The sequence below is a fragment of the Mucilaginibacter sp. PPCGB 2223 genome, assembly GCF_001705515.1.
GTDB lineage: Bacteria > Bacteroidota > Bacteroidia > Sphingobacteriales > Sphingobacteriaceae > Mucilaginibacter.
The window spans coordinates 230687-288357 of sequence record NZ_MDJS01000005.1; the positions used below are offsets into that span (position 1 = coordinate 230687).

Below are 57671 nucleotides of genomic sequence, written 5' to 3' on the forward strand. Positions count from 1 at the left end.
TTTACGATGCGATGGATAAGAACGATGAGGCAATTAAATATTACAATAACGCCATAGCTATCGGGCGTAACTCCACCTATCATTACGCCGCAAGTTCGGCTATACGCATCGGTATCATTTACGAAGAACGCAAGGATCCTGTACATGCCCGCGCGGCCTACAACATGGTTTTCGACTTCAAGACCAAACAGTTCAGAAACAGCCTTGAGCAAAAAGCCAGGGATGGCATTAAACGTTGCGGGGGGAAATAATCTCAAAACAACTCCGTCTGCTTACCATTCCTGGGTATAAACAGCCCCATATCATAAGCAGGCATTTCGCGGCCTGCCAAAAAACGTTTGCAACTCATCCTGAATAACTGGTGGATGGCTTTGGCGATATTTCCCTCGCCGCTCATGCGGGTGCCGAAACGGCTGTCGTTCAGTTGCCCCCCGTGGCAATCCATAATCTGGTGCAATACCTTTTCGGCCCTGTCGGGATAAGCTTTATGCACCCAATCCGTAAATATCTCGCCGATGCTGCCATTCAACCGCACAATAGTAAAACCGGCGGCAAGCGCGCCCCGGTCGGCAGCGGCTTTGATGATATCGGGTATCTCATTACTGTTCAGGCCGGGGATGATCGGCGCAGCCATTACACGGACGGGCACACCGATTTCCGAAAGCTTTTGGATAACCGCCAGCCTGCCGGTTGCAGTTATGGTCCTCGGCTCAAGTTTTTGGCGCAGCTGCTCATCAAGTGAGGTAAGCGAAACGTTCACATGCACAAGTTTCATCTTACCCAGTTCGCCCAAAATATCCAGGTCGCGCAATATCACGTTGTTTTTGGTGATAATAGATACCGGGTGCCTGTATTTTAAAAACACCTGCAGCAGCGAGCGTGTAATTTTCAGCTTACGCTCGAGCGGCTGGTAACAATCGGTATTTCCCGAAAGCAGGATCACAACAGGCTCATAGCCTTTCTTGTTAAAATGCTTTTCCAGCAGTTCGGCCGCGTTGCGTTTTACGATGATCTTCCGCTCAAAATCGAGCCCTGCGCTAAAGCCAAAATACTCGTGCGTGTTGCGGGCGTAGCAATAAATGCACCCGTGCTCGCAGCCCTGGTAGGGGTTGATGGAGTGCATAAAATGCAGGTCGGGGCTGTTCGATTCGCTGACGATCTTTTTAGGATGCTCCTCAAATATCTGCGTACCGGAGTTTTCGAGCATCTGCTCGTCGAGCCCCTCGATATGCTCCAGCACATATTTGTTTTTCAGAAACTTGTTGTGGGTGTTAACCTGTGCCCCGCGCCCCTTAAAATACTCCGGATTTTCCTCATGCGACATGATACAAAATTGCTAATATTTTTAGCAAAAAACAATCCGTTCTGTAATATATTTTTATATCCCTTTAAGGTTGGCCAATGGCATCGACAGTGTAATAACAGTACCCTTTTCGCTATTCATATCCATCTTCCCCTTGATGGTTTGCATACGCTGTGTGATACTTTTCATTCCCATACTATCAGGGGTGGCCCTGGTATTTTTAATACCGACACCGTTATCCTCAATTACTGCGATCAGGTTACCGGCTTCGATACGAAAATTAAGGGTAACCGTAGTAGCCTTTGAATGCTTTAAGGCATTGTGCAATATTTCTTTAATAATCAGATACACATTTCGCCTCACTACGCCGTTAACCACCACCCCGGGTACGTTATCGGGCACATTCGTGTCGAAGTCAATATCAGAGTACTGGAATATTTTGGTCGCCTGGAACTGGATGTAATACAGCAGGTTTTCCAGGCTGTCATTATCCACGTTCAGGCTCCAGATCACCTCGCGTATCTTGTCAGACAGGTCGGTAAGCATATTGTATATCTTATCAACCTCCAGCACATTATTCTTGTCTGATTTAGCTTTGGCTGCGCCGGCAAATAGCTTAATAGCCGAAAGGCCAGCGCCGATATCATCGTGCATTTCGCTGCTGATGCGATGGCGTTCATCCTGTATGGCCAGCTCCTTTTCGTAAGCGATTCTTTGACGGTTTAAACGGTTCAGGTAATATATCCGCACAATAAATACCACTACACCGGTGATCAGCACGACGATAAGTGCCCTGAACCACCATGTTTGCCACCACGGGGGCAATATCGAAAACCTGTACAGTACCGAAACCTCCGACGGGCCCATCTGCGGGTGTTGCGCAATCGCCTCAAACACATAATTGCCGGGCATCAGCGATGGAAAGGTGATGCTGCGCTCGCCAGGCTTGGTAACCTGCCAGGGGGTATTGTCGTCCTGCTTTAAGCGATATTTAAAATAGATGTAACTCGCGTTATGATAAATGGGCACACCCAGGTTAAACTGCAGATCGTTATTATACCAATTGAATTTGCTGCTGCCGTTCAATACCGAATCCACGTTGTTGAGTTTAATACTGAGCAGATAACCTTTATAACCTGGTCCGTCTTTAGGTTTTACAAGCGGCACTTTGCACAGCATGGTACTGGTAGCCACGTATGCAGTGTCGTTCATTTCCTCAAAATCGGCAATATTGGCATCCGATAAGGATGGCAGGTTATAATTGTTGATAAAGTTATTGCTTTTTAGATCCATAACCTGTATAGAGCCCGTGCCCAATACCCAAAGGTGTGTGCCGAATGCTTTCATCTTGATCACAGCATTGGTCGACAGGCCCTGGTTGGCTGTAAGGTTGCTCACCACACCATGATCAATAATGATAAGCCCGTTATCGATACTGCCGATGATTACCTTGCCATCGGCATACGTTACCGAGATGGCATAAACCGGCGCATTTTTGTACAGGAACGGCTGTGCACCCTTGCTGTTGATTGTGTAGATACCATCCTTAAACGCCACATACAACGATTTTGAGTACGGGTCGTAACACAAGGCCCGGCACCGCTGCCTGAACGAAAGAAAATATGGCTTGCTGTAATGCTGTGGTATGGCTCCTGCAAACTGGCTTTTTATTTCGGTTTCCCATTGCCCCGAATAATTTTTAGGAAAGATGATCAAACCGGTCGCGGTAGCTAAAAAAATAGTTTTATCGGTACTTACCACTTGTTTAATAGCCGCTACGTTGATCCGGGTAAAAATGTTGGTTTTGGCATTAAACAGGTAACTGTCTACCGAGGTGCCGATCAGGTAATCATCGGCTCCCAATGGGTAAATAATGTTTACCGGCGCCTGGGGCTGCGGCAGGTCTATCTGGCTTTTTATAGCCGGATGTTTCGGATCGTACCGCATCAATTTGCCTCCCTGCGTGCCCAACAGCAGCTGGCCGTTGGTTTGCTGCACGGTTTTAACAACATCGTCGGCATCTGTTTTAGGTAACTCTATCTTATTCCAGTCGATTTGTTTGTATTGAACAAAAAGCCCTTTTTTGAGGCTGGCAAACCAGCTGTTACCTTCATGATCGATAACTACATCGCTCAGGTTATAGTTGTTTGCCTGTTGGATGCCGTTGATCGACTCGGTATTTTGCGTAGTGTTCACCAAAACATCGTTGGGCAATACCGATACTGTATTGATAAAATTTTTATAGGTTTTTTGGCCCGTTATCGTGATCGAGGTGTCAGTAGCAATCAGCTTGCTTAACACACCGGCCGGGTTTGATGCGATATATGCGGTATCCTTGAAAGTTTGCGTATTTAACGTCGACGAATTACTGCCGATCAACATGGTATTATTCCCTTTAATGTCTACGGCCTTCAGCCCATTCTTATCTGTATAAATATACCAGCGGGCAGCGCCATAGGCAATAATTCTATCGTTCAGTATTGCCAGCGAGGTAGTACCGCTTGCTGCCGGGTTTGCGCAGCTTACATAACGGCATTTAAGGGTTTTGGTATCGCAAAAAAACAAGCCTCTTTTGCTCGTGGCAACCAGTTGATCCTTGTATAGCCCAATGCGCGGAAAGGTAGACTCTTTTTTGTAGTCGTATCCGGCAAGCAGGTGCATTTTTTCGTTTTCGATGTAAAATATCTGCCCGGTAAAGTTATTGAACCAGATGCGCCCCTGTCTGTCTTCCAGCAAGCCGGTCCCGCTTAGCGAAGTTTGTTTAGGGTTATAAAAGTGGGTGAAGTTAATGCCGTCGAAGCGTGTAATACCCAGGTCGTGCGTGATCCATAAGAACCCTTTTTTATCGATCATTAAGTCGTAAAGTTCGCGGGTGGGTAAACCGGTAACTTCTTTAAGAGATGTGGATTGGGATAATACAGATAGCGGCCAGATGAATAAAATATAAATTACAGCAAGCCTAAACTTCATAGGTTTAAAAATAAAAAACTTTATTATCTAAATGTAAGCGTTTGCTTAATTTAAACCTATCATAAAAATATAAATTATTCCCTTAAAATAATACCGTTAAAACCGGTTAACTTTAAGGGTTCTGTATCGGGAGGCTTGCTGGCCTATACCTCTATCAGCTTATTTTTTATTGCATACAGCACCAGGCCTACCCGGCTTTTTACCTGCAGTTTTTCAAAAAGCTGATCGCGGTAAGTATCAACCGTACGTGCGCTCACATTCATGCGGTCGGCAATTTCTTTGTAGGTAAGTTCGGTGCCTGCATATTTTAAAAACTCACTCTCGCGATCGTTCAGTTTAAAGCCGACAGCAGGGCGGGCAACGGTAAGGCTGTTAACCAGGTGTTTTGATACAAATGCCGGGTAATATATTTCGTTGTTCGACACCACGTCGAGCGCTTCTTTAAAATCCTCAGGTTCAGAGTCTTTCAGCAAATAGCCTTTAATACCCATTTTTACCAGCGTAAGCACCTTATCAGCGTCTTCAAACATAGATAGTATAATTACGTGTATTTCGGGATAGTTTTGCCTGAGCCACTGTGTGGTTGCAAGCCCGTCCATTTCGGGCATGTTGATATCCATCAAAACCACATCTGGTTTAAACTTTTTACTGATTTTCTGGCTAAATTCTTTACCGTTAGCCGCTTCTAATATAACCTGATAGCTGCTAAAGTTATCGATCAATGACCGTATACCGCTTCTGAACAGGCGGTGATCATCAACTAAAGCTACTTGTATGGGTTGAGTTGACATAAATTTTTTGTTGAACCGGGTTTAGGATAACTTTTATTTCCGAACCTCGACCAACGGTGCTGTTGATCTTGTATTCGGCGCCTATTAAACTTGCTCTGTTTTTAATATTCTTTAATCCGGAGCCGTTTTTGCCCATGGCTTCCTTGTGGTCAAATCCGGAGCCGTCGTCAATTACCGTTAAAGTAAACAATTCTGCTGAGTATTGCAAACTCACCGTTAAATGTTTGGCGCCCGAATGTTTTAACGCATTATTTACAGATTCCTGCATGATGCGGAACAAAACCAGTTCGCGTTGTTCGCCGAGGCTGTAATAGTCGCCATCCTGCTTAAATATAATGCTTATCAGTTTACTTTTATTGATGCGTTGTATCTCGGCTTTGATGGTCTCGATAAACCCGTTCGAGGATATATGATCAAAGCTAAGGCTTTTCGATAAGTCGCGAAGGTCGCCGATGGCCTGTGCCACCAGGTCTTTACTTTCGGCTATTTTATCGTCTTTTTCCTGTTCGCTCAAGCCGGCAGCCGTACCAAGGTTAAGTTTAACGAATGACAATACCTGGCCTATATTATCGTGTATTTCCTGGCTTACGTTATGAAAAGTTTGCTCCTGTATCTCAAGCTGGGTTTTTAGTATGGTTTGCTCGTAAGTGGCTTTTAGTATTTCTTTTTCCCTGATGAGGCGCTTTTTGGTATTGGTATAGTAAACAGCAAGTAACAACATAATAATAGCTATGGCCAGTAATAAAATTATGGCGGTAACTATTGTTGCTACGAATTGCTGGTTAACTTCCTGCATAGGTAAAATGCGTAACTATAACACCCGTACAAAAATACATTTATCATTGGCATAATTACACTATAGATCTGCAGGTTGCCGATGCGGATCTTTTTTACTTCGATAAACTGCTGCATGCCCAGTACGATCAGCGTTACGATACTGAATATCAGTGTCGATGCGGCGATCCAGAAGTACGGGTGCCGGTTGAGGTAAATCGGGCTATCGTCTTCCCGAAACAGCTTGGCGATCACCAGCAGGGTTAGCAAACCGGTTAAAAACTCAATCAGGATGAGCGAGTAGGTATCAAACCTTAACGGCCCTTGCCCAACTAAAAAGTTAATCACCACAAATAATACCAGTAATGCCGATGTAAGGATGTATAACGATTTTACCCAACCCTTAAAGTAAAGCATTTGCAGGAAGATGTAAAAAGTAACCGGCGTACTGAAGAGGAGATAGTAGTTGTATATACCGTGATTGTTGGGCAAGCCAACAAATGATGGGTTTGCCGCCGTTATTTCGGTAAAACAAACGATCAGCAAAAGCGGTATAAAACCAAGCAGTTTAAAAGTTTTAAGCCCCCTGTAATAGATAATTGACAGCAGGAGGCTTAAAAACTGGAAGTACATGAAATAGTGTATAACCATATTGTATTTTAAGGCAATAGTTCCCCAAGGTTGAATGTGTCTTGTCCGCCGCCATCACCAGAGCCGGGGTCGCCGCCAGTCGGGTCGGGGGCGCCCAATACTTTTGACGGTGGTTGCGAACCTTTGTCGTAAGGGGTTATGAACGTTGTTAACCGGTTAACCTTTGCGGTGGGGTACTGAGCCACAAATTCGGGCGTGTAGATCCCCATCGAAACCTTTACACTGTCGGTTGTGAGTGTGTTAAGCCACGCTATAAGCTGTGCCTTGTCAAAAATAACGTCTGCGGTAAACGCATCTATTATTTTCTTGTCAATCGCTCCTTTAAATATTGCGTGATAATTTTTGACGCATGCGTCTGCCAGTTTGTTATTTACTGGTCCGTGTCCTTTAGCCATTGTTATTCGGGTTTAGTGTTTAGGGCTAAAGGTATTAAATCAAAAGTTAATTTTCATACCGTTAAAACACGGTACTTTTTAGGTGTTTTAAACATTGCTTTAAAAAGGCTTTAAGCCCAATTTTAGGAGATTCTATTAAGTTTATTTACCCCAAATAAAACCTGTTCGCATGGAAACGGCCCCTAAACCTCCAAAAAACGCGGCGACTTTTCGCATCAAAAAAGCACGCAAGATCGAGATCGTACTCAAAAAAGGCGTGCTAAGAAAAATCAAATCACTGCAAACTAAGGCCTTGCTATAAAATATACCTTGCTTAAAAGGTAACACTAACCCCGCCTGTAAATAAAAAGTAAAGCCCGTTCGTGCTGGTGTTGCTGGTATAGTCAACCTGGTTAAACGGCTTAATGAAATAGGGCGTTAAAGTTAGTTGTACTTTATCTATAGTATACGTTATGGGCATAGTGGCACTGGCGGCTAAAACGGTGTATTGTTTAACCTGTTGCTGTTTTTGCTGCGTATCGGTTTCGTTAATAATGGTTTGCGATGGCGGCGTGCCCGGAGTTCCCGTTCCGGGTATGCCCAGTATGGGTGCCGAACCCGGCGAGCCCGGATTTTCTATTGCCCGCTGCACCTGCGATGTGGTATAGTACGTTTCGTAGAACGATTGGGTACCGGTATAAAGCGTAGCTGCGGGAGCTATTTTCAGGCCGCCGGTTTTTTTAGCGCCTGTTTTCATGATGCCGATCTCTTTGCTCAGTTCAACATTATTAACTATATCGTTGCTGTTTTGCTTGGCGAAACGGTAACTGCCACCAACGGTGATTTTTACGATGTTAGCCGGGTTATAGTTTAACTGCCCGTCGATAGTGGCATTAAATGATGACAGGATGATGGGGCTGCTGTTGGTAATAAAGTACTTGGTTGCCGATAATGCACCGCCAAACTCCTTTTTTTGGTCGAACGAAAATACATAACCCGGTGTCACACTCAGGCCTTCGGCGCCCGATTTGCTGCCGTTTAGGTCAAAGTAACCAGCCGCACTCACAAATAAACCTTGTTTTGATACGACGGTGAACATCGGTAATAAAATAGGCACGCTCGAATTATCGCGGCGGCCGGCATAAGTAAGGTTTGAAATATATTGAAGGCCCGCGTTAAAAAACAGGCTTTTAGTATGCGTACTGTCGGCTGTAGTGGTTTGAGCCTCTGCGTTCAACCCAATTGCGGCGGCAATAAGGATAACGATTATTTGAAGCGTTTTCATTGCGATTGATCTGGTGTGGTTGTAAAATCAAAAAGGCCCGCAGGCCTTTTTGATCGTGCTGAATAACAATTAATGATTATTTATTCTTTGTAGCGGTCAGGTTAGCGTTATCGCTTGATGAACCGCTGATCGAAGCCTGTTTTTTACCGGCTTTGATGCTGGTATTCGAGGCGGTGGTATTGCTGCCACTCGCACTTAATTTTTTCGATGAAGCACTGATGCTGCCCGAACCACTGCTGCTGGTATTGCTGCTAACGGCTACCTTTTTACTTGCATTAGCGGTATGGGTCTTGGCGGCTGCTACAGAAGCGTCGGCTTTGCTGATGCCTGCATCTTTTTTAGCCGAAGCGTTGGCAAGGGCATTGGCCGAAGCGCTTTTGCTTGCTGCAACACCATGGTGTACCCTGGCGTTAGCATTGGCTTTGGCTGCAGCCGTTGTATTGGCGGCAGCGTTTACACCGGCTTTTGAGGTGCTAACAGCGGCATCTTTTTTTGCATCGGCACTTGCAGCAATACCGGCCGAAGTACTTTTAGCAGCCGAGATGGTTTTATCGGCGCTTGCATCGGCTTTAGCGTTCTCACTTTCGCTGATGCCCGATTTTGATGCCGAAGCAGCAGTGTTGCTGGTTGCATCAACATTAGCTTTTGAAGTATTTACGGCAGTATTCGAGGCTGCACTGGCCGATGCCTGTGTTGCAGCAGCTTTGCTGGCAGCGGCCTGTGCGGCAGCCTGCGATTGCATAGCGGCTTGTTTGCTGGCATCGGTAGCCTGGGTTACTATTTTTTGAGTAGTGGCAGCTGGGTTAACAGCAGGGATAGCGGCTTGGGTTGCTATTTTAGTTGCGGTGCTTGCACCAACATTAATTTGAGCGTGACTTGCTTTAGCGGCAAAAAGAGCCGCAGCAAAAAGCAATGGGCTAAATAACTTTTTCATGATTTCTGGATATTAGTTAATACTACCAGAGCATGAGCGATAATCCTACCAGTTTAATAGGGTATGGCCCCACCAATCATAAAAATCGCCCTCAAATTTATTTAATTAATTGATTTTCAATTAATTGAAAGCAAGCGACATTCGTAACCCTATTGATCTCCATAAAAAACGACTGAATACTTTTCTATACACACAGGGCATAGTTAGTGTTCAGTCGCGAATACGGTTCGATGCTGTAAAACAGCGTTTTTATTACATTTTAGGCATGCGTTTCATCATGCTGGCCATGGCCGCAGGGTTGCTCATCTGTTTCATCACTTTCCGCATGTCCTCAAATTGCTTGATCAAACGGTTAACTTCGGTAATGTTGGTACCCGAGCCTTTAGCGATGCGATTACGGCGGCTTTGGTTAATGCTGTCGGGGTTTTCTTTTTCGAACGGTGTCATCGATTGGATGATGGCTTCGATGGCCTTAAAGGCGTTATCATCAACTTCAATATCCTTCATCGCTTTGCCTACGCCCGGTATCATACCCATCAGATCCTTCATGTTACCCATCTTTTTGATCTGCTGTATCTGTCCGTAAAAATCGTTAAAATCAAATTTGTTCTTACGAATCTTCTTTTGGAGCTCGGCAGCCTGCTTTTCGTCAAACTGCTGCTGCGCGCGTTCAACCAGCGATACCACATCGCCCATGCCCAAAATACGCGAAGCCATCCTGTCGGGGTGGAAAACATCCAGCGCCTCCATCTTTTCGCCGGTGCCGATGAACTTGATCGGCTTGTTCACTACCGATTTGATCGACAGCGCCGCCCCGCCCCGGGTGTCACCATCCAGTTTAGTTAATACCACACCGGTAAAATCGAGCCTGTCGTTAAACACTTTGGCGGTGTTTACGGCATCCTGGCCGGTCATGGCATCAACTACAAATAGTATCTCGTGCGGGTTAACGGCAGCTTTCACCTGCTCAATCTCCACCATCATCGCTTCATCTATCGATAAACGGCCGGCGGTATCCACAATCACTACATTATTACCGTTTTGCTTCGCGCGTGCAACACCCTCCCGGGCAATGGCTATCGGGTCTTTCGATTCGCGGTTGGCATAAACTTCAATACCGATCTGCCCCCCTAAAACCTCCAACTGGTCAATGGCTGCCGGGCGATAAACGTCGCCTGCTACTAAAAGCGGCTTTTTATTTTTTTGTGTCTTTAAAAAGTTGGCCAGCTTACCGGTAAAAGTGGTTTTACCTGCACCGTTCAACCCTGCAATTAAAATTACAGTCGGCGTAGCCGGAAAGTTCAGTTCGGCCGTCGAACCACCCATCAGCTCGGTCAGTTCGTCGTTCATGATCTTCGTGAGCAATTGCCCCGGCGATATCGAGGTCAATACATTCTGGCCGATGGCCTTTTGCTTTACGTCGTCGGTAAACGCTTTGGCGGTTTTATAGTTAACGTCGGCGTCGAGCAGAGCCTTACGGATCTCCTTCATGGTCTCGGCCACGTTTATTTCTGTAATGGTACCCTGTCCTTTCAGGACTTTGAACGCCCTGTCTAACTTATCCGAAAGATTTTCAAACATCTTTTAATCCTTTTGTAGATCGTAAAATTTAAGCCCACAAAGGTATTAAAAGTGTCGAAAAAACGCGCCCCCAATTTGTTTATTCACCATTACATTTTTTTCACCATAAGCATGTTACATTTTTAGTGCAAACTAATTTGGCTGCTAATCTGTTGGTGTATTTCGAAACCGGCAGCAGGCATAGCTATCCGGAGCGAATCAAAAATGAAAAAGCTGATCGTATTCGACCTCGACGGTACCCTGGCTCAAAGCAAGGCGCCACTCGACAAAGAGATGGCCAGGCTGTTTGGCGGCCTGCTCAATTTGGCACGGGTTGCGATCATATCGGGCGGGGCCTGGCCCCAGTTTAAAAAGCAGGTCATATCCAAACTCCCTAAAAGCAGCAGGCTGGAACAATTATCCATACTCCCCACCTGCGGCACCAAATTTTATGAGTACGGCAAAGGCAAATGGAAAAAGCTCTATAGTGAAGATTTTACCGGTGCGCAAAAAAAAAAGATCATTAAATCGCTGAATAAAGCTGTCGAAAAATCGGGATTTAGAGCCGATAAAATATGGGGCGAGCAGATCGAGGACCGCGGCAGCCAGATCACTTTTTCGGCGTTGGGCCAGAAGGCGCCTCTCGAACCCAAGAAGGCCTGGGACCCTAAGTTCGCCAAACGTAAAAAGATCAAGACCCTGCTGAATAAACTGATACCCGAATTCCAGGTAACGCTGGGTGGCGCCACATCGATAGACGTAACCAGGCACGGCATCGATAAAGCATATGGCATGCATAAACTACAGGATATTTTGGAGATAGGCATAAATGAGATGCTTTTTGTTGGCGATGCCTTGTTTAAGGGTGGCAACGATTACCCGGCAAGCACTACCGGCGCCGATTGTATACAGGTGCGCGACCCTGATGATACCAAAACACTGATCAAAACACTCATAGTTTGTTTGACCAACACCGAAAAACACAGCATACAAGGAAATTAAGACACATGAACGATTTTAAAATGCAACGCCTCGGCACAATAATGAAGCCTGATGCAAATAACCCGATGGAAGCCGGCGGGGTACTCAACCCGGCTGTTGTAAGAGGTAAAGATGGCCATCTGTATCTTTTCCCACGGATGGCTACTAAAGATAATTACTCGCGCATCGGCGTATGCCGTGTAAAGTTTAACCATGCCGGCGACCCGGTTGATGTTGAACGTTTGGGTATTGCGATTGAACCCGAAGCCGATTATGAAAGACGCCCCGATGGCGGTGGCGGCTGCGAAGACCCGCGGATAACTTATGTTGAGCCGCTTGACCATTATATCATGACCTATACGGCCTTCGGCCCTGATGGACCAAGGATAGCGCTGGCCCAATCTGAAAACCTGACCCGTTGGGAACGCCTGGGCCTGGCTACCTATTCGCCTTACGAGCATATTGACTTTGATGGGGTAAATGATAAAGACGCCTGCCTGTTCCCCTGCGCAGTGCCCAGCCCCCACGGGCACCGGGCACTGGGTATGCTGCACCGGCCGCTTTTCCCCGGCACAAGTCCCGAAGAAAAGGTTAAAAACCCCTGGGACGAAGAGGTGCATAAACACCACGAAAGTATCTGGTTAAGCTACTGCCATGTGCATCCGGAAAAGAACAATAAATGGAACCCCGGTGAGTTCACTTCGCACCGCCCGCTGGCTATACCGATTTCGGAATGGGAGGCCTTGAAAATAGGCGCCGGTACACCGCCGGTGCTAACCAAATTTGGCTGGATGTTTCTGTATCATGGCGTCCACGAAAGCAAAAGATCCGACATGGGCAAAAAAGCATTGTGTTACTCCGCCGGCTTGATGATCCTTTCAGAAAACGACCCTTACGACGTGATCTTCAGGACGATCGAACCAATATTGAAGCCTGATCTTCCGGATGAGCGGGTAGGCGTCATTGCCGATGTCGTTTTCCCGACAGGCATAGATCAGCGCACCGATATCGGCCAGCCCGGCAGGTTTGATATTTATTATGGCATGGCCGATGACATGATTGGCGTAGCAAGGTTGGATCTGCCCGAAAATCTGCCGTTTATTGATTGATCAGATTAGTAAAAAAGAGCCCCGGCTTATACCGGGGCCCTCTTTCTTAATATTTGGCAGGTTGCCCTGGTTTCGGTGTCGATTCGCGGATGAAGGTCCGCAGGTTTTCGGTAGCTGTAGCCAGGTCGCCTTTGCGCAGGTACAGCATGTGCCCGCTTTTATAGCCTTCCCATTTCAGGCGGTCTTTTAACCGGCCGCTCGGGTCGAGCTGCCAAAGGCTGTATTTGGCGTTAAAGTAATCGCAGGCGCCATCAAAATAACCCGACTGGATGAGTAAATGCAGGTAGGGGTTTTGCGCCATCGCCTGCCGGAGGTTTTCGCCGGTGCGGTTGCCGTTGTTGTTCCAGGGCCAAACCTGGCCGAACATATTATATTTAATATCAGTTTTGTAATTCAGTTCGCCGCGCAGGTAGATGTTGATGGCCGGTGTAAAGGCTTGCAGCCAGGCTGTCAGTTCGGCATTGTAATCAACCCCGTCGCCGCCGTCTTTTTTGTCGATACCTTTGTAGCGCGAATCGAGGCGGCCTATGGTATAGCCCTTATCGCGCAACAACTCTTTCCAGAATTGGCTGGCCGAAACATCAAGGTTGTTTTGCAGGATAAATTTTTCGGACAGGCCGCTGTAGCGCGACATTTTTGCCGCTATCGCTTTACGTGATGCCTCATCGATAAAACCACCTTTTGACAGCGCGGGTATCAGTTCGTTGATGGTAAAGTTTTCAACCTCTGGCAAAATAGCCGTAACATCTTTAGCCTGCAGATCGGGGGCAAGCATACCATGATACCAGGCCGTAGCAGAAAAATAGGGCAGGCTTAGCGCCGCATCAACAGGGCCGTTGCGGTTAATCCCCAGATCGGTGGGCGATACCAGTACAACACCGTTCAGGTACATCCACTGGCTGTTTTGCAGTTCGAGCGCCAGGCCCGATACGCGCGTGGTGCCGTAGCTTTCGCCGATGAGGAATTTTGGTGATGCCCAGCGGCCCTTACGGGTAACAAAGGTATTGATCCACTCGGCCAGGTATTTGATATCCTCGTTAACACCAAAAAATTTTGATGTGGGTACATCCTTGTTCACCGGGCGCGAGTAGCCGGTATTTACCGGGTCGACATAAACAATATCGGCAACATCCAATATAGAATTAGGGTTTTCGCGGATACCGTAAGGCTGAACCGGGTACCCTTCTTCATCGATGTTCAACAGCCTGGGGCCGGTATAACCAATTTCCATCCAAACCGAAGGCGTGCCCGGGCCGCCGTTAAACGATATTACCAGCGGCCGGTTGGTACGATCGGTAACATCATCGCGCTCGTAGTAGGTGTAAAAAACGCCGGCGATAGGGCGGCCGTCCTCATCCCAAACAGGTATACTGCCTGCGGTAGCGGTATAAGGCACAACCTGACCTTTTATAGTAACGGTGTGTTTGGTCGTCGTTGCCGAATCGACTTTTAAGATGCGGCTTTTTGAGACAGGCTGGTCGTTTTTTGCAGGGGCGCTTTGTTGTGCATTGGCTGTAAAAGCTATGCCAAAAAACATCGCCAGCGGAAGCAGGTATTGTTTCATGATGTCAGTTTGGTTAAAGCATAAATATACGAACAAAAGCATACGGTCAAAGAGTTACCCTCTGTGATTCGGTAACGGGTAAGACTAATATGAAGACAGGCTTATGGTTCGGGGCTTTGAACAAATGTTACCCGGCTTGCCACAGCACTGTTAGTCTGTTTTGTACAAAAAAAAGTCGGCTTGTTACAATCTGTTGACCAATGGCTATGATTAGTTTTGATCAACCATTATGCACCATCTGATCAAACTATACATCCGGCATGAAAAAAGTCGCCATCATCTCTTTTAATATCTTTCTGCTTGCTGCCCTGTCCGCAGAAGCGCAGACAAAAAGCGATACAACTGAACGCACAAAAGCCCGCCATGATGCTCCGGTAACTAAAATATTGAATAAAACTATCGGCGAGGCCGGTAATGATACCGGCTTTGACATGGCGCCCGAAACAACCCTCCGGAATGTAGAAGCATCTGTAAAGCAAATCACCACTAAAATGCCGAAAGGGCCATACAAAGCAACCTGGGAATCGCTGAAAGAAAATTATAAGGTCCCGGCCTGGTATGCGGGCGCCAAGTTTGGCCTGTGTATGCATTGGGGCTTATACTCGGTGCCCGCTTACCATAACGAGTGGTACGAAAAACACATGTATACCGAGGGTGGCGTAGGCCAATGGCATACCGAGCATTTTGGCCCGCAGGATAAATTCGGATATAAAGATTTTATCCCCATGTTCACGCAGGAAAAATTCGACCCGCAGGCCTGGGCCCAACTCTTCAAAAAATCTGGCGCCCGGTTTGTAGCGCCAACCTGCCAGCACCACGATGGTTTTGCCTTGTGGGATAGTAAAGTTACGCCCTACAATGCCAAACAAATGGGCCCAAAGCGCGACCTGATAGGCGAGCTTTGTGCCGCCGTGCGCAAACAAGGGTTAAAGTTCGGGTTTACCAATCATCAGATCGAAAACTTCCAGTTCATCAATCCGCCCGCAGCAATGCTCGAAAAGATGAAAACAGAACGGGCTGACCTGTACGACCCGGAATGGCAACCTTTTTACAACGTTGCCGACCGCAGCGACGAAGCCTGCCAAAAGTTTTTACTGGGCTGGTTTAACCGCAATGTTGAACTGATAGACAAGTACCGGCCCGATGTGCTGTGGTTTGATAATGGTATCGATCAACGGTTTTTAGACCCTTTGAAGCTGCAGGTTGCCGCCTATTATTACAATAGCGCAAAACAATGGGGCAAGGAAGTTACCCTGAACACCAAAAAAGCCGCTTTTGCACCGTCGGGCACAAACATAGCAACCATTGGGTCGATATTAGATTTTGAGGGGCACGTGCCTGCAGGCATTCGCACCGGCACCTGGGATGTAGATAGCCAGATAGGCAGCACCTGGGGTTATACCGAAGGCATGCGCGTAGCCAGCGCGGCGGCAATTGTAAACCGCCTGATCGATATTGTGAGCAAGAACGGCACGCTGATGCTTAACCTGTCGCCAAAAGCTGATGGCACCATCCCGCAGGAGCAGCAGGAAACCTTATTGGGGATAGGCAAATGGCTGGCGGTAAACGGCGAGGCTATTTACGATACTCATAACTGGATCAAATTTGCCGAAGGCAGAAAAGATGCGCTTAACGTCCATTTTACAGTTAAAGGCGATGCGCTTTTCGCCATCATTTCGGGTAAATGGCCTGGTGCGACAGCAACCATAACATCCCTGGCCGGGGGGCAGGCGCCCGCTGGTAAAATAAATGCGGTTAGTATGCTCGGCGCAAAAGGCAGCCTGGCCTTTACACAGGACGCCAATGGCCTGCACGTAACCTTACCTGCCGATGCGCCCTGCGATATCGCTTATACACTAAAAATTACCGGCCTTAAAATGAACCCGGCAACGGTAACCGCATCCGGCAACCCGATAATGGAAGCCGAAACAAAATAACGAATTTTATGGCTTGGGAGCCAGGATATACTCTCCCCAAAAATCCGTGGTATTTTCTAAATAAGCTTCATCGGCAGTAGGCGGGTCATCGGCTATCGCTCCTGCAACGAACCCGGGCGGAGGAGGAGGAACGCTGAGTTTGATATTATAACTAAACTTTACCGGCTTAGTTGTGGACAGCCCCAGGTATTTTAACGGTATGGCTATTTCGACCACCGGCTGCATCAGAATGAATTGCATTTTTGCTTTGATGCCCTGGGTATTATAAACCGATATGCTCGTGTCTTCGATCTCTTTGATTCCGGCCACCCTGATCTCTTTCAGGCGGGCCGTCAACACAGCATTAGCCACCTTTATCAACGAATCTATTTGCCTGCGGTTTGCCACCGTGTCTTTCATCAGCGGCGGCAGTTCACGTTGCTGAGCCAGCAGGTCAAAGCGAATTTTTTCGCCCTGCGGCACCGGGAAGCTGATGCTTACGTTATCTGGGGCTTTCTCGCGCTCTTTTTTCCCGGTCGAATGGCTTATGGTAAAAGTCAGCCCGCCTTCAAGCGCCTTGCGCGAAACACGCTGGCCGAACCCCCGAACGACCAGGTACAGATTTTCGTCGTCGTTAGCTATGGTGTAATAAATACGGCTTGTTGAGTTATATGCGCTTAATAATTTATTGGGCCATTCATCAAGTTTGCCATCGATCTTAATATTTGCAGGGGCACGCACGCCGACCTCTTGTACCGAGGGCTGTTTTTGGGCGTACGCGACCTCTAAGTTAATAAAGGCTGTCAATAATAATAGGGACAGTGTTACTCGTTCAATAGTCTTCATAACAGGTCAGGTTAGTATAAGGTAATCCTGTAACAGATGCATTCACACCAAACATTCCATAATATTATAAAAAAAATTATAAAAACACTTTTACCCGTTTATATCCAGCGCCAGTATCTGCGGCTTATAAGCCGTAGGCAGCATAGCATTCTTCAAAAACTGGCTGATCCTGATAAAACGAGCCAGTTTATAGAGCACAATTAGCGGTTTGATATATACGTATTTACCTATTGGAAGCATTTGCTTTACCCTTTCGGGAGCAATGAGCAATTGCACCTGTTTGAGCAGCATATATCTTATAGTTCCTAAATGCTTCTGATATTGCTCGTAAAGGTCGGTAGTGAACCTGCTGTTACGCATGTTTTGTTCGAGGTGCCCGCGCCGCATACTCAGCCAATCGGGGTAAAGCTTAGGCAGGCCATTAATGCCCATACGTTGGCCTACACGGTAAAACACATCAAATATTTCGGCTTTTTCCCCATCGGTTAGCCTGCGCTCCAATACCTCGAACGAGCGGATGGAATAATCGATGAGCATGAACAACACATCGCGGTAGGCCCAATCAGGTATTTTGGCCTTACGGCTGGCCTCCACCTGCGTGTGGATGGCTGTGATCTGATCAATCGCTTTTAAGGCGTTTTCGGTGTCCGAAAAGATGATCTTCCTGGCATAAACTACCGTGCTGAACAGGCGCCCCAGCGGGTCGGCAGGCAGGCGGCCGGTAAAGTACAACCAGTCGACCGCTTTATTCAAGGCGAACTCGGCCGCCGAACCGGCGAAAATAAACAGTATGGTATCGCTTTTGCCCCATATGCGGCGTACAATCGAGCCGGGTTTCACAAAGTATTCCATGGGGCCTCTTTTTCTGATGCTTTTATACTTTCCAACGATAAAACAATAAGCATACCCAGGGTATAGCAAAGCATATCTATCCACGAAAAGCCAACGCCTAAGACCGTACGTGCCAGTTTTGAATTTTGCAGTCCTAACAGCTCCACGTAATGAAAGTATTGCAATATTTCGATCGTATAGCAAAATAGCAAAACCGCTAAAATGGTTGGCTTTACGGGTGTGTTCATAAAACTCTTTATAAAACAATACACCAGAATGCCCACCAGTACGTCGCCGCCGTATGGGCGGATTAAAGCATCGTGCATATAGCGTGCAATGAGCACCTCAGTAATAAACAACAAAAGCGCCAGGGTAAAATATTTGAGATTGAATTTGAGCATCGGTTAAATTTGTTTGGGGTCGAGCTTTTTGACAGCCCGATAGGTTAGATATAGCGGGACAAAGGCCATAACACCGAACGAACAATCGATCAGCCGCCAGAACAGCGGTATCCCGCGGATACCGCCTGCAATAAGTGCGAGCGGGAATATCGCCACGCAGGCAATCATACCAAACTCAATTACCCAAATGTTTTTCACAGGGTCGCGCAGCGGACCAATAAACAAAACGGCCAGCATGATATGTGCAAAGGCCAGCCAGTCGGTACCGTAACTTAACCACGGATAGTTTTGGTTTGTAGTTTTAACCGCCTGGTAAATGGTATTGAGCCAGTTGTTCATGGTGCTGTTTCCGGGATGTGCCAGCAGGGCCAATTCGCTTTCGATAGGGAAGGCGGTAATACCGCTTATTACCAAACCGATGATGACGATGCTGATATATGTTTTGATTCGGCGGGTTGTTATTTGATTCATTTGATCAGGTTAAAAACACTTTGAATTTCAAAGTAAAAAAATAAAAAAAATTATTTCTGTTGTTTAATTAAATTTTCGAGCGCCTCGAGGTGTTTTTTAAAAGCGGCAATACCTGCTTTGGTAGCCTGGTAGCGGGTATTGGGTTTACGGCCCAGGAAAGACTTGGTAACGGTAATGTATTCTTCCTTTTCCAAAGCCTTCAGGTGCGATGCCAGGTTGCCATCGGTAACGTCAAGCAGCTCCTTAAGCGAATTAAAATCGTAACTTTCGTTAGCCACCAGTACGCTCATGGCCTGCAGGCGGATCCGGTTTTCGAAAGCTTTGTCAAAATTATCAAGCGTTAACTTCACGATCGTATTTAAAATGCATTATAGCACCATATAAAATGTGCATCACCCCAAAACCCAGCACCCAAAGTAAAAAACCATAGCCAGGGATAGCCAAAGCGGCAAGCCCTATTATAACTTCGAATATCCCGAGCCATTTTACATCGCCAAAGGTATGATGACTGGCCGAAACTAACGCTAATCCGTAAAAAATAAGACAGCCAGCCGATATAATCGCAAAATGGCGCTGCAAAAGCAGGATAATAATAACCAAACCACCTGTTGCCAGCGGTATGCCACCACTTAACAGTAATGCCTTGCTTACCGGGTTCCAAACCGTCAGGCCCTTTCGCCGGGCCTTACGGATGGTGAGCCATATACCTGTCGATACAGATAATATTAAAACCGCAATGGCGGTGAACACCAGCGGCACAATAACCTCGTCGCGGTAGGTATGGCCCGGTCCCGCAGCTTTTCCACTTTGCAGTACAGTAAAAGCATAACCCGCGCCAACGAGGGCATAAACCCCGGCCATCACACCCGAAAGCCCGCTGAGCGAGATAAACTTTGTAGAACGCTCCATGATATTTTTAATCGAGCTCAGGTCGTCCAATAAATCTTTTTTTTTCATTTAAAGTACTTTGATATTCAAAGTAACAAAACTGGTTTCAGAAATCAAAATATATTTTTTTAATCCGGGTGAGAGGTAATTTTATTAACCATTAAACCATTGATAACTAATGCCTTATTGTTAATATTTGTTAAATATTATATCCTTAACTTAACCTTAACAAAAAAAACCTGTAACCAATGTTAATTTAGTACGTCTTAAGTGTAATTAATCTGTTAGCCGACCGTTTACCCAATGAAACAACTTTACCTGTTTGTAGCATTCATCCTGATATACTGCGCTGCCATTGCACAACCTCCACAAAAAAAGCTGCAGGCCACCAAAATAACTACCGCCCCCAAAATAGATGGCGTGCTTGACGAGGATGTCTGGAAAACAGCGCCCGTCGCTACCGACTTTGTTGAGCTTAACCCCGTTGCGGGCCGCCACGAAAAACCGGAGGAACGCACCGAAGTACGCATTTTATACGATAATGACGCCATTTATGTAGGCGCGCATATGTACGAAACCGGCCCGGATAAGATAGCGCACGAGCTGGCCACACGCGATAACGTAGGTACTGCCGATTTTATAGGCATCGTACTGGATACTTATCTAGACGGGTTGAACGCTTCGGGCTTTTACGTTACCGCGGCCGGCAGCCAGTACGATGCCAAATATTCGCCGGTACCGGGTGGCGGCAGCAACGAAGACTCGAACTGGAACGCCGTTTGGGATAGCAAGGTAAAGATTGACGACAAAGGCTGGACGGCCGAGTTCCGCATACCGTTTTCGGCTTTGCGCTTCTCTAAAAAGGACGTGCAAACCTGGGGGCTTAACATGGTACGCAAACGCCAGAAAACACAGACACAGCTTTTCTGGAACGAGCTCGACCCGAAAAAGAACGGTTTTATTAACCAGGAGGGCCAGCTTACCGGTATCGAAAAACTAACACCGCCAATCAGGCTTGGGTTTTACCCATACTTCTCCACCTATGTCAACCATTACCCATATAACACCCCTGGCATCGCCAATACCACCGGCTCGGTAAACGGGGGCATGGATATCAAGTATGGCATCAACCAGACGTTTACGATCGATATGACCCTGATACCCGATTTTGGCCAGGTACAAAGCGATAACCAGGTATTGAATCTTACTCCCTTCGAGGTAAAATATAACGAGAACCGGCCCTTTTTTACCGAGGGTACCGAGCTCTTTAACAAAGGCAACCTGTTTTACAGCCGCAGGGTAGGCGGCACACCTATCGATTATGGCAACGTGCCGCTAAATGCCCACGAAGAGATCGTCAAACAACCCAGTGAAACCCGTTTGCTTAACGCCACCAAATTTTCGGGCCGCACAGCCGGCGGTTTAGGTATAGGTGTATTCAATGCCGTACAACAATCGGCTGATGCAACCATACAGGATACTATCACCGGTAAAACCCGTATGGCGCAAACATCGCCTACCACCAACTACAATATCATAGTGCTCGACCAGAATTTACCGCACAATTCATCGGTCACGCTCATTAACACCAACGTTACCCGCTTTGGCAACGATTATAATGCCGATGTGGGCGGTTTTGCCTACAACCTCAATAACAAAAAAAACTCTTTCGGCATAAGCGGCTACGGCTTTATGAGCAACCTCATTTATCCCGATAAAACGGATACTAAAGGTTATGCTTACGAGATAAGCGCCAATAAAACCCAGGGCAGCTTTACAGGTAACTTCACCGAAGATTATGTGAGCCCGAACTATAACCCCAACGACCTCGGCTTTTTAAATAACCCCAACTATTTGGATCACAGCCTTTACCTGCAATATGCCAGCTACAAGCCCACCAAGCATTTTACGCAATGGAGCATCTGGTCTAACCTTTATTACTCGCGCCGTTATGCCCCGTCGGCGTTCCAAACGGCCGATTATGCCATTGGCGGCAATATCTCGCTCAAAAACCTATGGCAGTTAGGCACCAATTATCACTACCAGCCCACAGGGCATGATTTTTATGTGCCCGAAATAGCCGGCATGCAGTATAACAGCCCTTTCAGCTATCGTGGCAATTGGTATGGCAACAGCCCACGTTCAAAACCTTTTAGCTGGGGCTTTTTTGTGCAATGGATAGAGATCAGCAACGGGCATGGCTCCTTCAGCAATACCGATGAGTTGTTTTATACCTACCGCATCAACGATCATTTTAGCTTTGGCGAGGATGTAACCTACAACCCGCAGCGCTCGGTGCTGGGCTTTTTCACCGTCGACGGCAACAATACTTCGGTTTTCTCGCTTTACCACCGCAACACGGTAGAGAACATCCTGAACCTGAAATACACCTTTACCGCCAATATGGGCCTTAACCTGCGCGTGCGCCATTACTGGAGCGTGCGCAACAACCTGAGCTTTTATAACCTGCAGCCCGATGGCAACCTGGCGCCGCGTGTGCCATCGGAGTTTAACTCCGGCAACGATGAAGATTTTAACACCTTTAACGTGGATATGGTATACGTATGGCAGTTTTCGCCGGGCAGCGAGCTGAGCATCGCCTACAAAAACTCTTCGCTCACCGATACCAACGAGGGCGAATACGGTTACTACCACAACCTGCACGGCGTATTCGGCAGCCCGCAGAACAACAACTTTTCGGTGAAGATCCTGTACTATATCGATTACCAGAATTTGAGGAAAAAGAAGAAAGTTTGATGTGCGAATGTGCAGATGAGTAATATGCAATGCCTTGGCCCGCATTCTTATACCTTGAGTTACTTTGTATACAAATCATTTGCACATCTGCACATTTTCTCATTTGCACCCATATAAATAGGTATATTTATCTATTATTTACCTAAATCTTCTTCCGATGGATATGCACATGGATATGCCGGCATCAACCGGCCCGGTAACCCTTGGCGATATTACCGAATTCAGCTTAAACTGGCTGCCGGCTACGCCGCCCGCCAGCGCCTCTACACACGAGCTGGTGATCAGCGATAAATATGTTTACATTACCGGGCAGAATATGGACCAGGTGGCGCGCCTCGACCTGGCAACGAACGAGATCAAACATTACCACATGCCCAAAGGCAGCGGCCCGCACGGTTTGCTCATCGATAAGCATAAGCGGCTCTGGGTATCGTGGGAGTTTGCCTGCAAAGTGGTGCAGCTTGACGAGGATTGCAACGTGATTACGCAAATTGATGTAAGCATGAATGCCAGCAATGCCGCCATACCGGTTAACGTGGCGCCGCATGGTATCGGCCTGGATGCGGATGGCGAAACCATCTGGTTTACCGGCAAGCGCACCAGCGGCATCGGCAAAATATCGCCCGGGGGCAAAGTGGAGCATTTTATGTTCAATACCCTCGCGGCCTTGCCTATATTTTTAAACGCGGGCCCCGATCAATGCATCTGGGGTACCCAACTTTTGGGCAACTGTATTGCACAGGCCACCCATTACGGCCATATCAACGAGTACCCTATACCAACGCCGAACAGCCGGCCGATAGCCATCATACCCGACCCATCCGGGCCATACATGTGGTTTACCGAAGAGGCCGGTGTGAACATCGGGAAGATTGATATGAAAGGCAACATTACCGAATATAAAGTGCCCGCCCGCCATAAAAACGATATCCTGGCTTCGCTGGCTTTTGATTTCGACGGTAACCTGTGGGTGCAGGCATACGTCGATCATGCCAACCCCGTTCCCGCCGGTATCGATTATATCATCTGTTTTGATAAATCCATCCGCAATGTGGTTGGCACCGATATCCACCATGTACCTTATACCATGCACGATGTGCCCAGCCGCATGAGCATGATGCACCGCATCCGCCCCGATGCCAAAGGCAACCTGTGGTTTACCGAAATGATGACGGATAAGCTGGGAAAGATCTCGCTGAAGAAATAATGTGCAAATGCAGGAATGTGCAGATGTGCAAATGATTACCATTTTCGCAACCAAAATCCGGAAGACATCGGTATTCTTCGGTATTTTTACATAAGATATCCGTGCCTGATTATCAAATTTATAATTGCTTTTAGCCTCGCGCTTTTACAATATACGGATTTTTGTTGGATTCTGAAAGCATTGATAAACCGTGTGTTTGCAGGCACAAGCCGTGCAGCCCCAATAACCAGCACGACGCGGTAACGTAATCCTAAACAAGCAAGGCAGCCTTGTTTATCAGTTTGCTGGTGATAACTTCAGCACAGTCAAAAAGAAGTGATCCCCCTTATCTCAAAAACCTGACCGCCGTCATTTTTAAGCTGGCCGGATAATTGCAGCTTTGCCGGTATGATCATCTACAAACGATTTGGTTTTGATGCCGCCCATTTTTTGCCCCATGTACCCGAAGGGCATAAATGCAAAAACATGCACGGCCATACTTACGAGCTGATTGTGTATGTTGAAGGCGTGCTATTACAGCCCGAAGGCTGGGTTATTGATTATGCCGACCTTAAAGAGGCTGTATCGCCCATACTGAACCTGGTCGACCATCATTTACTTAACGATATACCCGGGCTTGAAAACCCCACCAGCGAAATACTGGCCAAATGGCTCTTCCACATGATCGAACCGCTGGTACCCGGCCTTAAACGCATTGAGCTGAAGGAAACGCCTACCTCGGGGGTGATATATGAGGGCGGGTAAGATGCCTTTGTTACTTATATTTTGCTTTCTACTGGTTTGTTGGTGATAACACCAACAAAGAGCAAGCCCTAAGTCGGGAGGAAATGACCCGGGGCTTCGGGCTCAAGGCTCCGGACTAAAATCGCGTTAGGGATGGAAGTGGATACCTGCCGTGCGGCTGGTTTTGAGTAGGGCGTGACTAATGCCTGAAGGCGTATGAGCGGACAGCCCGGCCGCAGGCAACGCCCTCATTTAGTCCTGAGTCTATAGTCTGGAGTTAAAAAAAGACTTAAGGCTCTGGGCTTATTCTCCATTACGGAAACTTATACACTATTCCCAACGCCAGGCCCTGCGAAAACTGTATATCCTTTGAGGTCGTCACATCGTAGAGCATCGTCCCGGTAAGGGCAACGTTGATGAGGCGGTTTACCTTGGCCAGCAGGGTAGCATCCAAACGGTGGTCTATCCTGTCCCAGCCAAAGTTGTTGTAGGGGATGAACAGCGCGTAGCGGGCCTGCAGGTTCATGTTGGTGGCAATATCCTTATTAATCGTGCTCACTATCTGGAAAGCGAGGTCGTTATGAAACTTACTGCGTGGGGTAACGCCGTAATTACCACTGATGTTATGGTAAATGGTAGTGTCTAACACAAAGGTTTGCCGCGCCGTGCCGGTACCCAAACGGATATCGACATATTTTACGGGCTTGTACTCAAAACCCAGCGACTCGGTAATATACCCCGGCGACATAAAGTTACTGATCAGCGTTTGGATGTTTGGGTTGCCCGAAGCATCGTTGCTATAGTTAAACCCTTTGGCAAACTGGCTCTCGAAACTTATCGACCCGAAAAAGTACCAGTGTTTGCTTAACTGTGTGGATAGCTTGTTATCGAAAAAGATACGGTCGTTGGTTTTGCGCGATACCAACCCCTTGCTTTTGGATATCCCGTAGATAAGCAGCAGCTCTGTGGTGTAGTCGAGCGGTTGTTGGTTGTACTCGGCCTTAAAATCAAAATTATTGCCCAGGGCTATGCTGCTGATACCGCCGCCGCTCCAGTTATTGCTAAACGCGGCCTGGTTAACGTTGATGCCAACTGTTAAACTTTTGCGCCAGTAACTCACCTGGTAACCCAACTCGGTAACGGGGATGGCCTCCGGGCGGATGATGATAGGGCGGCTGCGCACCGGCAAAGCGTTTTTTGGGGGATCGATGCGGTAGCTTTTCAGCAGGTTGGTGTCTATCTTCAGCGTATCGGGCTTTTGTGCAAAAGCCGCATCACATAAAAGCAAAAGGGCCAGGATGCTTATGCTGAAGCTGTATTTGAACATAAGGCAAATAAAAGCATTTTTTTTAAGATGGCGATGTGGATTTTAAACGAACCTCCGGCTGTTTTGGTATTCAGGGTGCCGTTTTATCGTCGGATATCAATGGCTGCAGCGAGAAGGCTTCGGGGTTGCGCAGGTAGCGTTTATAGCTGGTGCGGATGTATTTGATAAAGTCGTAATCGTTAGTGCTGGTAACAATGTAATACGACGGGCGGTACTTAAACATAAAATCAGTCAGTTTCACATCGTCCAGCCCTGTAATGCTGCCTACCAGTGTACGGTTAAAGCGGTAATCGATCACGTTTTCGCGATAATCACGGTCGATAATGGCCCGCAGGTGGGTTGCATTACGGCCTTCTTTACTCACCATGTTCCACAACGCATCGATACTCAGGCCCGCGCCCTGCCCGCTGATAGACGATAGCAGGCCCTTATCGGCAATATGGCCGTATATTTTTGTATAGTCCTTTTTTGTGCGGTTATACTGATCGAGCGGTGTTACCAAACTGCGTATACTCACCTCGCGGAGCTGTACGCTGCTCGGTTTTAAATAAATTACGAGGGTAGCTTCGTTTTTGAGGGTAACGGTATCGTTAAAATAGCCTGTTTTACTAAATATCAGTACATCGCCGCTGCGCGCTTTAACTTTAAACTCGGCTTTAAGGTTATTGTAATAGCTTTCGGCGGTACGGGTGTTTACGATGTTTACCCTGGCAATGCGTTCCTTGCTGTTGTTATCAAACACAATACCATCGATGGTTTTATCCTGCGCAAAGGCTGCTGTAACCTGCACCGCGCATAAAACAATAATGGCCCATACCTTTATCACAGGGTTAAAACTAACACATCGGCGTGTTATTAACATAGCTTTTAACAAAAATTAACGCGGTTTACTTTGTAACCACCAATTTCTGGCCTATTTTGATGTTCGAATCGCCCAGGCTGTTGAGGCTTTTCAGATCGTCGACCGTTAATCCAAAACGTTTGGATATATTATAAAGTGTATCGCCCTGTTTAACGGTATACAGTTTATCCTGCGGGGTATTGGTAACTATCGAGTCGCGGTTTTCTTTACCGATGTTGTTATTGATCTGCGTCAGCACACGGTCTTCACGTTTAATTTTCTGCACCTCGCCTTCGGGCCGGTCGTACCGGTCGAGGTTATATTTCTGGATGATGTTGATCAGCATCTGCGGATATTTCGGGTTGGTAGCATAGCCTGCTGCCTTTAACCCGTTTGCCCAGCCCACATAATCGTTCTTATCCAGCTCGAACAGCGGTGCGTAACGCTTCCGTTTTAAAAAGTTGCTATGATCGCGGAACGATTCTTCGGGCGTGGCATAAACCCGGAAGCAGTCGTTCACCATATCGTCGTCTTTGTAAAAGCTTTTGCCCGTCCAGTCGGCGGTGCATTTGATACCGAAGTGGTTGTTGGCAATGCGGGCCAGGTCGCCGTTACCGTTGGCCGATTCGATCAGGCCCTGCGCAAGCGTAATACTGGCAGGTATGCCGTAGGTATTCATCTCCTGTATGGCGATGGTTTTAAAACGCTCGATGTAGCTATCGGCAGTATAAGTGGTATAGCTGGCGATAGATTCGCTGTATTGTTTTTTGATCTTTTCGTTATTGCGTTTGGCTTCGCTGTTGCTGACGGTGGGGTTGGCTGCCGCAGGTTTATTGCCGGCCAGTTTTTTGTGCGATGCGCAGGAAGCTAAAAAGCAGATGAGTATTAAGCCGCAGATGAGTTTTTGCATAAGCAGGGTTTTGGCTGTAAAGCTACAACTTAGCCCGGTTGGCTGGTCTTAATTATTATTAACATCCTTATCAATGTCGGCAGGGATAAGTGCGGCCTGGTCCGTTGGCTGCACCATATCAAAGGTGTTAAGCTGATATTTTTTGATGATACCCAGCACATCCTTCGACCAGCGCCGGCTGCTGCAATAACCTGCTTTTTGTATGCCTTTGGCCCAGCCGGTATAATCAAAGCTGGTGAGGGTTGCCGCCAGTTTGCTGAATTGCTTGCGCTGGGTCATGATGCGGGCAAAATCTTCGAACGACTCGAGCACCGAATCATAATGTTTATAAAAAGTGCTCACCTTTTTGTTTTTAGCAGTAACATAAGTGGTTTTATTATAGCCCTTTACACCAAACTGGTTATTAAGGTTCTGGGCTATTTTGCTGTTGCCGTTGCCGCTTTCGTGCATGGCTACTGCCAGGATGATACTTGCCGGTACGCCGCTGGCATGCATAATGCGGATGGCGTCGTCTTTAAATTGAGCGATATACGATTGTGAGGTGTTTTTTTGGGCTGAAGCCTGAACAGATACCAGCAATAATGCTATCAGTAAGAGTTTCTTCATAATTTACTTTTTTCTGATGATCAAAATCCCATCGCGCACCGGGAGAATCAGTTTCTCCACTTTATCATTCACATTTATAGCATCATTAAATTCGCGGATCAGGCGGGTATCAGTGTCATTCGCGGCACTGTCGTACACCTTGCCTTTCCACAGAACGTTATCTACAATGATCAAACCGCCGCTTTTTACCTGGGGCAGGATCATGTTGAAATAGGTTAAATTATTTTTTTTGTCTGCGTCAACGAACGCAATATCGTAAACTTTTCCCGAAAGCTCCAAGATAATCTGCTGAGCATCACCAAAATGTGGAAAAATACTTTTTTCAAATGCGCTTGCCGCAAAATTTTTCCGGATCATTTCTTCCATCTCGCGGTTCACCTCGATGGTATGTATTTCGCCTCCCTCAACCAGCCCTTCGGCCAGGCAAATCGTGGCGTAACCGGTGTAGGTGCCTATTTCGAGAATGCATTTCGGCTGCATCAGCTTGCTCAGCATACTCAGCAAACGCCCCTGGTAATGGCCCGAAAGCATGTGTGGTTTGAGCACCTTGAGGTACGTTTCGCGATTGATGTTTTTCAACAATTCCGGCTCGGGCTCACAGTGCGTTTCGAGGTATTGTTGTAAAATCTCCGGAAGTATCTCCATGGGGCAAAGATACGGATTTGGGGGTAAGGGGCAAATTTAACCGCTAACCCGCTAATAATGTGTCATTTCGAACGAGGGACGAGAGAGAAATCTTCTTCGATTTGCAACTCCGCAAGGCATGCAGCCGAAGATCTCTCACTATCGTTCGAGATGACAGGTAAGAATAATTATGCTAAAATAGCCTGCTATCCATCCAACTTTGTAAGATTATGGTTGCCGACACCGTATCCACCAATGCCTTATTCTGCCGGTCGCTCTTTTTTGCGCCGCTTTGCAAAATAGCCGCCGAGGCCATTTTCGAGGTAAAACGCTCGTCCATCATCTCGACGGGGATTTCGGGGAAATTCTTTTTCAGGATGGTGACAAACCCACGCACATGCGGCGCCGATTGCGAAGCGGTATTATCCATCTGCTTGGGTTCGCCAACTACAAAACGTTCCACAGGGTTTTGCGCGATGTATTTTTTAAGATAGTCGACAATATCCTTCGGGTGCACGGTATCCAAACCGGTGGCGATGATCTGCAAAGGGTCGGTAACGGCTACGCCGATGCGCTTGGTTCCGTAATCAAAAGCCATGATCCTCATATAGTATTGCGTAATACGATTTGCGTATTGCGACACACAAATGTAGCCGATTTGGTGTTTCGTATTGCTCTTTTGTCATAATTCAAAAATCGCAATACGCAATACGCATATCTCAATACTAATTCTGTATTTTGCACCAATGCAGTTCAGCACCATAATTGGCCAGTACGATGTTAAGCAAAGGCTTATCAATACGGTAAAAGATAACCGGGTGAGCCACGCCCAATTATTCTTGGGCCCCGAAGGTTCGGGCAGCCTGGCGCTGGCGGTTGCCTACGCGCAGTTTCTGAGCTGCGAAGATCGTAAGGCCGACGATTCCTGCGGGATATGCTCTTCATGCCGCAAGTACGAAAAGCTGGTGCATCCCGACCTGCATTTTTCGTACCCTTTCTTTGCCAAGCATAAAGATGATAACGCGCTCACCTTTATCGAAGAATGGCGCGACGCCCTGTTAAAAAACCCGTATTTAAGTCTCGATATCTGGCGCAACAGCCTCGATGCCGAAAACAAGCAGGCCAATATCAATATTGCCGAATGCCATCAGATCATTAAAAAACTCAGCTTAAAGCCCTTCGAGTCGCCATACAAGATCCTGATCCTCTGGTTACCCGAATACCTGGATAAGGAGGGCAACGCTTTGCTCAAAATCATCGAAGAGCCGCAACCTAATACCTTGTTTTTGCTGGTGGCCCAAAACCAGGATCAGATATTGAACACCATCCTGTCGCGTACGCAGCTGGTAAAAATACCGGCCCTATCTGATACAGTGATCAAACAATATCTCATCGATGAACATCACCAAACTGAGCATGCCGCCGACGAGATCGCTTTTTTAAGCAACGGCAATTTAACAGAAGCCCTGGCCATGCTGGGCGAGGATGATAACAGCTATCACGATATCCTGATCAAATGGCTGCGCATGTGTTTCAGCAACAAAGGCACCGAAGTGATGAACTTTGTGGATGTGCTGGCTAAGATGGGGCGCGAAAACCAGAAAAATTTTATGCGCTACGGCATCAGTTATATCCGCGAGATCTGTATGATCATTGCCGGAGCGGGCGAACTCGTCCATCTTCCGGCAAGCGAATTGGATACTGCGCAAAAAATGACCAAAGTGATGACTTTAGCCTCGGCCGAAGCCATCAGCGATATCTTCGAAAAGGCGCATTATCATGTAGAGAGAAATGCTAACCCGAAAATTTTATTTTTAGATGTATCTTTACAAATTATTAGTGTGTTACATTTTAAAATAGTCCCGCAAGGGAATCAATATATACCTATCTGAATATGGGATGTGGAAGTTGCTCAACAGGCGGATGCGCGCCTGCAGGCTGCAAAAGTAATGGCTCGTGCCTCACTAACGGTTGCAGCAAATTAGATGTTTACGACTGGCTGTCTAACATGGATAAGCCGACAAATTATAAGCCGTTTCAAATAACCGAAGTAAAGTTCAAAGGTTCGCGCAAAGAGTTTTTTGTCAATACCGATAACCTTTACCTGGAGCTTGGCGAACTGGTTGCTGTTGAAACCGCTACAGGCGGCTTTGATGTCGGCCACGTATCCATTACCGGTGAGCTGGTGCGCATGCAGATGGCTAAGCGCCATGTGAACGAAGCCGACGTGGTTAAAAAAATATACCGCAAAGCCACCCCGGCCGATGTAGATAAATGGAAAGCAGCCAAAGACCTCGAATGGCAAACCATGCACAAGGCCCGCACCCTGGCGCTCGACCTCGGCCTGCAAATGAAGATAAGCGATGTGGATTACCAGGGCGATAAAACCAAGGCCACATTTTACTATACGGCCGAAGGCCGCGTCGATTTCCGGGAGCTGATCAAAAAAATGGCCGAAGCTTTCCGTATCCGTATCGAAATGCGCCAGATAGGCATGCGCCAGGAGGCAAGCCGCCTGGGCGGCATCGGCTCCTGCGGCCGTGAGCTGTGCTGCTCCACCTGGTTAACTGATTTTAAAACCGTTTCGACTGCAGCGGCACGCTATCAAAACCTGTCGTTAAATACCCTTAAACTGGCCGGCCAGTGTGGCAAATTAAAATGCTGCCTCAACTACGAGCTGGATACTTATATGGATGCCCTGAAGCACATCCCCGATAACGTAAACTATCTGAAAACAGAAAAAGGCGACGCTAAACTGCAAAAAACTGATATCTTTAAAAGGACGATGTGGTTTAGTTATCCTAATGATGATACGTGGGTGCCGGTTGAGACAGACCGTGTAAAAGAGATCCAGAAGATGAATAAGGAAGGCCTCCTACCGGCCGACCTTGGTGAAATGATACAGGCCGAAGCCAATAAAGCGCCTAAGGCGCTCGATTATGAGAATGTTGTTGGGCAGGACAGTTTAACCCGGTTGGACGAGAGGAACAAAAACCGAAATAAAAACCGGAACAAAAACCGCGGGAATAAGGGCCAGGGCCAGCAGGACCAACGCAGCGGTTCGAGGCCGCAGCCGGTAATTATTGAAAAACCCGGCACCGCTCAGGCAGCCAAACCAGGCGATAATCAAAAGCCCGAGGGCAATGCCGGCGGTGGTAATAGCCAAAAACGCCACAAACATCGCCACCGGCCAAACCGTAATGGCAAGGGCGGCGGTAACAACGGTAATCCAAACAAAGGCAGCGAGTAAAATGAAAACAGCTTTAAAAAGCTTTATTTTATTGTGGGCCACTGTCGCTTCTGTGTTGTTTAACGGTTGCGTACAGCCCGATAAAAACACGGTTATCGACGGTAATGTTTCGGTGTATGACCTCAACTGGTCGTACGTTAACAAAGTAAAATTTGATGTTAAAATCGATGACGCATCCGCCCGCTATAACCTGCTCTTAAATTTGCGGGTAACGCCCAATTACCGGTATTCCAACATCTTTATCCTCATCCATCAAACCGGGCCCGATAAAAAAACCAAAACGGCAAGGTATGAGTTTAAATTGGCCAACCCCGATGGCGAGTGGCTGGGGCAGGGCACCGGCAATTTGTACAGCTACCAGATACCTTTCGAGGCGGGCTATAAATTCCCGGCCGCCGGAACATACCGTATCGAACTGGAACAAAACATGCGCGATAACCCGCTGCACGAGGTGAGCGATGTAGGTTTACGGGTGGAGAAGGCGCAATAAATCAATAACATCTTGTTTGTCATTCGTTTTTTTACCCATCACAATTTTTTAGTATTAATAAAACAATTACATTTGTTTTGCTAAAAATTTTATCATTATGGGTGTTTTAATTTTAGGAGCTGCCATTGTTATCCTGTTGATAGCTGTGCTGATATTTTTAAAACGGCCGGCAACCGGTACTGAAGCCGAAGAACTGAAAATAAAGCTCGCCCGGTCAGAGCAGCAGGCTATCGGCCTGATTGCAGAGCGCGATAATATAGCCCAGCAATTGTATAACGAGCGCTTGCGGCTGGAAGCCAACATTGCATCGCTTAACCATCAGCTACTGGTTGAAAAAAGCCAGTCGGTAAAGGCCGAAGAAGCCATCAAAGCACAGCGCGAGCGCCTGGCCGAGCAGGATGTTTACCTGCAGCAGGCACAGGAAAAGTTTAAGCACGAGTTCGAAAATATCGCCAACAAACTGCTCGACGAAAAATCTCAAAAGTTTACCGAGAGTAACCGCGCCAATATGGATGTGATCCTGAACCCGTTTAAAGATAAGCTTAAGGATTTTGAAGAAAAGGTAGACAAAGTGTATAAGGCCGAGGCCGACGAGCGTAACGTTTTAAAAGGCGTCATCACACAGTTAATGGATCTGAACAAGCAGATAAGCGACGAAGCCAATAACCTTACCAAAGCACTTAAAGGCGATAATAAAAGGCAAGGGAATTGGGGTGAGATTATACTGGAAAAAGTGCTGGAAAGTTCGGGATTAATTAAAGACCGCGAATACCGCATCCAAACCAGTATGCAAACTATCGACGGCAGCCGTTACCAACCCGATGTGATCATCGATCTGCCGGATGATAAGCACCTGGTCATCGACTCAAAAGTATCGCTCATCGCCTACGAGCGCCTGGTGAATTGCGAAACAGAAGAAGAGCGCAAGCTGTTCGCCAAAGCACATGTGGAATCACTACGCAACCACATCACGTCGCTGTCATCCAAACGCTATCACGATCTGTATCAGATCAACTCGCCCGATTTTGTATTGCTTTTTGTGCCGATAGAATCCTCCTTCAGCATAGCTGTACAACTGGATAGTGAACTCTTTAATTACGCCTGGGATAAGCGTGTAGTGATCGTCAGCCCGTCAACTTTACTGGCCACGTTGCGCACCATCGCCAGTATGTGGAAACAGGAACGCCAGAACCGTAATGTGTTGGAAATTGCCCGCCTCAGCGGCGAAATGTACGATAAATTTTATGGCTTTATTGCCGATATGGAAGGCATCGGTAAAAACATCCGCCTTACGCAGGATAATTACGATAAAGCCATCAATAAATTGTCGATGGGCAGGGGTAACCTGGTTGTAACCGCCGATAAGATCAAAAAATTAGGCGCTAAGGCGGATAAGCAGATCGATCAGAAATACCTGCCGGTTAACGAGGCCGACTAAAGTATCTTATTTGATCACCACCTGCTGCTCCATGATCATCTGTACTTTGCCCTTCATAACCACATTTTGTTGCGGCATGGGCCTCATATAGGTCATGTTTACGGTTTCGTTCATGCTTTCGGTATAATGGGTGCCCAGGTCGTAAACAAACTGGCCGGTGCCCGTGCCCGAAATATCCAGACCGTTGCCGGCCTTTTTATCAATGCTGGCCAAAAAATCCATACTGAAAGTGGCTTTACCATTGCTTACCGATAAAAGCCTGTAGGTTACTTTCATCAGCATTTTAGCATCAAAGCCAGGGACCGGCACATCGGTATCGATATCCTGCGCAAAACTATCACCCGGTTTTATGGGCGCTTTAGGGAAAGCTACATTCGCTTCGATAGTTTCTATCATTTTCATCACCGCGTTCTTTGCCGAATCGGTCATAACCCTGCCTTGTATACCTTCAATTATTATCTTACCATTTGCAGCGCAACGACCGTAAACTACCTGATCCGATCCGGCATCCGGTACGGGCGAGGCTGTTCCGTTGACGGTCAGTTTAGGAGGGGTTTGTTTAATATTCGCGGTAAAAGGTATTTCGTGGTTTAAATTATATGTGCGGGTTTTGATATCCGAAAGCAGGCTGGTTTCGACATTCATCATCACAGGCAATTTTGCCCCGCTGGCTTTGATCTGCTTTAAAGTGGCGGAATCGGCGTCATAGTCCATATCCATATTCATCACCATTTTTGTAGTGGCCGAATAGGTGTGGCTGGGCAGATATTTTATTTTAAACAAAACCGCGTTTTGCGCCTTTGACTGAACTACCAGGGCACAAAACGCGGTAAAAAAAAGTACCTTCTGCATTTGTTTATTTTATCATCGTTTGCTGGTCCATCACCATTTTCATTTTACCCTTCATCGTCATGGTTTGCTGTGGTATCGGCATGGTATAATTCACATCCATATTTTGCAGGTAATGGGTTGGATAATTGTTAGCAATATCATACTCCATTTTTCCATCGCCACCTCCGTTCATGCTCATACTTCCCTGTCCGCCGGTACCTAATTTTAAGTTCATATCCATCGTAAAAATCACATCAAAATTGGCTTTTCCTGCACTTATGGATAACAGTTTGTAAACTGCTTTAACACTCATTTTCATTCCTGCTCCCGAAACAGGTAAATCAAACGGCACATCCTGGGTAAAGGTATCGCCTACTTTCATAGGTTTTTCGGGAAAATCAATAGCCGATTGCAGGTTCTGAAACATTTTATTCATCATGTTCTTCAGCGAGTCGTTCATAGCTTTACCCTGTACCGAATCAATTACAGGCATAACGCTGTTAACCGAACACTTTCCATACAAAGTTTCGGGGGGAGTATTAGGTATGGGTTCCGGCGATGCCTGCCCGTTCATGGTCATTTTTGAGGGTAAAGTTATGATGGTCGCACTGAACGGAAATTCTTTTTTTGCATTAACGGCGCCGGTTTTCATTTCCGATTGTATACCAGTTTCCATTTGCATCAGCATAGGCATCTTCATGCCGCTGGCTTTCAGCTGGTCCATAGCCGCCCCGGTGCCTTCGTAATTCATTTCCATATCCATGTTCATTTTCATATTGGCCGAATACTGATGGTTTGGCAGCATTTTCATTTTAAACAGCACTTCGTTTTGTGCATTAGCCGATAGCGCCGCGGCGAATAATATAGCCGGAATAGTTAATATCTTTTTCATGATGATTTTTTAATCTCATTAAACTTAAACAAATATCTCCGTAAACTAAATTTTTGTTATTTGGTGCTGATATCCGTTTGATAAACTGATAAAGTGCTCGATGTGCCGGTCATGGCCAGTTTGCCGGTTTGCATGGTGAATTTGAGAGTAAGGTTATTTTGGTACGAACGGAAAAAGCCATATTTCATATCGTACAAAATATGGCCTTCGCCATTACCTGTAATCTCCAGGTCGCCCTGATCGGTATGCGTTTTCAGATCGGCGGTTTGCGTCACATCAAAAAAAGCACCGTTGTTTTTGGTACTCAGCAGCTTGTAAACAAGTTTGGTATTCACAGCAATCGGCTTGCCGGCAATTGGCAAGTTTACCGGGATGTTCTGGGTAAAGGTATCACCCGGGTTTAACGGTTTATCCGGAAAGTCGATTTTTATACCGTTGACCATCGCCAGCACAATTTGCTTAACGCTATCGGGAATATGGCGGTATTTTTCACTATCCAAGCTAAAAGAGCCATTTGCAAATCCCCCGGAAAAATTTTTTGATCTCAGCGAATCAGCCATACCATCCGCTTCTTCGCCATTTAATTTTCTTGTGTTGGATGAGTTAATAAAGAGGACATTGCCCGAAAAAAAAATTTGGCTTTGGGCACCTGTAATTACAGTATATTTAATACTGTTTTTGCTTTGCAGCACAATAGGCAATTGCGATACCGGTAGTTTATCCCGTTCCGCCTTGTCTCCCGTAAAATCTATACTTGTTAACGAATTAGTAGTCTGTGTAATGGTATAAACTAAACCAGGCAGGTATTTCATTTTAAAAATCGCAGCCCGTTGTGCATAAACATTCGCGAAAGCAAAAAGGAAAAATGGAATGATCAATACTTTTTTCATCGCGATAGATTGTTACCCCTTCAAGGGGCTGGCGGGCTAAAGGCATTCCAACCCTGGGCCTTCAGCTGGTGTACATTACCGCTTTTACTGATCAGGTTACAACCGGCCGATGCCTCGGTAATATGGCCAATAATACTGATATCCACATCGTGCGCTATTTTTTCGTAATCGGCCTGTTTGATGGTAAACAACAATTCGTAATCCTCGCCGCCGCTTAATGCACATACGGTAGGATCGAGACCAAACTCACGGGCTGTTTCATACGTCATCGGGTCGATCGGTATTTTTTCTTCGTATATATTACAGCCTTTGTTACTTTGTTTGCAGATATGTAAAACTTCGGATGCTAAACCGTCCGATACATCGATCATTGCCGTTGGTATTACTTCAATTTTTTTCAGCAGATCGATGATATCTCTGCGGGCTTCCGGTTTTAACTGGCGCTCAACAATATAGTCTTTACCCTCCAGATCGGGCTGAATGTTTGGATTTTCTAAAAAAACCAGCTTTTCACGCTCTAATAATTGTAAACCTATGTAAGCACCGCCCAAATCGCCCGATACACAGATCAGATCGCCTTCATTCGCAGTATTGCGGTAAGCAATTTCTTTTTCATCGGCATAACCGATGCTGGTTACGCTGATCACCAAACCTTGTTTTGATGAGGTTGTATCGCCACCCACCAGGTCCACGCCGTATTTATCACAGGCCAGCAGCATACCCGAGTACAGTTCTTCTACCGCTTCGAGCGGAAAACGACTTGAAAAGCCAAGCGAAACTGTCACCTGCGTAGGATTGGCATTCATCGCATAAATATCACTCAGGTTAACCTGGATAGCTTTATAGCCCAAATGCTTTAAAGGTGTATAAGCGAGGTCGAAATGTATGCCTTCCAATAACATATCGGTGGATACCAATACCTGTTTATCTTTAAAATTTAAAACAGCCGCATCATCGCCAACACCTTTAACCGTAGTTTGCTGATTCAGCTTGATGTTTTTAGTGAGATGATCAATTAAACCAAACTCACCTAATTGTGCTATCTCTGTTTTTTCTTTATTATCGAACATATCCTATTTTTTGGATTACACTGATTTTGTTGTGATTACACCGATGATTTTATCAATATAATCTATTACCTAATCTGTGAAATCATTTTTTAAATCTGTGAAATCACAATCCCAGCGAAGCCGAAATAGATAGCATTCTTTCTATCGGTTTAACTGCCTTTTCAATAATATCGGCCGGCACAAATATCTCAGGCTGCTCATTTTTTATACACAGGTACAATTTCTCCAAGGTATTCCGCTTCATATGCGGACAATCATTGCAGGCGCAATTGTTATTTGGCGGGGCCGGTATAAATGTTTTACCCGGGTTTTCCTTTTCCATCTGGTGCAGAATGCCCGACTCTGTCGCTACGATAAATTCCTGCGCATCGCTTTTGCCGGCATATTTTAGCAAACCTGTGGTCGAGCCAATATAATCTGCCATTTGCAGAATGATATCCTCACATTCAGGGTGTGCCAGCAATTTCGCATTCGGGTGCCTTTCCTTTAGCTTGGTGATCTTTTCTCTCGAAAATATCTCATGCACCATACAGGCACCATTCCACAAAACCATATCCCGACCGGTTTTCTTCATCACGTATTTACCCAGGTTTTTATCCGGTCCGAAGATGATCTTCTGATCTTTCGGCAAACTTTCCACAATCTGCACCGCGTTGCTCGAGGTACAAACAATATCACTTAAGGCTTTCAATTCGGCAGTACAATTTACATAAGTGATTACCAGGTGGTCGGGATGCTGCTCTTTAAATTTTTTAAACAAATGCGGCGGGCAGCTGTCGGCTAAACTGCAGCCTGCCTTGGCATCGGGTAAAAGCACCTTTTTTGTTGGCGATAGTATTTTGGCTGTTTCGGCCATAAAATGCACTCCGGCAAATACAATGATATCGGCATCTGTTTTTGCAGCCTGTTGCGACAGGCCCAAACTATCTCCAATATAATCGGCAATATCCTGTATATCGGGTTCCTGGTAATAATGGGCCAGTATAACTGCATTCTTCTGCTTTTTTAACTTTTCTATTTCTTCGAACAGATCAAGTGTCGGATCAATTTTTTCTTCCACAAATCCTTTAACGCTTATTTCTTCAAAAGTATCCATTATCAACGGTACAATAAATTACAATATTTTTTAAATAAAAGAAAGCTATTACTTGTTAGGGTGTTAGTTGTGTGTAAAAGTAGGGACACAAAAACTTGAAAAAGTTGTTTGTAATAATTTATTAACATTTAATTCATATTCTGATAACCTTATCTTACTGATTTACTGAATACTTTAGTTATCCTATAAAACTTTTAAAACTTTTTGTGTGAATTAATTCTTCAGTAGAAAAATGTTTGTATCCATAAAAAGGGAACTGACAAATGGCTGAGAAGTTTCTCATTTTTTGTCAGCAAAAGGTAGTTATTAACCTTTTTAAATTTTATCACTTTTTTACAGACGCAAAATTAACATCTTTATAGGGTCTTATTAACACATCTACTTTTTTTATACATTTTACTGATAATACATGAACAGAAATGTTGATTTCCTGGTGATAGGTTCGGGAATAGCCGGTTTAAGCTTTGCGCTCAAGGCAGCAAAACATGGTAAAGTACTGATAGTTACGAAATCAAATGAAGATGAATCGAACACAAAATATGCACAGGGGGGTGTTGCGGTGGTTGTGGATAAAAAGGAAGATTCGTTTGAAAAACATATTGAAGATACTTTAATCGCCGGAGATGGTTTGTGCGATGAACATGTAGTGGAGATTGTGGTTAAGGAAGGACCTGAACGTATTCAGGAGATTATAGACTACGGTACTAACTTTGATAAAACTAATCAGGGCCTTTTCGATCTGGCAAAGGAGGGTGGTCATTCCGAATTTCGAGTATTGCATTACAAGGATATTACGGGCTTTGAGATTGAACGTGCGTTGCTGGAACAGATCCACCAAAACCCGAATATTGAAATACTGACGCATTATTTTGCTGTAGACCTGATCACACAGCATCATTTGGGCGATTTTGTAGATAAATCATCAACCGACATCACCTGTTATGGTATTTATGCATTTAATACAGAAACAAACACAGTCGAGAAAATTTTATCAAAAGTTACCGTAATGGCATCCGGAGGCGCAGGCCATATCTATAGCATAACTACCAACCCGACCATTGCAACTGGTGATGGGGTAGCGATGGTTTACCGTGCGAAGGGTAAGGTGAGAAACATGGAATTTATCCAATTTCATCCAACGGCTTTATATAATCCGGGCGATTATCCGTCATTTTTAATTTCCGAAGCTGTTCGTGGTTTTGGCGGTGTTTTGAAAAGGAGAAATGGCGAAGAATTTATGCAGGAATATGACGAGCGCAAGTCATTAGCTCCTCGGGATATTGTAGCACGTGCTATCGACTCCGAAATGAAGAAATCGGGTGAAGATTTTGTTTACCTGGATATCAGGCACCGGAGCAAGGCAGATATATTGGCCCATTTCCCGAATATCTATGCTAAATGTTTGGATATAGGTATCGATATGACCAGGGATATGATCCCGGTATCGCCGGCCTGTCATTATATGTGCGGCGGCATTATGGTAGATGATGTGGGCCGGTCGTCTATCTTGCGGTTATATGCCTGTGGCGAATGTTCATCTACTGGGTTACATGGGGCTAATAGATTGGCTTCCAACTCACTATTGGAAGCTTTAGTGTTTGCACATCGTATTTATGAGGATGCGGTTAAGCAATACGAATTTAATGTAATACCTGGCAACATACCCGATTGGGACGAAAAAGGTGTGAAGCTTTCAAATGAAGATATTTTGGTTACCCACAATATCCGCGAAATGCAAAAGGTAATGAACGATTATGTAGGTATTGTTCGTTCTGACTTTCGCCTCGAACGTGCCATGCGCCGTTTGGGTTTGTTATACGAAGAGACCGAAGATTTTTATAAAAAGACAAAGCTCTCAGTTAAACTTTGCGAATTGCGTAACCTGATCCAGGTATCGTATATTGTTGTCAAATCGGCTATGATGCGGAAGGAGAGCAGGGGGCTGCATTATACTACCGATTACCCGGAGCATTCGGTGCAATTGGAGGATACCGTGTTGAGATAGGTAAATTTGAGCGGGAAACGGGGCTCGAACCCGCGGCCTTCAGTTTGGGAAACTGATGCTCTACCAGCTGAGCTATTCCCGCTTATTGATGATACTAAAGTATAAAATAATTAGAAAACAATGCCATTAATTCTGCCTGTAAAAGATAAAAATCCTGCCTGGGGAAAAGATTGCTTTATTGCCGAAAACGCTACTGTTGTTGGTGATGTTGTGATGGGCGATAATTGTTCTGTTTGGTTTAATGCTGTTATCCGCGGCGACGTAAACTATATTAAAATAGGTAATAACACCAATATCCAGGATGGTGCAGTGATACATGCCACTTATCTTCGTGCAGCTACCGATATCGGTAATAATGTTTCAATAGGGCATAATGCCCTGGTCCATGGGTGTACTTTACGAGATCATGTATTGATTGGTATGGGCGCAATAGTAATGGACCATGCAGAGGTCCAGGAATTTGTCATCATCGGCGCAGGATCTGTAGTACTGGAAAATACGGTATGCGAATCAGGTTATCTATATGCAGGCACACCTGCCAAAAGGATAAAACCGCTTACCGATGAACAGAAAGAAATGCTTAAAAAGCTTCCGAATAACTATATTATGTATTCAGGCTGGTTTAAGGATTAGGTACCTCAGGCGGAACCACGATATCTTCGTCAATTTCGAAATTTGTTCTTAACGGAATTGTCTTGGTAAATATCCAGATATTTTCGGGTTGAATTTTTTGTTTGATATCGCCGGTATCCCATTTACCATTTTTGTTGGCATCATAAATCACCCTGACGCGGTATTTTCCAACCGGGTACCGCGAAAACACGATCGGGCCGTTTTTATTAACTACGGTGCTTTTAATTTCGATGTTGTTATCATTTAGCAATTGTACCACGTAGTTTTTATTTCCGCTGCTGTCAGGCAACGTAACATGCAAAGTAAGCTGGCTGTAATTCTCTTGTTTATCCACCGAAAATTGTTTCTTGATCAGTGCGCTGCGGTCGCTGTAGATGTCGGTAAAGGTACCGATGTTAAATGCCAGCGAGTAATTTTTTCCCTGTCGTAAACGGGTTTTTAATGTAAATTTTTTCAGGCTCTGCGGGTCGCGTATGATATTAAAGTCAGTTACTTCATTGCTATCTTCCTGCATAATGATACGTGTGGGATCTATGGTCGCAATAGGATAGTTTGATGTTATGACAAGGTCGGTACCGGGCTTTAGCTTATCAAAAGTAGTATTGTATTGTAAGGCAATAATACGTTTATAAGTATCCCTTTTGCTGCGTTTAAGCGTTACGGTATCCAAAGGTTTATCTTTATCTAAAAACGAAACTTTTACCGAATCGAAAGTCATATCCTTTAGATAGATCATGGCAGTATCGGCAGTTGGGCTGAAGTCGACAATTTTTGCAGAATCGAGTTTTTTATCCCATATATGCACGCCAGGGTTAAGCAGGGGTTTATTAAATATAAAATAGAGCTTGCCATCATTATCTATTTTACGTTCGATCAGCCTTAACTTTGGCGGTATTTGCTTAAACAGGATAAGTTGCAAGTTGGCGGTGTCCCTGGTCAGATGAATTACATCCTTCTTAAAAGCCACCAGTTCTTCATCATTGTCATATATTTTGTTGGGCGATTTTTCCATCAAAGCATAAACCTTATAGTCGCCGGCTTTCAGGTTTGCCAGGCTGAAATTTCCGGCACTATCCGTTGTAGTATAGATTGCCGGTTTATGTTTTCCCCAGGTAGTATCCCGGTTTAAGGGAAAAAGCATTACTGTTACATCTTTTTCTTTCTTCTGGGTTTGAACGTTGGTTACCGACCCGGTGATTTTCAAAGAGTCAATAGTAGCGCCGGTCGAAAGTACATATGTAAAATTTTTCAGTACATTCCCTTCATTGACATCGGCAATGGCTTTACCGAAGTTGAATACGTAAGTTGTATTTTTCTGCAGGGTGTCCTTGAGTTTAATGATCAAACTTTTATTCTTGATACTGTATTCGGGTTGTTTGTTCACGTCCGGACTGATCGTGATTTCCTGGTAAACATTGTTCAGTTTAAAATATTCGTCAAAATCAAGCTGGATAATTTTCGCAGTAAAATTTCGGGTGGAGTTGAGCGGGGTGGCCTTTAATAATTTTGGCGGAGTACGGTCTCGTGGTCCGCCCATGGGCCGTTGAATGTTGGCGCAACCAAACAGGATCAAAATAGCTATAAAACCAAGTGTAAATTGTAGGAAAAACGGTCGTTTTTGATTTGAGGTCATTTTTAGCCTTTATAAACTACTTTTTATATTTCTTGAAGATTAATATTAAAAATCTGAAATCTCGTCTTAAATCGAATAATTTATAATTACCTGTATATCAGTAATTTATGTACTATTTTGAGACGTGGATCATCAAAACTGAAATATCTGATGGCGATACGCCAGAAATGCGTGATGCCTGGCCCAAAGTTCGCGGTTTGATGCGCATCAGTTTTTCGCGGGCTTCTTTTGAAAGTGAGACAAGCTGATGATAGTTAAACTCCGGGTTGATCTCACGGTCTTCCATCTTTTTCATTTTATCTACGATCTCTAATTCCTTTTCAAAGTAAGCTTCGTATTTAATTTTGATCTCGGCCTGCTCGATAGTTTCCTGATCATAGTTCGCCAACAATTCGTTAAGTGCGGGTTCAGCTTTACGCAGATCGGCTAAACCCACTTGCGGCCTGCTGATTAAGTTAAATAATTTAACGTTTTGCGTTACCGGGGAAGTTTCAAGCTCTTCGAGTAAGCCGTTCACCTCACTCATGCCAATGCTTTTTTCTCGGGTGAACTTAACGATGTCATCACTATCTTTTACCTTCTTCTCAACTTTGGCCAAACGTTCATTACTGATCAAACCTAATTCATGGCCGATAGGGCTTAAGCGGATATCGGCATTATCCTGGCGTAACAAAAGGCGGTGCTCAGCTCTTGAAGTGAACATGCGGTAAGGTTCTTCGGTACCTTTGGTTACCAGGTCATCTATCAGAACACCGATGTATGACTCTGATCTTTTCATGATCAGTTCGTGTTTATCATTGATTTTTTGATGGGCATTGATGCCAGCTATTAAACCCTGTGATGCAGCTTCTTCATAACCGGTAGTGCCATTGATCTGGCCTGCGAAGAAGAGATTCGATATCAACTTTGTTTCTAAAGTTAAACCCAATTGTATAGGAGGGAAATAATCGTACTCGATAGCATAACCGGGGCGAAACATCCTGGCATTCTCAAAACCGGGTATTTGTATCAGAGCTTTGTATTGTACATCTTCAGGTAACGAAGTCGAAAAGCCGTTTACATATATCTCACAAGTGTCCCAACCTTCAGGTTCAACAAATATCTGGTGGCGGTCGCGCTCGGCAAAGCGGTTTATTTTATCTTCGATAGACGGGCAATACCTGGGGCCAAGACCTTTAATCCGGCCTGTAAACATAGGTGAGCGCTCAAATCCTTCTTTTAAAGTTTCGTGTACATTACTGTTGGTATAGGTAATCCAACAGCAGCGCTGTTCTTGTTTCTGTTGAACATCGGTAAATGAGAAACGCCCGCGCTCTCCATCTCCCCATTGTTCTTCCATTAAGCTATAGTTTAGCGAGCGCCCGTCAACGCGGGGAGGGGTGCCTGTTTTCATACGGCCAGATTCAAAGCCTAAACTTACCAATTGCTCGGTTATACCGGTTGCAGCACGCTCGGCAGTACGCCCGCCGCCCATCCGTTTTTCGCCAATATGTATTACACCATTAAGGAAAGTACCATTAGTTAGTACCACCGCATCGGCTTCAATTTCGATACCTAAAGATGTTTTAACGCCGCAAACAGTATTGTTTTTAACGAGCAGCGAACTTACCATATCCTGCCAAAAATCAACGTTTGGCGTTCTTTCAAGAGCTAAACGCCATTCTTCAGCAAAACGTTTACGATCGTTTTGGGTGCGAGGGCTCCACATTGCAGGGCCTTTTGAGCGGTTCAGCATCCTGAACTGGATACTTGTTTTATCTGATATAATACCCGAATAACCACCCAGCGCATCTATTTCGCGTACAATTTGCCCTTTGGCTACGCCACCCATAGCAGGGTTACAACTCATCTGCGCAATGGTCTCCATATTCATAGTGATCAATAACACACTCGAGCCCAGGTTAGCTGCTGCCGCTGCTGCCTCACATCCGGCATGGCCGGCACCTACCACAATTACATTATACTTCTTAAACATTTTTATCCGGTATGTTCCACGTGGAACATTGCAAAATTACTTATTATACTTTTTCGTCGATGTTCCACGTGGAACATTCTTAAATAATGACACTATGGCAACCGTTGCCCAAATAGCTTCGAGTATCACAAAAGGATAAAACCTGATGAGATATGATGACAGGCAACACAACCCCGCACCAGCTATGTTTGATATGATATAGTAGTAGCTGGTAGCCGATACCTTTTTATTCAGATTCAAAAAGAACGCCACCAGCAGAATGATCACACCGGTTGTTGCAATAATATCTGGTATACTCATGCCTCGCTCATCTCTGTCAGTTCCAGCCAGCGCATGGTTTTATCTTCCAGTTCTTCATTTAAGTCGGATACTTTATCGGCCAGGTATGCCAGCTCTTCATGATTGGTTATACCCGAGTTTAGCTGCTCAGTAAACGTTTTTATTTCGTTTTCGATATGCGCAATACGTTTTTCTAATTCTTCCAGCTCTTTCTGATCCTTAAAATTCAGCTTGCTCTTTTTGGGTGCTGGAGCTACAGGCACAGGCTTTTTAGCATCTTCTGCAGCCTTTTTCTTAGCTAAAACTTTGGCTTCTTCCAGTTCAAAACGGTACGACGAATAGTTACCGTTATAAATCCTGATGTTTCCATCGCCTTCCAAAATAAACAGCTGGTCGGTCAACTTATCCAATAAATATCTGTCGTGCGTAACCAAAACCAGTACACCTGTATAGTTGGTCAGAAAGTCTTCCAGCACATTTAGCGTATCAATATCGAGGTCGTTGGTGGGCTCATCCAGTATCAAAAAGTTCGGGTTCTGCATCAGGATATGCATCAACTGCAAACGCTTCCTTTCGCCACCACTTAATTTTGATATAAAGCCGTGCTGTTTGGCAGGAGGGAACAAGAACTGGGTAAGCAATTGCGATGCCGTGATGGTTTTACCATCGGCCATTAAAATATATTCAGCTACGTTCTTAACTACATCTATCACGCGGTCGGTTTCCTTAAACACGATACCGCCCTGATGGAAATAACCCATTACCGTAGTTTCGCCTTTAACTATGGTGCCGCTATCCGCCTTCAACGATCCGGTTATCATGTTCAGGTAGGTGGATTTGCCGGTACCGTTTCTGCCGGCTAACCCAATACGGTCGCCCTTTTTAAAAGTATAGCTAAAGTTGTTGATGAGCGTTTTACCATTAAAGCCTTTGGTTAAATGTTCTATCTCCAATATCTTGTTGCCCTGGCGTGCCGACTTCATGCTCAGCTCAACCTTTTGCAACGGCCCGGCATTTTTAGTCTTTTCCTCCAACTCATAAAAAGCATTGATACGCGCCTGCGATTTGGTGCCGCGCGCCTGCGGCTGCCTGCGCATCCACTCCAGTTCTTTCTTTAATAAGTTGGAATTTTTTTGGAACTGCGTGGCATCGGTAGCTTCACGCTCGGCTTTCTTTTCGAGATAATACCCGTACTTACCATTGAAGTTAAATATCCTGCCACGCTCTATCTCGATGATCTCGTTGCACACGTTATCCAAAAAATAACGGTCGTGCGTAACCAGCAGGATGGTTTTGTTGCCTTCGGTCAGCAAGCTTTCCAGCCACTCTATTGTATCGATATCCAGGTGGTTGGTAGGCTCATCTAAAACATAGATTTCCGGATCGGCGATAAGCAGTTGTGCCAGAGCCAGTCGTTTCTTCTGACCTCCGGATAAGGTATCAATCCTTTGTTCGAGGTGATGGATATCCAGCCGGCCTAAGATGGTTTTGATATTATGCTCATATTCCCAGGCATCGTTATTGCTGATCTCTTCAGTTACCTTTTCAATTTCGGCGTAGTTATCCGGGTCGTCTTCCAGTAATTCTTCATACCGGCGTATCAGCTGTTGCTGCACATTATCCGACTGGAAGATGAAATCGCTGATGGTCGCATCTTTTGGAAACTGAGGGTCCTGCTCCAGGTATCCCAGCTTTAACTCCTTACTCCGGACAACCTTGCCCTCAACAGGTAAAAACTTACCGGCCAGTAGTTTTAACAGCGTAGATTTACCTGCACCGTTAGCGCCAACCAAAGCAACACGCCTGCCGCGGTTAATACCAAAGGTTAACTGACGAAACAACCAGGTATCATTAAAAGAATGGCCGAGGTTTTCTGCTGATATATAAGTACTCACAGTATTTGCTTAATTTTAGTACACAACTGACAAATAGTCTGATTTCGACATCTTAAGAACGTCTGCTACAGCTAATAATTGCCAAATAATACTGCAAAAGTACGCATTTTAAAATTATGGTATCAAAATTGTATGTTACAACATATAATTAAGAAGGGATAAAAACAAATGAAAAAAGTATTGCACCCTGCCAATGAGCGCGGGTATAACGACATCGGATGGTTAAAGGCCAATTTCTCATTCAGTTTTGCCGGATATTATGATCCTGCAAAAGTGCATTTTGGTGCATTGCGCGTACTGAACGATGATTATATAGCGCCTGCCATGGGCTTCGGTATGCACCCGCACGATAACATGGAGATCATCACCGTAGTATCAAAAGGTGCGTTGGAGCATAAAGACAGCATGGGTAACGTGGGTATCATTAAAGCCGGCGAGGTACAGATCATGTCGGCCGGTACAGGTATCATGCATTCGGAATACAATCCGTCAAAAACCGAAGAAACCAATTCGTTCCAGATATGGATATTCCCGAAAGAAAATAATATCAAACCACGGTACGACCAGAAAAGCTTTACCGGTGCGATGGTTCAAAATGAGTTGACCACCCTGATCGACGGTGAGAAATCTGAAAACACCTTGTGGATAAACCAGGATTCGCGCCTGAGCATGGGTAATTTTGATGCCGGTAAACAAATAGACTATAAAATGCAGTACCCAAACAGCGGAGCTTATGTTTTTGTGATAGACGGCTCGGTTGAGGTTGAAGGAACTACTTTAAATAAACGCGATGCGACAGGTATTTCGGATACAGAAACCTTCAGCATTCATACAACAACAGCAGCAACTATCTTAATCATTGAAGTACCGATGTTTTAAGGATTAAAAATTTTACTATTAGTTTAATTTAAGGGAGATTGAAAACAATCTCCCTTTTGTTTGTTATAACGTATTAATAATTAGCTATTCATATGTCAGAGCAAACAATACCCGCATATAAGCGCTGGTTTGAAGAAACCGGCGAGCAGGTGAGTTTTTTTACCGCCTTTTTCCGCAATGTATTCCGTGGCGGTTTCGAATGGTCGGAATTTGTGCGCCAATGTTACGAAATAGGATATAAGTCCATCACACTGGTGGGTGTTACATCCTTTATTATGGGTGTAGTGCTTACCCTTCAATCGAGGCCTACATTGGTTAAGTTCGGCGCGAGCAGCATGTTACCGCTGATGGTTTGTGTGTCCATCGTGCGCGAGATTGGCCCGGTTATCACGGCTATCATTTGTGCCGGCAAATTGTCATCGGGTATAGGTGCCGAGCTGGGCAGCATGAAGGTTACCGAACAGATTGATGCCATGGATGTATCCGGCGCTAACCCGATGCAGTACCTGGTAGTTACCCGTATACTGGCCACTACGTTCATGATTCCTTTATTAACCATGATGGGGGATGTGATAGCCTTGTTTGGCGGCTTTTTAGCAGTTAACCTGGCCGACAGCACCAGTTGGACCTTATACTTCAATAAATGTATCAACTCCATCACTTTTGTGGATCTGCTGCCGGCTTTTATTAAAACCATATTTTTTGGTTTTGCCGTTGGCTTTGTAGGCTGTTATAAAGGTTATAACTCCAACAGCGGTACCGAAAGCGTCGGCAAGGCCGCCAACTCGGCTGTGGTAAATGCCTCCCTTTGGATATTTTTTTTAGATGTGCTTGCAGTACAGATAACCCAATTATTGTTTTATTAAGATGAGCACGGCCGAAAAAAATCCGAAAAAGGATGCAGGAAAATCACAGCCTAATGCCGAAACAGTTGTCGAGATGCATAACGTGCGCAAAAGCTTTGGCGACAAAGAGGTGCTCAAAGATATCAGCTTAAGTTTAAAACGCGGCGAGAACCTGGTGATCCTCGGACGCTCTGGTCAAGGTAAATCGGTCACTATCAAGTGTATAGTTGGGATGTTGACGCAGGACGAAGGTACAGTGACCGTTTTAGGGGAAGAGGTGGCTGAACTGGACGATAAAGAGCTAAAAGAACTGCGTATTAAAGTAGGTTTCCTGTTTCAGAGCGGCGCTTTGTACGACTCGATGACCGTACGCGAAAACCTTGAGTTCCCGCTAACACGCGTATTAAAAATGAACGATCAGGAAGAAATAGACCGCCGGGTTGAAGAGGTACTCGATTCTGTTGGCCTGGCAGATGCTATCGACAAAATGCCCTCCGAACTGTCTGGAGGGATGCGCAAGCGTGTGGGTTTGGCGCGCACGCTGATCGTGCATCCCGAAATTATGTTGTACGATGAGCCCACCACCGGGCTCGACCCGATCACCTCGCGCGAGATAAGCGACCTGATACTGCAGATGCAGAAAAAATATAAAACCTCATCTATCATCATTACACACGATATGGAATGCGCCGAAATTATCGCCGATCGTTTGATTGTTTTGAATAATGGGCTGTTTGTTGCCGAAGGAACCTATCAGGAACTCGAAAAATCAGATAAAGAATTTGTAAGATCTTTTTTTAAATAATCAATATGAAAACCACTACCGGACAAAAAATAAAAATAGGCATATTCACCACCGTAGGGCTGGTTATCCTGTTTGTCGCGATTTTCCTTATCGGGAGCCAGAAAAACCTGTTCAGCTCAACATATACCGTTTACGGGATTTTTAAAAACGTCGGCGGTTTACAGGTGGGCAACAATGTACGCCTGGCAGGTATTAACGTGGGGATTGTGGATGGGATCAATATCCTGACGGATACCTCGGTACGCGTCGACCTGACGCTGAACAGCAGTGTTAAAAAGTTTGTTAAAAGCGATGCCAAGCTATCTATAAGCACCGATGGTTTTATAGGTGATAAGCTGGTGGTGATCAGTCCGGGTGGCGCTAACACCACTGCGATTGCTGAAAGCGGCCAAATGCTGGCTACGGTGCCGCCACTTGATGTAGATAAGATCATTGCGAAAGCGACGACCATTATCAGTAATGCCTCAGACCTTACCGGCGATCTGTCGGAAATCGTAGCCAAGATCAATCATGGCCAGGGCAGCATCGGCCGCTTGCTGAATAATGACAAGATGGCCAAGGATATGGAAAAAACGGTGAAGGAAGCAAAAAACACCATGAGCTCGGTAAAAACCACTACCGGTACGCTTAACGAGGATTTAAAGGCTGCTCAGCATAACTTTTTATTAAAAGGATTTTTTAAGAAAAAGGAAAAAGCAGCCCAGGCAAAAAAAGATTCGATAAATAAAGCTCACGGCATTGTGGATACCACAAAGAAAAAACGCAAAGGATTTTTAGGCCTTGGCGGTAAAGGATAATAGTTTAATTGATTATTAGTTGGGCATCCGCGTATGTTATCCGGGGGCCTTTTTTATGTTTTCGGATTTCCGCCAACCTGCGTAGGTTCATCGTACTGGTGGATAACCGTTTGCGTCGGGAAAGCAAAATCACCGTGGTTTTGCTGTACGATATCGATGATCTTAAAGTTGATCTCTTCTTTGATCTTTAAATAGGGGTTATAATCCATCATCTCGATATAATACAATACCTGCAAGTCTAACGATGATGCGCCAAAAGCTTCAAAGGTTACAATGGCATCGTTATTGGTTTTTTCGTGCCCGTTGATATAGTCGGTTATCTGCTGCGCAATCACTTTAATACTTTCAACAGGGGTACTATAGGTCAGGCCAACATCAAAGCGTATGCGGCGATAGTTACGCACCGTCATATTTTCGAGCGGCGTATCGATCATTTTTTTGTTGGGCATCGTCACCAGGCTTTTTTCGGCAGTGCGGATGCGGGTGCTGCGGAAGCCAACTTTTTCAACAGTACCCTCAATACCGTTAATTTTAACAAAATCGCCCACCACAAAAGGTTTATCCACAAAAATAGTGAACGAGCCCAGCAGATTTTCGAGACTCTCCTTAGCCGCCAGGGCTATGGCAATACCACCAATGCCCAGGCCCGTTATCAGCGTCAGCACATTAATCTCGAACACGTAACCGAGTATCACAAAAAAAGCTATTGTAATAGTAGTGATCTTAACCAGCTCTTTAACGAACGGTACCAGCTGATCATCCTCTTTTGATTCGGTTAACGATGCCCGGTATGCAAAAACATGGGCGACAAAGTCGATAATACGCAGAATGATCCAGAACACCGAGATCAGCATCAGGAAAACAAACAGCTTATCAACCACTTCGATGAGCGTAATGCTGGTTATCTTTTGTACTTTGTCAACCAGGGTCTTCCGCTCAAAAATCACCTCGTTAAGTGGATAGTTTAATTGGTTAATAGCCAGGTAGATCAGGTCGAGACTGATAAAAAAGTGGATGGGTTTGATGAGCAACTCGACAAACACTGCGGCATTGACCTCTTTACCAAACCGCCCGAACAGCATGAGCAGGAACTGGCTGATCCACCGGGAAAAAATTTTCTTAAAGCACAGCCACAACAAAAGTATCGCAGCAAAAAGTATATAGCTTTTTACCGAATTACCGAGGAACACTGTGTTAAAAAATGGCGGGTTCATTAATAATATACTCTAAGGTAATAAAAGCTCTCTTTACCCAAACAAAAAAACCTCCCTGCAAAACAGGAAGGCTCTTTTTATATCTGAAAAGGTAATTAAACCCTTTTTGATTTGATACGGGCTGCTTTACCGGTAAGGGCACGCAGGTAGAACAGTTTAGCACGACGTACTTTACCGTTGCTGTTTACTTCGATTTTATCGATGTTTGGCGAGTTGATAGGGAATATACGCTCAACGCCGATACCGTTTGATACTTTGCGTACGGTGAAAGTTTCGGTAGCGCCTGCACTGTTGCGTTGGATAACTACGCCCTGGTAAACCTGGATACGCTCCTTGTTACCTTCCCTGATTTTATAGTGTACACTGATGGTATCGCCTGATTTAAATGCAGGATATGCCTTTTTTTCTATTGATTGCTCTTCAACAAATTTTACTAAATCCATGATTTTTAGCTCTTAAAGTCGATTTTTAACCCGTAAAAATCGGACTGCAATAATAGAGAATTTTTTTTGTTTAAAAAAGAGTTATTTAAAATTTTCCACAAATGTCGTGATATTCACAAAAATCAAGGTGTAGTATTTATTTAGACAGGGTTGAATATTGATTTTTTCGGGTAGAACAGAAGGTAGAGACTGGGGGTGATTTAAACAATTAAGAAGTGTGATAAGAATAATTTATAAATTGGTAAAGACTAGGAAGTATTCGTCAAAAGTTAGGCGGTTTTAAATTTATATTTGGGCACTCCCTGCGGGCCGGGCTGTACGCTCATACTACACAGGCATTAGCCACAAGCCTGTATCCCTGCCTGCCGGCAGGCAGGCGCTCCCATCCCTAATGCAGGTTTTCGTTCGTTAACATCTGTAGGGTGCTTTTATCCTTTGCCCTGTCAAATAAAGTATAAATCGCAATTTGGCTTTCTTTTGCAGGAACGATAAATGGTTTCTGGTTTAAAAAAACAACTTCGGTTGCCGGGATATTTTCCCGCAGCAAAAGCCAGCCATCAAAACTATTCACTTTTAGGCCGCCCATCACCTCGATATTAAAACCATCAAAAACATATTGGCTGAATCGCGACCGGAATTTTTCGCTCGGTCGTACCTGGGTTTCAACCCGATATACGGCAAGCGCAGCTTCTATCTCTTTAGTGGTTTCAATATCCGCTAAAATATCGATATCGTTTGGTTGGACAGAAAAGCCTGCCATATAAAGGCTCGAAGTACCAATAATCATCCACTCGCCTTTAACGGGGCGCAAAGCATCGTGCAAGCGGGAAAGGATATTGTCAATCTTAGTCATTCAACAGATCGGGCCGGCGTTGTTTGGTGCGCTCGAGCGCTTGTTCGAAGCGCCATTTTTCAATTTCGGGGGTATTGCCGCTTAATAAAATGTCGGGTACTTTGTGCCCGTTCCAGTCGGCCGGGCGGGTGTACACCGGTGCATCGAGCAGGTCATCCTGGAAAGAATCAGACAAAGCCGAAGTTTCATCCGATAAAACACCGGGGATTAGCCTGACCACCGCATCCACCAAAACTGCGGCAGGCAATTCGCCGCCCGAGAGCACGTAGTCGCCAATCGAAATTTCGCGGGTAACGAAGATATCGCGTACGCGCTGATCAATGCCTTTATAATGCCCGCACAGGATGATGATGTTTTTTTTGATGGAAAGCTGGTTGGCTATCTTTTGGTTCAATGTTTCACCATCCGGCGACATGAAGATCACTTCGTCGTATTCGCGCGTTTTCTTCAGGGTATCAATGCAACGGGCAAAGGGTTCGATGGTCATCACCATGCCGCTGCCGCCGCCGTAAGGATAATCGTCGACACTTTTTTGCTTTTGGGTACTGTAATCGCGCAGGTTATGTACCACAATTTCGGCGGCACCTTTTTTTTGAGCGCGCTGCAAAATGGAGTGGGCAAAAGGGCTTTCGAGCAGGCCTGGTAAAACAGTAACGATATCAAAACGCATTTGGCAAAGATACTGCTTAGTATTGAGTATTGCGATATGCGTATTGCGACATACTCATTTGTTCCACGTAGAACACTAAATCACTTTCTGTATCGTCCAGATATGGCCGAACGGGTCTTTCAGATCGCCCTGGCGGTAACCGTACTCGTAATCGGTAACCGGATTCATGATGGTTGCACCGGCAGCAACGGCCCGGTCAAAAACGGCGTGCACATTTTCGGTAAATAAACCTATAGTTACAGTGGTATCGTTCAATTTATGCGGGCACGAACCTGATCCGGGCATCTGCTCGTGCAGGTGAAATATGGCGCCGTCAATATCCAGTTCCGCCACGTGGATGGAGCCGTCATCGTTGGTAAAACAAAAATGCTCGCTGGCATTAAATGCTCTTTTATAAAAGCTGATATCGGTAATGCCGTTCTCAATTTTAAGCAACGGCGCGAAAACGGTTTGTGTTTTAGACATGAGTATTGAGATGTGAGATTTGAGACAAGTTTTTCACGTATATCAAATTTAGTTAATCGCCATCTTCCAGCAAAAAGATCTGCTCGACGGGTTTTTCAAATACCCGGGCAATTTTTAGCGCCAGTACGGTAGAGGGCACGTACTTGTTACTCTCGATGGTATTGATCGTCTGGCGCGATACGCCGATGAGTTCGGCCAGTTCGCCCTGGGTGATGTTTTTTATGGCGCGCTCAACGCGGAGGGTATTTTTCATGGTTATTGCTCCGGTTTTAGCGAACGGTTAAGCCTGAATATTTTATAGCGGAAAATGATGATGAACAACACCAGGGGCACCCACAGGTTAAGACGCAGCATATCTTTATAATCGGCCTTGTTAGTCGTAAAGACCAGGCAGATCACCAGGATGGCATAATTGGCAAAGATGGCCCAGCGCAGTGATGACAAGCGCAGCTGGTAGATCTGCTCATCCTCGATACGTTCTCGCGCGAAAGCGATCAAAAATAAACCCGAAACCATTAATACGATGGTGAGTATAAAAAACAGGTGGCCGGAGCTAAACATGCCGGTATCTGAGGGAGCGGAGTGGATATGATACATATCCCAGATATGCATTACCGGCAAATGCACAAAGAACAGGCACAGGCCGAGCCAGCGCATCCAAGTAGGGAAAAGGAAATGGGGTTTCATGATCTGTCAATTTAAGTTTACCAAATGTAAAACAAAATTGACAAAAGTCAAGTATTCTTGACAAAAAAATTAATCGAGATAAATATCCAGCAACCCTTCGGGCAGATCAACATATAAAACCTCGTTATTCACGTCGATGCCGGTAATGATCTCTTCGATCAGCGGGATCAGTACTTCGCAATCTTTGTAGATTACGGTAGCCATCAACTGTTGCGGAAATTCCTGGATGTCGGTGATCTCGCCCAGTTCACCTTCGTCTTCATCTACTACAGTGAAGCCTTCCAGGTCGCGCAGGGTAAAATCGTCTTCGTTTTTTTCGGGTTTAAATTTGTTGGAGAGATAGATATCCTTTTTTACCAGCGGCGTTGCCTTATCGATATGATCGATATCCTCGAGATAAATAAAGGCGGTATTTTTTTGCGGCATTTTGAACGACTGGATAAAATACGGTACCAGCTTGCTTCCGTTTTGTAAAAAAAGGTTATCAAACTTCAGGTTTTCGGCGCCGGCAAAATCGATGTATGCCTGCAGCTCTCCTTTTAAACCCCGTGTTTTGATGATGGAACCGATGCGGAAACAGTCTTCAACTTTCATTTACAAATGCCTTTAAAAAAGTATAGCGAAGCGCTCCGGTTTCGGAAGATGCTTCGCTATAGCTTTGTGGTAATAATTTAACTTATTCGGCTGCGCCTTCTTCGGTTGCTTCAGGAGCTGCTTCTTCGGTAGCCGGAGCTTCTTCTTCAGCAGGTGCTTCCACTTCTTCAACCGGCGGAGCGTTTTTAGCAGCGATAGCTGCAGCTTTGTCTTCTTTCTTTTTAGCTTCGGCAGCTAAGGCAGCTTTTTTAGCTTCTTCTTTAGCCGAAGATAAATTTGATTTTTTGCCGGTAATTTTGCCGTCTTTTTGCTCAAGCCATGCGGTAAATTTAGCATCGGCTTGTTCCTGGGTAAGGGCGCCTTTGGTTACGCCGCCTTGCAGGTGTTTTTTGTACAGCACGCCTTTGTACGACAAGATAGCGCGTACCGTATCGGTTGGCTGTGCACCGGTGTTCACCCAGTTCAGGGTTTTGTCGAAATTGATGTCGATAGTTGCCGGGTTTGTGTTTGGATTGTACGAACCTAAACGCTCGATGAAACGACCGTCGCGGGGCGCACGTGAATCCGCTACCACGATGTAATAAAAAGGTTTGCCTTTTTTACCGTGTCTTTGCAGTCTGATCTTAGTTGCCATTTTTTGCTTTTTATGTATTCAACATATTTCCCGGAGCCTATTCTGCGGGGCTGCAAAGGTAAACAAACTTTTTTAATTAATATACTGATTTTGTGAATTATAGTAAAACGATGCCCGATAGCACAAAACCCAGGCGGCATCGTTCCAAAAACTGGAAGAAATATTTTAACATCCAAAACAAAAAATGTACTTTTACGATATCGCCCGCCCCGGGGTGATCTATCTTTGATTAAACTATAAAACAATGCTTGAGCACCTACTCTTAGCGATATCTGATCACGCCTGGGCGTATAATCAAACCGAGCATCAATACATTTATATCGACCCTAACATCGATAAGGTATTAGGCGTTACGCCCGATGACCTGAAAACGGATAAAAAAGCATGGTACAAAAACATTCATCCGGCCGACCGCAAGCAAATGGTGAGCACCAGCCTTGGCCTTAAACTGGATGAGCAGGTCGAATTGTATTACCGTGTTAAACTGGGCGACACCACCAAATGGCTGTACGAAAAAAAACTGCGCTTTGCCGATAAAGAAACAGGCAATAATATTGTTTTAGGTGTGATTAAGGATGTGAGCGATAAGCACAGCACCAATTTTCATATCAAAAACGCTTTGGGCGATTTCAGTATCCTGTTCGATAAAAACATCAGCCCGATGTGGATATACGAACTGCCCTCGTTACGGATATTAAAAGTGAATGCCGCTGCGGTTGAGCATTACGGCTATACTGAAGAGCAGTTTTTATCGCTCACCATCCGCGATATCCGGCCCAAGATCGACCTGGCTAAATTTAACGAATATATTTTTCGCAAAGGCAGCACGCGTAAAGCTTTGCCGGCCTCAAACAGGGGCGGTATATGGAAGCATTTGAACAGCCGGGGCGAACTGATCTATGCCGAAATAACAGGCTACGAGATCAAATATAACAATACCACCTGCCGTATAGTGGTTGCCACCGATGTTACCGAACGGGTACTGTTTGAGCAGGAGCGGGATGGGGTTAAGCAAATGGATGCAAGTGAGTAAACGTCGGTAGTTACATAGTATGTCATTGCGAGGCACGAAGCAATCTCTTGCTATGCAGATCGGACTTGGTTATGTGCAATTGCTTCGTACCTCGCAATGACATGATGAACCTCAAATAAATTCGAAATTGAACATTCGAATTCCGAAATCATAACGAAAGTATCTCTACGATTTTCAGGAAATTAGGATTGATATCCACATGATGTTTGATAGCACTTTCGAACGGGGTGTACGATATCTCGTTGTGAACAACGCCCACCATCTCATTACGATGGCCGGCCAGTAAGGCTTCAACAGCTGCAACACCTACCCGGCTCGCCAACACGCGGTCCATACAGCTTGGCCTGCCACCACGCTGAATATGGCCCAGGATGGATATGCGGGTATCGTAATTCGGGTATTTTTCTTTTACCTGCCGGCCTATCTCGAAAGCGCCGCCGGCTTCTTCGGCCTCGGCAACCATCACAATTTTTGATGATTTGTCTTTGCGCCCGCGGTCCAAACGATCGAACAGAGCCATAATATCGGTTTTGGTTTCGGGGATGATGATCGCCTCGGCGCCGGCTGCAATACCTGTGCGCAATGCGATCAGGCCCGAATCGCGGCCCATGACTTCGACAATAAACAGCCTGTCGTGCGATTCGGCCGTGTCGCGAATTTTGTCGACGGCATCGATAACCGTGTTAATGGCCGTATCGTAACCGATGGTAAAATCGGTTCCCTGCAGGTCG

The 57671-nt window shown here is 45.5% G+C and carries 59 protein-coding genes and 1 tRNA gene (2 of these 60 running past the window's edge); 18 read left to right on the forward strand and 42 right to left on the reverse strand.

The window, feature by feature from the left end:
- Positions 1-251: the 3' portion of a lipopolysaccharide assembly protein LapB gene (locus BEL04_RS22340; RefSeq protein WP_066007728.1), read on the forward strand. It extends 1237 nt beyond the left edge of the window; only the last 251 of its 1488 coding nucleotides appear in the window; its start codon lies off the left edge, out of view; it ends in the stop codon at positions 249-251.
- 2 nt (positions 252-253) lie between these two features.
- Here BEL04_RS22340 and BEL04_RS22345 read toward each other — a convergent pair whose 3' ends face one another.
- The 9 genes from BEL04_RS22345 to ffh all read right to left on the reverse strand — a co-directional run bounded on the left by BEL04_RS22345 (position 254) and on the right by ffh (position 10663).
- Positions 254-1324 carry a PA0069 family radical SAM protein gene (locus tag BEL04_RS22345; RefSeq protein WP_066007730.1) on the reverse strand — a complete coding sequence of 357 codons (1071 nt, stop codon included), beginning with the start codon at positions 1322-1324 and terminating at the stop codon, positions 254-256.
- Positions 1325-1378: 54 nt separating this feature from the next.
- On the reverse strand, positions 1379-4273 hold the full coding sequence (locus tag BEL04_RS22350; RefSeq protein WP_066007736.1) for a histidine kinase: 2895 nt from the start codon (positions 4271-4273) through the stop codon (positions 1379-1381).
- A 143-nt stretch (positions 4274-4416) separates the two neighbouring features.
- Entirely contained in the window at positions 4417-5064 is a 648-nt protein-coding gene (locus BEL04_RS22355; RefSeq protein WP_066007737.1) for a response regulator transcription factor, read from the reverse strand.
- Positions 5030-5860: a sensor histidine kinase gene (locus tag BEL04_RS22360; RefSeq protein ID WP_066007739.1), complete on the reverse strand. Its 831-nt coding sequence runs from the start codon at positions 5858-5860 to the stop codon at positions 5030-5032. Before BEL04_RS22360 ends, BEL04_RS22355 begins: the two co-directional genes overlap by 35 nt.
- Positions 5833-6489, reverse strand: a complete 657-nt coding sequence (locus BEL04_RS22365) for a hypothetical protein (protein ID WP_139113149.1) — start codon at positions 6487-6489, stop codon at positions 5833-5835. Before BEL04_RS22365 ends, BEL04_RS22360 begins: the two co-directional genes overlap by 28 nt.
- Positions 6490-6497: 8 nt before the next feature.
- On the reverse strand, positions 6498-6884 hold the full coding sequence (locus BEL04_RS22370) for a hypothetical protein (RefSeq protein WP_066007743.1): 387 nt from the start codon (positions 6882-6884) through the stop codon (positions 6498-6500).
- A gap of 313 nt (positions 6885-7197) precedes the next feature.
- A complete protein-coding gene (locus BEL04_RS22375; RefSeq protein ID WP_066007745.1) occupies positions 7198-8148 on the reverse strand; it encodes a hypothetical protein in 951 nt (316 codons plus the stop codon).
- Between the two features lie 76 nt (positions 8149-8224).
- Entirely contained in the window at positions 8225-9082 is an 858-nt protein-coding gene (locus tag BEL04_RS22380) for a hypothetical protein (protein ID WP_066007746.1), read from the reverse strand.
- Positions 9083-9334: 252 nt separating this feature from the next.
- Positions 9335-10663 (reverse strand): signal recognition particle protein, encoded by a 1329-nt coding sequence (ffh, locus tag BEL04_RS22385; RefSeq protein WP_066007747.1) that lies wholly within the window; start codon positions 10661-10663, stop codon positions 9335-9337.
- 204 nt (positions 10664-10867) lie between these two features.
- Between ffh and BEL04_RS22390 the strand changes: the two genes are divergently transcribed.
- Positions 10868-11644, forward strand: a complete 777-nt coding sequence (locus BEL04_RS22390) for an HAD-IIB family hydrolase (RefSeq protein WP_066007748.1) — start codon at positions 10868-10870, stop codon at positions 11642-11644.
- 5 nt (positions 11645-11649) lie between these two features.
- Positions 11650-12732, forward strand: a complete 1083-nt coding sequence (locus BEL04_RS22395; protein ID WP_066007750.1) for a glycosidase — start codon at positions 11650-11652, stop codon at positions 12730-12732.
- A 46-nt stretch (positions 12733-12778) separates the two neighbouring features.
- On the opposite strand, the gene BEL04_RS22400 is transcribed toward BEL04_RS22395, so the two are convergent.
- Positions 12779-14296: a S10 family peptidase gene (locus BEL04_RS22400; protein WP_066007752.1), complete on the reverse strand. Its 1518-nt coding sequence runs from the start codon at positions 14294-14296 to the stop codon at positions 12779-12781.
- 260 nt (positions 14297-14556) lie between these two features.
- Between BEL04_RS22400 and BEL04_RS22405 the strand changes: the two genes are divergently transcribed.
- On the forward strand, positions 14557-16233 hold the full coding sequence (locus BEL04_RS22405) for an alpha-L-fucosidase (protein ID WP_066007754.1): 1677 nt from the start codon (positions 14557-14559) through the stop codon (positions 16231-16233).
- A 6-nt stretch (positions 16234-16239) separates the two neighbouring features.
- Here BEL04_RS22405 and BEL04_RS22410 read toward each other — a convergent pair whose 3' ends face one another.
- The 6 genes from BEL04_RS22410 to BEL04_RS22435 form a co-directional block, all read right to left on the reverse strand.
- The gene (locus tag BEL04_RS22410) at positions 16240-17058 is read right to left on the reverse strand and encodes a hypothetical protein (RefSeq protein WP_139113150.1); all 819 of its coding nucleotides are present in this window, start codon (positions 17056-17058) and stop codon (positions 16240-16242) included.
- Positions 17059-17148: 90 nt separating this feature from the next.
- Positions 17149-17910 carry an oxygenase MpaB family protein gene (locus BEL04_RS22415; protein ID WP_066007758.1) on the reverse strand — a complete coding sequence of 254 codons (762 nt, stop codon included), beginning with the start codon at positions 17908-17910 and terminating at the stop codon, positions 17149-17151.
- The gene (locus tag BEL04_RS22420; protein WP_066007760.1) at positions 17895-18290 is read right to left on the reverse strand and encodes a DUF2809 domain-containing protein; all 396 of its coding nucleotides are present in this window, start codon (positions 18288-18290) and stop codon (positions 17895-17897) included. Before BEL04_RS22420 ends, BEL04_RS22415 begins: the two co-directional genes overlap by 16 nt.
- A gap of 3 nt (positions 18291-18293) precedes the next feature.
- Positions 18294-18761 carry a hypothetical protein gene (locus BEL04_RS22425; RefSeq protein WP_066007761.1) on the reverse strand — a complete coding sequence of 156 codons (468 nt, stop codon included), beginning with the start codon at positions 18759-18761 and terminating at the stop codon, positions 18294-18296.
- A 50-nt stretch (positions 18762-18811) separates the two neighbouring features.
- Positions 18812-19111, reverse strand: a complete 300-nt coding sequence (locus BEL04_RS22430) for a transcriptional regulator (protein ID WP_066007762.1) — start codon at positions 19109-19111, stop codon at positions 18812-18814.
- Complete coding sequence (locus BEL04_RS22435; RefSeq protein ID WP_066007763.1) at positions 19095-19718, reverse strand: hypothetical protein; 624 nt, start codon at positions 19716-19718, stop codon at positions 19095-19097. The genes BEL04_RS22430 and BEL04_RS22435 overlap by 17 nt, the downstream gene beginning before the upstream one ends.
- A gap of 234 nt (positions 19719-19952) precedes the next feature.
- Here BEL04_RS22435 and BEL04_RS22440 point away from each other — a divergent pair, with 234 nt between their 5' ends.
- The 3 genes from BEL04_RS22440 (at position 19953) to queD (ending at position 24357) form a co-directional block, all read left to right on the forward strand.
- Positions 19953-22406, forward strand: coding sequence for a DUF5916 domain-containing protein (locus BEL04_RS22440; RefSeq protein ID WP_066007765.1), 2454 nt, complete (start codon positions 19953-19955; stop codon positions 22404-22406).
- A 157-nt stretch (positions 22407-22563) separates the two neighbouring features.
- Positions 22564-23613 (forward strand): hypothetical protein, encoded by a 1050-nt coding sequence (locus BEL04_RS22445; protein ID WP_066007767.1) that lies wholly within the window; start codon positions 22564-22566, stop codon positions 23611-23613.
- Positions 23614-24000: 387 nt separating this feature from the next.
- A complete protein-coding gene (gene queD, locus BEL04_RS22450; protein ID WP_066007769.1) occupies positions 24001-24357 on the forward strand; it encodes a 6-carboxytetrahydropterin synthase QueD in 357 nt (118 codons plus the stop codon).
- A gap of 292 nt (positions 24358-24649) precedes the next feature.
- On the opposite strand, the gene BEL04_RS22455 is transcribed toward queD, so the two are convergent.
- From BEL04_RS22455 to ruvX, 6 genes are all read right to left on the reverse strand, one after another.
- Positions 24650-25663: a DUF3078 domain-containing protein gene (locus BEL04_RS22455; protein ID WP_066007771.1), complete on the reverse strand. Its 1014-nt coding sequence runs from the start codon at positions 25661-25663 to the stop codon at positions 24650-24652.
- 70 nt (positions 25664-25733) lie between these two features.
- Entirely contained in the window at positions 25734-26489 is a 756-nt protein-coding gene (locus tag BEL04_RS22460; protein ID WP_083228036.1) for a hypothetical protein, read from the reverse strand.
- A gap of 61 nt (positions 26490-26550) precedes the next feature.
- A complete protein-coding gene (locus tag BEL04_RS22465; protein WP_066007773.1) occupies positions 26551-27414 on the reverse strand; it encodes a glucosaminidase domain-containing protein in 864 nt (287 codons plus the stop codon).
- 48 nt (positions 27415-27462) lie between these two features.
- Positions 27463-28020 (reverse strand): glucosaminidase domain-containing protein, encoded by a 558-nt coding sequence (locus BEL04_RS22470; protein WP_066007775.1) that lies wholly within the window; start codon positions 28018-28020, stop codon positions 27463-27465.
- A gap of 3 nt (positions 28021-28023) precedes the next feature.
- Positions 28024-28665, reverse strand: a complete 642-nt coding sequence (locus BEL04_RS22475) for an O-methyltransferase (RefSeq protein ID WP_066007777.1) — start codon at positions 28663-28665, stop codon at positions 28024-28026.
- A gap of 172 nt (positions 28666-28837) precedes the next feature.
- Positions 28838-29251 carry a Holliday junction resolvase RuvX gene (gene ruvX / locus BEL04_RS22480; protein ID WP_066007779.1) on the reverse strand — a complete coding sequence of 138 codons (414 nt, stop codon included), beginning with the start codon at positions 29249-29251 and terminating at the stop codon, positions 28838-28840.
- Positions 29252-29390: 139 nt separating this feature from the next.
- Between ruvX and BEL04_RS22485 the strand changes: the two genes are divergently transcribed.
- From BEL04_RS22485 to rmuC, 4 genes are all read left to right on the forward strand, one after another.
- Positions 29391-30536: a hypothetical protein gene (locus tag BEL04_RS22485; protein ID WP_066007785.1), complete on the forward strand. Its 1146-nt coding sequence runs from the start codon at positions 29391-29393 to the stop codon at positions 30534-30536.
- A 2-nt stretch (positions 30537-30538) separates the two neighbouring features.
- On the forward strand, positions 30539-31894 hold the full coding sequence (locus BEL04_RS22490) for a regulatory iron-sulfur-containing complex subunit RicT (protein ID WP_066007787.1): 1356 nt from the start codon (positions 30539-30541) through the stop codon (positions 31892-31894).
- Between the two features lies 1 nt (position 31895).
- Entirely contained in the window at positions 31896-32384 is a 489-nt protein-coding gene (locus BEL04_RS22495; RefSeq protein WP_066007789.1) for a gliding motility lipoprotein GldH, read from the forward strand.
- A gap of 97 nt (positions 32385-32481) precedes the next feature.
- Entirely contained in the window at positions 32482-33822 is a 1341-nt protein-coding gene (gene rmuC, locus BEL04_RS22500) for a DNA recombination protein RmuC (RefSeq protein ID WP_066007790.1), read from the forward strand.
- A 6-nt stretch (positions 33823-33828) separates the two neighbouring features.
- On the opposite strand, the gene BEL04_RS22505 is transcribed toward rmuC, so the two are convergent.
- The 5 genes from BEL04_RS22505 to nadA form a co-directional block, all read right to left on the reverse strand.
- Complete coding sequence (locus BEL04_RS22505; protein ID WP_066007791.1) at positions 33829-34674, reverse strand: hypothetical protein; 846 nt, start codon at positions 34672-34674, stop codon at positions 33829-33831.
- A gap of 4 nt (positions 34675-34678) precedes the next feature.
- Complete coding sequence (locus BEL04_RS22510; RefSeq protein ID WP_066007793.1) at positions 34679-35545, reverse strand: hypothetical protein; 867 nt, start codon at positions 35543-35545, stop codon at positions 34679-34681.
- Positions 35546-35601: 56 nt separating this feature from the next.
- A complete protein-coding gene (locus tag BEL04_RS22515) occupies positions 35602-36435 on the reverse strand; it encodes a hypothetical protein (protein ID WP_066007794.1) in 834 nt (277 codons plus the stop codon).
- Positions 36436-36455: 20 nt separating this feature from the next.
- Positions 36456-37505 (reverse strand): thiamine-phosphate kinase, encoded by a 1050-nt coding sequence (thiL, locus tag BEL04_RS22520; RefSeq protein WP_066007795.1) that lies wholly within the window; start codon positions 37503-37505, stop codon positions 36456-36458.
- 103 nt (positions 37506-37608) lie between these two features.
- Entirely contained in the window at positions 37609-38601 is a 993-nt protein-coding gene (gene nadA / locus BEL04_RS22525; RefSeq protein WP_066007799.1) for a quinolinate synthase NadA, read from the reverse strand.
- Positions 38602-39010: 409 nt separating this feature from the next.
- Between nadA and nadB the strand changes: the two genes are divergently transcribed.
- Positions 39011-40606, forward strand: a complete 1596-nt coding sequence (nadB, locus tag BEL04_RS22530; protein WP_066007801.1) for an L-aspartate oxidase — start codon at positions 39011-39013, stop codon at positions 40604-40606.
- A gap of 9 nt (positions 40607-40615) precedes the next feature.
- Here nadB and BEL04_RS22535 read toward each other — a convergent pair.
- Positions 40616-40688, reverse strand: a tRNA-Gly gene (locus BEL04_RS22535).
- A 38-nt stretch (positions 40689-40726) separates the two neighbouring features.
- Between BEL04_RS22535 and BEL04_RS22540 the strand changes: the two genes are divergently transcribed.
- Positions 40727-41239 (forward strand): gamma carbonic anhydrase family protein, encoded by a 513-nt coding sequence (locus BEL04_RS22540; RefSeq protein ID WP_066007805.1) that lies wholly within the window; start codon positions 40727-40729, stop codon positions 41237-41239.
- Here the strand turns inward: BEL04_RS22540 and BEL04_RS22545 are convergent.
- The 4 genes from BEL04_RS22545 to BEL04_RS22560 all read right to left on the reverse strand — a co-directional run bounded on the left by BEL04_RS22545 (position 41229) and on the right by BEL04_RS22560 (position 47021).
- The gene (locus tag BEL04_RS22545) at positions 41229-42776 is read right to left on the reverse strand and encodes an Ig-like domain-containing protein (RefSeq protein ID WP_175404135.1); all 1548 of its coding nucleotides are present in this window, start codon (positions 42774-42776) and stop codon (positions 41229-41231) included. The two genes, BEL04_RS22540 and BEL04_RS22545, sit on opposite strands and share 11 nt — an antisense overlap.
- A gap of 208 nt (positions 42777-42984) precedes the next feature.
- Positions 42985-44847: a tRNA uridine-5-carboxymethylaminomethyl(34) synthesis enzyme MnmG gene (gene mnmG, locus BEL04_RS22550; protein WP_066007809.1), complete on the reverse strand. Its 1863-nt coding sequence runs from the start codon at positions 44845-44847 to the stop codon at positions 42985-42987.
- A gap of 36 nt (positions 44848-44883) precedes the next feature.
- Complete coding sequence (locus BEL04_RS22555; protein WP_066007810.1) at positions 44884-45147, reverse strand: hypothetical protein; 264 nt, start codon at positions 45145-45147, stop codon at positions 44884-44886.
- Positions 45144-47021, reverse strand: coding sequence for an ABC-F family ATP-binding cassette domain-containing protein (locus BEL04_RS22560; protein WP_066007811.1), 1878 nt, complete (start codon positions 47019-47021; stop codon positions 45144-45146). Before BEL04_RS22560 ends, BEL04_RS22555 begins: the two co-directional genes overlap by 4 nt.
- Positions 47022-47189: 168 nt before the next feature.
- Between BEL04_RS22560 and BEL04_RS22565 the strand changes: the two genes are divergently transcribed.
- The 4 genes from BEL04_RS22565 (at position 47190) to BEL04_RS22580 (ending at position 50347) form a co-directional block, all read left to right on the forward strand.
- The gene (locus BEL04_RS22565; RefSeq protein WP_066007814.1) at positions 47190-47900 is read left to right on the forward strand and encodes a pirin family protein; all 711 of its coding nucleotides are present in this window, start codon (positions 47190-47192) and stop codon (positions 47898-47900) included.
- Positions 47901-47992: 92 nt separating this feature from the next.
- Positions 47993-48766, forward strand: coding sequence for an ABC transporter permease (locus BEL04_RS22570; protein WP_066007817.1), 774 nt, complete (start codon positions 47993-47995; stop codon positions 48764-48766).
- A gap of 1 nt (position 48767) precedes the next feature.
- Positions 48768-49550: an ABC transporter ATP-binding protein gene (locus BEL04_RS22575; RefSeq protein ID WP_066007819.1), complete on the forward strand. Its 783-nt coding sequence runs from the start codon at positions 48768-48770 to the stop codon at positions 49548-49550.
- A 5-nt stretch (positions 49551-49555) separates the two neighbouring features.
- Positions 49556-50347 carry an MlaD family protein gene (locus tag BEL04_RS22580; RefSeq protein WP_066007821.1) on the forward strand — a complete coding sequence of 264 codons (792 nt, stop codon included), beginning with the start codon at positions 49556-49558 and terminating at the stop codon, positions 50345-50347.
- Positions 50348-50400: 53 nt separating this feature from the next.
- Here the strand turns inward: BEL04_RS22580 and BEL04_RS22585 are convergent, their stop codons facing one another.
- From BEL04_RS22585 to BEL04_RS22625, 9 genes are all read right to left on the reverse strand, one after another.
- Positions 50401-51561: a mechanosensitive ion channel family protein gene (locus tag BEL04_RS22585; protein WP_066007823.1), complete on the reverse strand. Its 1161-nt coding sequence runs from the start codon at positions 51559-51561 to the stop codon at positions 50401-50403.
- Between the two features lie 95 nt (positions 51562-51656).
- Entirely contained in the window at positions 51657-52004 is a 348-nt protein-coding gene (rplS, locus tag BEL04_RS22590; RefSeq protein WP_066007825.1) for a 50S ribosomal protein L19, read from the reverse strand.
- 388 nt (positions 52005-52392) lie between these two features.
- Positions 52393-52857, reverse strand: coding sequence for a hypothetical protein (locus tag BEL04_RS22595; protein ID WP_066007827.1), 465 nt, complete (start codon positions 52855-52857; stop codon positions 52393-52395).
- Positions 52850-53527, reverse strand: a complete 678-nt coding sequence (gene trmD, locus BEL04_RS22600; protein ID WP_066007829.1) for a tRNA (guanosine(37)-N1)-methyltransferase TrmD — start codon at positions 53525-53527, stop codon at positions 52850-52852. Before trmD ends, BEL04_RS22595 begins: the two co-directional genes overlap by 8 nt.
- Positions 53528-53602: 75 nt before the next feature.
- Complete coding sequence (locus BEL04_RS22605) at positions 53603-53992, reverse strand: VOC family protein (protein WP_066007831.1); 390 nt, start codon at positions 53990-53992, stop codon at positions 53603-53605.
- A 52-nt stretch (positions 53993-54044) separates the two neighbouring features.
- Complete coding sequence (locus BEL04_RS22610) at positions 54045-54245, reverse strand: helix-turn-helix transcriptional regulator (RefSeq protein ID WP_066007834.1); 201 nt, start codon at positions 54243-54245, stop codon at positions 54045-54047.
- A gap of 2 nt (positions 54246-54247) precedes the next feature.
- Positions 54248-54679, reverse strand: coding sequence for a hypothetical protein (locus BEL04_RS22615; RefSeq protein WP_066007835.1), 432 nt, complete (start codon positions 54677-54679; stop codon positions 54248-54250).
- A gap of 69 nt (positions 54680-54748) precedes the next feature.
- Complete coding sequence (gene rimM, locus BEL04_RS22620; RefSeq protein ID WP_066007837.1) at positions 54749-55273, reverse strand: ribosome maturation factor RimM; 525 nt, start codon at positions 55271-55273, stop codon at positions 54749-54751.
- Between the two features lie 82 nt (positions 55274-55355).
- Positions 55356-55907 carry a 30S ribosomal protein S16 gene (locus tag BEL04_RS22625; RefSeq protein WP_066007839.1) on the reverse strand — a complete coding sequence of 184 codons (552 nt, stop codon included), beginning with the start codon at positions 55905-55907 and terminating at the stop codon, positions 55356-55358.
- A gap of 244 nt (positions 55908-56151) precedes the next feature.
- Here BEL04_RS22625 and BEL04_RS22630 point away from each other — a divergent pair, with 244 nt between their 5' ends.
- Positions 56152-56940, forward strand: a complete 789-nt coding sequence (locus BEL04_RS22630; protein WP_066007840.1) for a PAS domain S-box protein — start codon at positions 56152-56154, stop codon at positions 56938-56940.
- Between the two features lie 148 nt (positions 56941-57088).
- Here the strand turns inward: BEL04_RS22630 and pfkA are convergent, their stop codons facing one another.
- Positions 57089-57671, reverse strand: the 3' portion of a protein-coding gene (gene pfkA / locus BEL04_RS22635) for a 6-phosphofructokinase (protein ID WP_066007841.1). It continues 395 nt past the right edge of the window; 583 of the gene's 978 nt are visible here — the last part of the coding sequence; the start codon falls outside the window, past its right edge; it ends in the stop codon at positions 57089-57091.

Bases quoted from the DNA above. Each gene is read 5' to 3' on its own strand.
- BEL04_RS22435 (WP_066007763.1), bottom strand. From the start codon at position 19,718: ATGAAAAAAAAAGATTTATTGGACGACCTGAGCTCGATTAAAAATATC.
- ffh (WP_066007747.1), bottom strand. From the start codon at position 10,663: ATGTTTGAAAATCTTTCGGATAAGTTAGACAGGGCGTTCAAAGTCCTG.
- BEL04_RS22405 (WP_066007754.1), top strand. From the start codon at position 14,557: ATGAAAAAAGTCGCCATCATCTCTTTTAATATCTTTCTGCTTGCTGCC.
- BEL04_RS22575 (WP_066007819.1), top strand. From the start codon at position 48,768: ATGAGCACGGCCGAAAAAAATCCGAAAAAGGATGCAGGAAAATCACAG.
- BEL04_RS22410 (WP_139113150.1), bottom strand. From the start codon at position 17,058: ATGAAGACTATTGAACGAGTAACACTGTCCCTATTATTATTGACAGCC.
- BEL04_RS22445 (WP_066007767.1), top strand. From the start codon at position 22,564: ATGGATATGCACATGGATATGCCGGCATCAACCGGCCCGGTAACCCTT.
- BEL04_RS22395 (WP_066007750.1), top strand. From the start codon at position 11,650: ATGAACGATTTTAAAATGCAACGCCTCGGCACAATAATGAAGCCTGAT.
- nadA (WP_066007799.1), bottom strand. From the start codon at position 38,601: ATGGATACTTTTGAAGAAATAAGCGTTAAAGGATTTGTGGAAGAAAAA.
- BEL04_RS22595 (WP_066007827.1), bottom strand. From the start codon at position 52,857: ATGACTAAGATTGACAATATCCTTTCCCGCTTGCACGATGCTTTGCGC.
- trmD (WP_066007829.1), bottom strand. From the start codon at position 53,527: ATGCGTTTTGATATCGTTACTGTTTTACCAGGCCTGCTCGAAAGCCCT.
- mnmG (WP_066007809.1), bottom strand. From the start codon at position 44,847: ATGTTTAAGAAGTATAATGTAATTGTGGTAGGTGCCGGCCATGCCGGA.
- BEL04_RS22625 (WP_066007839.1), bottom strand. From the start codon at position 55,907: ATGGCAACTAAGATCAGACTGCAAAGACACGGTAAAAAAGGCAAACCT.
- BEL04_RS22455 (WP_066007771.1), bottom strand. From the start codon at position 25,663: ATGTTCAAATACAGCTTCAGCATAAGCATCCTGGCCCTTTTGCTTTTA.
- BEL04_RS22370 (WP_066007743.1), bottom strand. From the start codon at position 6,884: ATGGCTAAAGGACACGGACCAGTAAATAACAAACTGGCAGACGCATGC.
- BEL04_RS22565 (WP_066007814.1), top strand. From the start codon at position 47,190: ATGAAAAAAGTATTGCACCCTGCCAATGAGCGCGGGTATAACGACATC.
- BEL04_RS22510 (WP_066007793.1), bottom strand. From the start codon at position 35,545: ATGAAAAAGATATTAACTATTCCGGCTATATTATTCGCCGCGGCGCTA.
- BEL04_RS22475 (WP_066007777.1), bottom strand. From the start codon at position 28,665: ATGGAGATACTTCCGGAGATTTTACAACAATACCTCGAAACGCACTGT.
- BEL04_RS22610 (WP_066007834.1), bottom strand. From the start codon at position 54,245: ATGAAAAATACCCTCCGCGTTGAGCGCGCCATAAAAAACATCACCCAG.
- thiL (WP_066007795.1), bottom strand. From the start codon at position 37,505: ATGTTCGATAATAAAGAAAAAACAGAGATAGCACAATTAGGTGAGTTT.
- BEL04_RS22490 (WP_066007787.1), top strand. From the start codon at position 30,539: ATGGGATGTGGAAGTTGCTCAACAGGCGGATGCGCGCCTGCAGGCTGC.
- BEL04_RS22495 (WP_066007789.1), top strand. From the start codon at position 31,896: ATGAAAACAGCTTTAAAAAGCTTTATTTTATTGTGGGCCACTGTCGCT.
- BEL04_RS22400 (WP_066007752.1), bottom strand. From the start codon at position 14,296: ATGAAACAATACCTGCTTCCGCTGGCGATGTTTTTTGGCATAGCTTTT.
- BEL04_RS22355 (WP_066007737.1), bottom strand. From the start codon at position 5,064: ATGTCAACTCAACCCATACAAGTAGCTTTAGTTGATGATCACCGCCTG.
- BEL04_RS22360 (WP_066007739.1), bottom strand. From the start codon at position 5,860: ATGCAGGAAGTTAACCAGCAATTCGTAGCAACAATAGTTACCGCCATA.
- rmuC (WP_066007790.1), top strand. From the start codon at position 32,482: ATGGGTGTTTTAATTTTAGGAGCTGCCATTGTTATCCTGTTGATAGCT.
- rimM (WP_066007837.1), bottom strand. From the start codon at position 55,273: ATGAAAGTTGAAGACTGTTTCCGCATCGGTTCCATCATCAAAACACGG.
- BEL04_RS22580 (WP_066007821.1), top strand. From the start codon at position 49,556: ATGAAAACCACTACCGGACAAAAAATAAAAATAGGCATATTCACCACC.
- BEL04_RS22380 (WP_066007746.1), bottom strand. From the start codon at position 9,082: ATGAAAAAGTTATTTAGCCCATTGCTTTTTGCTGCGGCTCTTTTTGCC.
- BEL04_RS22540 (WP_066007805.1), top strand. From the start codon at position 40,727: ATGCCATTAATTCTGCCTGTAAAAGATAAAAATCCTGCCTGGGGAAAA.
- BEL04_RS22350 (WP_066007736.1), bottom strand. From the start codon at position 4,273: ATGAAGTTTAGGCTTGCTGTAATTTATATTTTATTCATCTGGCCGCTA.
- BEL04_RS22630 (WP_066007840.1), top strand. From the start codon at position 56,152: ATGCTTGAGCACCTACTCTTAGCGATATCTGATCACGCCTGGGCGTAT.
- BEL04_RS22485 (WP_066007785.1), top strand. From the start codon at position 29,391: ATGCAGTTCAGCACCATAATTGGCCAGTACGATGTTAAGCAAAGGCTT.
- BEL04_RS22390 (WP_066007748.1), top strand. From the start codon at position 10,868: ATGAAAAAGCTGATCGTATTCGACCTCGACGGTACCCTGGCTCAAAGC.
- queD (WP_066007769.1), top strand. From the start codon at position 24,001: ATGATCATCTACAAACGATTTGGTTTTGATGCCGCCCATTTTTTGCCC.
- BEL04_RS22545 (WP_175404135.1), bottom strand. From the start codon at position 42,776: ATGGGCGGACCACGAGACCGTACTCCGCCAAAATTATTAAAGGCCACC.
- BEL04_RS22345 (WP_066007730.1), bottom strand. From the start codon at position 1,324: ATGTCGCATGAGGAAAATCCGGAGTATTTTAAGGGGCGCGGGGCACAG.
- BEL04_RS22420 (WP_066007760.1), bottom strand. From the start codon at position 18,290: ATGCTCAAATTCAATCTCAAATATTTTACCCTGGCGCTTTTGTTGTTT.
- BEL04_RS22615 (WP_066007835.1), bottom strand. From the start codon at position 54,679: ATGAAACCCCATTTCCTTTTCCCTACTTGGATGCGCTGGCTCGGCCTG.
- BEL04_RS22375 (WP_066007745.1), bottom strand. From the start codon at position 8,148: ATGAAAACGCTTCAAATAATCGTTATCCTTATTGCCGCCGCAATTGGG.
- BEL04_RS22570 (WP_066007817.1), top strand. From the start codon at position 47,993: ATGTCAGAGCAAACAATACCCGCATATAAGCGCTGGTTTGAAGAAACC.
- BEL04_RS22515 (WP_066007794.1), bottom strand. From the start codon at position 36,435: ATGAAAAAAGTATTGATCATTCCATTTTTCCTTTTTGCTTTCGCGAAT.
- BEL04_RS22365 (WP_139113149.1), bottom strand. From the start codon at position 6,489: ATGGTTATACACTATTTCATGTACTTCCAGTTTTTAAGCCTCCTGCTG.
- BEL04_RS22605 (WP_066007831.1), bottom strand. From the start codon at position 53,992: ATGTCTAAAACACAAACCGTTTTCGCGCCGTTGCTTAAAATTGAGAAC.
- BEL04_RS22415 (WP_066007758.1), bottom strand. From the start codon at position 17,910: ATGGAATACTTTGTGAAACCCGGCTCGATTGTACGCCGCATATGGGGC.
- rplS (WP_066007825.1), bottom strand. From the start codon at position 52,004: ATGGATTTAGTAAAATTTGTTGAAGAGCAATCAATAGAAAAAAAGGCA.
- BEL04_RS22425 (WP_066007761.1), bottom strand. From the start codon at position 18,761: ATGAATCAAATAACAACCCGCCGAATCAAAACATATATCAGCATCGTC.
- BEL04_RS22585 (WP_066007823.1), bottom strand. From the start codon at position 51,561: ATGAACCCGCCATTTTTTAACACAGTGTTCCTCGGTAATTCGGTAAAA.
- BEL04_RS22555 (WP_066007810.1), bottom strand. From the start codon at position 45,147: ATGAGTATACCAGATATTATTGCAACAACCGGTGTGATCATTCTGCTG.
- ruvX (WP_066007779.1), bottom strand. From the start codon at position 29,251: ATGAGGATCATGGCTTTTGATTACGGAACCAAGCGCATCGGCGTAGCC.
- BEL04_RS22465 (WP_066007773.1), bottom strand. From the start codon at position 27,414: ATGCAAAAACTCATCTGCGGCTTAATACTCATCTGCTTTTTAGCTTCC.
- nadB (WP_066007801.1), top strand. From the start codon at position 39,011: ATGAACAGAAATGTTGATTTCCTGGTGATAGGTTCGGGAATAGCCGGT.
- BEL04_RS22440 (WP_066007765.1), top strand. From the start codon at position 19,953: ATGAAACAACTTTACCTGTTTGTAGCATTCATCCTGATATACTGCGCT.
- BEL04_RS22470 (WP_066007775.1), bottom strand. From the start codon at position 28,020: ATGAAGAAACTCTTACTGATAGCATTATTGCTGGTATCTGTTCAGGCT.
- BEL04_RS22505 (WP_066007791.1), bottom strand. From the start codon at position 34,674: ATGCAGAAGGTACTTTTTTTTACCGCGTTTTGTGCCCTGGTAGTTCAG.